We start from the raw sequence: 55,644 nt of genomic DNA on the forward strand, positions 1-55,644 counted from the left end.
GCTTCTTACGAAGCAGGGAGGCGTATTCTACACTTCCCGATGATTTCGTCAACCTCTTTTTCTGGACTTTTTGCCCGGCTGACTCAACCGCCGTTATCCGACTCAACTCAGTGAGTATCTCGTGACAACGGCGGCGAATTATAGAGATCTTTTTGGACCTTTCAAGATCTTTTTCACATGAACCGGAAAAAAGATATAAATGGTGTTTTTTTAACCTCTTATGTTAAGTTAGTGTATGATTATTTGAACTATCGCTACGTTTATGATTCAAATGATAGACGTGTTAGTGGATTAGGAGGGGAATAACTAGCTATGCGCCGTAACTACTATAACTATATTCTTGCGCTAAGTATTATGGGGATATCCCTAACCGGCTTTCCGTCATTATCAATTGCCGAACCTAATTCAGAACAGTCTTCGACAATAAAAGAAGCCAAGCTTTTAAAAACCTATTCGTCGATAATTGAAAACCACCTTAGTAAAAATTTATCGATAATGCGGACGGTGCGAATACTCATTAATAACTACCCGGAACACGCCGCCTATATTGTGTCAGCTGCATTTGATACTGAGCCAAACCGGAAAAAGGCTATTATAAAAGCTGCTATTCAAGCTGAACCGGCTGTCACCTATATCGTAGTCGAAACAGCATTGGAATATTTTCCTGAGAATGTGGAAATGATAGTTCAAACCGCGATCGAAACAGAACCGGCTTATATTGATGACATTCTACCCTTGGCTATGAAGCATTCACCGGAAAAAGCCGACAGTTTAATAACCCTAACTCTCCAAAATTATCCTTCCTATTCAGAATCAATAATAAGAACGGCTCACGAGAGTTCATCAGAAAACTTACTCTCATCGGTTATAGGTACATTGAGATTATTACCTGAATCTGCTGACTATGTCCTGGAAGGTATTAAGAACTTTTTTAACAGCTTAGGAAATAATGACGATAAAACGTCTATCTCTAAGGAACAATGGCGATTACTTGCTTTGGAAGCGAAAAGCTCTGGGCTAGAACAAGAAAAGTTACAATGGCTTGTTGAAAAAGGACACCTGGATAAAGGGGAATTAACCGCAATCTATAATAATAAGTAGCTACAAGCTTTTTAAAACGAATTAAAAATAAAAAGGCCAGCTTTAAGCTGGCCTTTTTTAAAAGTTTACTCGGCAGTTTCTTCAACTACTTCTTCAACTTCTTCCACTTCTGGTCTATCAACTAACTCAATGTAAGCCATAGGTGCGTTATCACCCGCTCGGAAGCCACACTTCATAATGCGAGTGTAACCACCAGCGCGCTCTTCATAACGCGGGCCTAATTCATTAAACAGTTTACCAACGATTTCTTTGTCACGTGTACGAGCGAAAGCTAATCGACGATTAGCGACGCTGTCTTGTTTTGCCAATGTAATCAATGGCTCTACCACGCGACGTAGCTCTTTAGCTTTTGGCAACGTCGTTTTGATAATTTCATGGCGAACTAGCGAACTTGCCATGTTACGGAACATCGCCTGACGATGGCTACTGTTTCGATTTAGTTGACGACCACTCTTACGATGGCGCATACCTATACCCTTCTCAGTAAATCTATTACTAAGGTGACCTTAGTCGTTCTCAATTAAGCTAGCTGGTGGCCAATTCTCCAGGCGCATACCCAGAGACAAGCCACGTGATGCCAACACATCTTTAATCTCAGTTAACGACTTCTTACCTAGGTTAGGTGTTTTCAACAACTCAACCTCGGTACGTTGTACTAAGTCACCAATGTACTGAATCGCTTCTGCCTTCAAGCAGTTCGCAGACCGAACAGTCAATTCCAAGTCGTCGACCGGACGAAGAAGAATCGGATCAAACTCCGGCTTCTCTTCTTTTTGTTCCGGCTCGCTGATGTCTCGAAGTTCAACGAAAGCGTCTAGCTGCTCTGCTAAAATTGTGGCAGAACGTCTAATCGCTTCTTCTGGATCCAACGTACCATTGGTTTCCATTTCGATAACCAGCTTGTCTAAGTCAGTACGCTGTTCAACCCGAGCTGCGTCAACAGAATATGCGATGCGCTCTACTGGGCTGAACGAAGCGTCAACTAATAGACGACCGATTGGACGCTCATCATCGTCAGCTGACTGACGTGATGCCGCAGGAACGTATCCGCGACCACGCTCGACCTTAACACGCATGTTAAGCTCATAGTCACCGGTTAAGTGACAAATAACGTGCTCTGGATTAACAATTTCTACATCACCATCGTGAGTGAAATCGCCTGCTGTTACAGGACCTGCTCCGGATTTATTCAAGGTCAACGTAGCTTCGTCTTTACCTTCAACGCTGACAGCCAGCCCCTTCAGGTTCAACAAAATTTCGATGACATCTTCTTGAACACCCTCTTTACTGCTGTATTCATGCAGCACGCCGTCGATTTCAACTTCAGTCACTGCGCAACCTGGCATTGACGATAGTAAAATGCGACGTAACGCATTACCCAGTGTATAACCAAAGCCGCGTTCCAGAGGCTCCAGTGTAACCTTGGCATGAGTCGGGCTAATTTGCTCGATGTCGACTAACCTCGGCTTTAGGAATTCGGTAACAGAACCCTGCATTGTGTCCTCTCTCTATGCTTAAGCCTTACTTAGAGTAAAGCTCTACGATCAACTGTTCGTTTATTTCAGCAGACAAGTCACTACGTTCTGGAAGACGTTTAAATTGACCTTCCATTTTGTTGTTGTCTACTTCTATCCAGACTGGCTTCTCACGTTGTTCTGCAAGTTCCAGTGCTGCTCCGATACGTGCCTGCTTTTTCGCTTTTTCGCGAACAGAAACGACATCTTCAGGACGAACCTTGAACGATGGAATATTCACTACCTGGCCATTCACAACAACTGCTTTGTGACTAACCAATTGACGAGCTTCAGCGCGTGTTGACGCGAAACCCATACGATAAACTACGTTATCTAAGCGCTGTTCTAGCAATTGCAACAGGTTCTCACCAGTATTGCCTTTAAGTCGAGCTGCTTCTTTATAGTAGTTACGAAATTGCTTTTCCAGAACGCCGTACATACGACGAACTTTCTGTTTCTCACGCAACTGAACACCGTAGTCTGACAAACGGCCGCGACGCGCGCCGTGTTGTCCTGGTGCAGTTTCGATCTTACATTTAGAATCGATTGCGCGAACGCCGCTTTTAAGGAACAAGTCTGTTCCTTCGCGACGGCTCAGCTTGAGCTTAGGACCCAAATATCTTGCCATGATCTTTCTCCAACTATCGATTCACGCCTTAAACGCGACGTTTCTTAGGCGGACGACAACCGTTGTGAGGAATCGGTGTCACATCGGTAATATTTGTGATTTTGTAACCAACGGCGTTCAGGGCACGAATCGATGATTCACGACCTGGGCCTGGACCATTCACAAATACTTCCAGGTTTTTCAGTCCGTATTCCTTCGCCATTTCACCTGCTCGTTCTGCTGCAACCTGTGCTGCGAACGGCGTTGATTTCCGTGAACCACGGAAGCCTGATCCACCTGCGGTAGCCCACGCTAGTGCGTTACCCTGGCGATCAGTAATGGTGATGATGGTGTTGTTGAAAGATGCATGCACGTGAGCCATGCCATCGGCGACTTGCTTTTTAACGCGCTTGCGAGAACGAGTTGGTGTTTTAGCCATTACTCAATCCCCCTATTTCTTAATTGGTTTGCGCGGTCCTTTACGGGTGCGCGCATTTGTTTTAGTGCGCTGTCCACGTAGAGGAAGGCTGCGACGATGACGAAGTCCACGGAAACATCCGAGGTCCATCAAACGTTTAATGTTCATAGATACTTCACGACGCAAGTCACCTTCGACTGCGAATTTCGACACTGCGTCACGAAGCGCGTCCAGTTTGTCTTCTGACAATGAACCAATCGTAGTATCTTCAGCGATTCCCGTTGCAGCTAAAATTTGCTGCGAGCGAGTACGCCCAATACCATAGATAGCAGTTAAGGCAATAACTGCATGTTTATTGTCAGGAACGTTAATGCCAGCGATACGGGCCACTAACACGTCTCCTTTAATTTGTAGGCATCAGTTGAAAAGCCCGTTAGGATACTCAACCGATTGCCGAATTGCAAATACTTCAAGGCGGCGACTATTAAGCCGCCGACCTTTCCTTCGAATCAACCTTGTCGTTGTTTGTGTTTCGCATCAGAGCAAATAACGCGAACTACACCGTTACGCTTGATGATTTTACAATTACGACAGATTTTCTTCACGGAAGCACGAACTTTCATTGCTACTCTCCGTTCTACCTAACCTTACCGACCGTAGCCTTTAAGATTAGCTTTTTTAAGCACAGAATCATATTGATGAGACATCATATGAGTCTGTACCTGTGCCATAAAGTCCATGATGACAACCACGATAATCAATAACGATGTACCGCCGAAGTAGAACTGAACGTTCCAAGCAATCATCATAAACTCAGGAACCAAACAGACAAAGGTAATGTACAGAGCACCTGCTAAGGTCAAACGAGTCATTACTTTGTCAATGTAACGCGACGTTTGCTCACCCGGGCGTATGCCTGGGATGAAAGCGCCGGATTTCTTCAAGTTGTCAGCTGTTTCGCGCGGGTTAAATACCAACGCAGTATAGAAGAAACAGAAGAAAATAATTGCAGCCGCGTACAATAACACATAAAGCGGCTGACCGGGAGACAATGTCATCGACACTTGTTGTAAAAAGTCGGCGACAACACCTTCACCTGAACCGAACCAGGTAGCGATAGTTCCCGGAAACAAAATAATACTCGATGCAAAGATTGGAGGAATAACACCAGCCATATTTACTTTCAAAGGCAAGTGCGTGCTTTGTGCAGCAAATACTTTACGACCTTGTTGACGCTTTGCGTAGTTAACAACGATACGACGTTGACCACGTTCTACGAAAACAACAAAGTAAGTGACTGCAACAACAACAACCCCAATCAATAGCAATAATAGCAAGTGCAAATCGCCTTGGCGTGCTTGCTCAAATGTTTGACCAATAGCCGAGGGCAACCCTGCTACAATACCCACAAATATCAGGATAGAGATACCGTTACCAATACCTCTCTCAGTGATTTGTTCACCTAGCCACATTAAGAACATTGTCCCTGTAACCAAGCTAACAACAGCAGTAAAGTAAAAGCCGAAGCCAGGGTCGATAACTAACCCAGGCATTAAATTAGGTAAGCCAGTGGCTATACCTATCGACTGAAACGTTGCCAGTATCAAAGTACCCCAACGCGTATATTGGTTAATCTTACGACGACCAGACTCGCCCTCTTTCTTAATTTCAGCTAAGCGCGGGTGAACCACACTAGCCAGCTGCATAATAATAGAGGCCGAAATATACGGCATGATACCCAATGCGAATACTGACGCACGTTCTAAAGCACCACCGCTGAACATGTTAAACATGGCAACGATGGTGTCTTTTTGCTGTTCGAACAACTGAGCGAGTACAGCGGCATCAATACCAGGAATAGGCACAAAGGAGCCCGCTCGGAAAACGATAATCGCTCCTAACACAAACAACAGGCGACGCTTAAGTTCCGACAAGCCACCTTGCGCTCGATTTGATTCCAATCCTGGTTTAGCCATTTGCTCTATCCTTCGATTTTTCCGCCAGCAGCTTCAATAGCTTCGCGAGCGCCTTTGGTGACTTTCAGACCTTTAACAGTCACTTTACGACTGATTTCGCCAGACTTAATGACTTTAGCAGCCAAAATGTTCTTACGAATCAAGCCTGCAGCTTTTAACGTTGCTAAATCAACAACGTCACCTTCGACTTTCGCGATCTCTGCCAAGTTCAATTCCGCAGTGGTCATAGCCTTGCGAGAAGTGAAACCAAATTTAGGCAGACGACGCTGGATTGGCATTTGACCGCCTTCGAAACCTGGCTTCACGCTGCCACCAGAGCGAGATTTCTGCCCTTTGTGACCACGACCACCGGTTTTACCCAGACCTGATCCAATACCGCGTCCAACGCGCTTCTTGCTGCTTTTTGCACCAGGTGCGGGAGAAAGATTATTTAATTCCATCATTTATCCCTCCACCTTAATCATATAATTTACTTGGTTCACCATACCGCGGACTGCAGCAGTGTCTTCCAACTCTACTGTGTGACCAATGCGGCGGAGACCCAAGCCACGTAGTGTAGCTTTATGCTTCGGTAAACGACCGATAGAGCTACGCGTCTGTGTTACTTTGATTGTCTTTTTCGCCATTGTTCACTACCCCAGTATCTCTTCAACGCGCAATCCACGCTTAGCCGCTACTTGTTCAGGCGACTTCATGTCGTTCAGCGCCTTAATAGTGGCACGAACAACGTTGATTGGGTTGGTTGAACCATATGCTTTTGACAGCACGTTATGAACACCTGCAACTTCTAGTACCGCACGCATCGCACCACCGGCGATGATACCTGTACCTTCTGACGCAGGCTGCATGTATACCTGTGAACCTGAGTGACGTCCTTTAACAGGATGCTGTAAAGTTTCGCCTTTCAGTTGAACGGTAACCATGTTGCGACGTGCTTTTTCCATTGCTTTTTGAATAGCGGCAGGAACTTCACGCGCTTTACCATAACCAAAACCGACTTTACCTTTACCGTCGCCAACTACAGTCAGTGCAGTAAAGCTAAAGATACGACCACCTTTAACAACTTTTGCTACACGATTAACTGTAATCAACTTTTCAATCAGTTCACCATTTTGAGCTTCTACATTTGCCATGTTCGTCTCCTAGAACTGAAGTCCGGCTTCACGAGCTGCGTCAGCCAAAGCTGCTACGCGACCGTGGTATTTGAAACCACTACGATCGAAAGAAACGCTTTTAACGCCTTTTTCAATCGCTCGTTCAGCGATAGTTTTGCCCACGACTTTAGCTGCGTCTACGTTACCCGTAGATTTAAGCCCTTCGCGAACACTTTTCTCTGCAGTCGATGCGGCTGCCAGCACTTCAGAACCGTTAGGTGCGATCAACTGTGCGTAAATGTGCCGTGGTGTACGGTGAACGACCAGGCGATTTGCACCCAACTCTTCAATTTGTTTACGTGCGCGAGTAGCACGACGTAAGCGAGCTGCTTTCTTGTCCATCGTATTACCCTACTTTTTCTTGGCTTCTTTACGGCGCACTTGCTCGTCAGCATAACGTACACCTTTACCTTTGTAAGGCTCTGGCTTACGGTATGCGCGAATGTTAGCGGCAACTTGACCGACTAACTGCTTATCTGCACCTTTAACGACGACTTCAGTCTGAGTCGGAGTTTCGATAGTAATTCCTTCTGGAATTTCGAACTCCACAGGATGCGAGAAGCCCAGAGTTAGGTTCAGTTTTTTACCTTGTGCTTGCGCACGGTAACCAACACCCATCAACTGTAACTTACGTTCGAATCCTTTAGTGACTCCGACCACCATGTTTTGTAACAATGCGCGAGCTGTACCAGCTTGAGCCGTTGAATTAGCGACACCCTCACGAGGGTTTGTGCGTAATTCGCTGTCTTCTTTTACCAGTTCAACTGCATCGTTTACAACACGACTCAGTGAGCCTTGAGCACCTTTAATCGTGACTTCCTGGCCATTTAGCGTAACTTCAACGCCAGCAGGAATTTCAATAGGTGCTTTAGCAACACGTGACATTTCCTACCTCCTAATTACGCTACGTAACCAATGATCTCGCCACCAAGACCAGCTTGGCGAGCGGCACGATCGGTCATCAGGCCTTTAGACGTCGAAACAACTGCGATGCCAAGGCCACCCATTACGTTAGGCAGCTCGTTGCGCTTCTTATAGATACGCAAACCAGGGCGACTAACGCGCTCGATTGATTCAATTACTGGCTTGCCTTCGAAATACTTCAATTCGATTTCAAGCTCAGGTTTAGCAGTGCTCTCAGCGCTGTAACCCGTAATAAAACCTTCTTCTTTCAGAACTTGAGCAATCGCCACTTTCTGCTTAGAAGACGGCATTTTAACCGTTACTTTATTAGCACCTTGAGCGTTGCGAATGCGTGTGAACATATCCGCAATTGGATCTTGCATGCTCATATTTGCTTTCTCCCGTGATTCGTGGCTTACCAGCTAGCTTTTTTCAAGCCAGGAATTTCACCGCGCATCGCCATCTCACGGACCTTAATACGGCTCATGCCGAATTTACGAAGGAAACCATGAGGACGACCAGTAATACGACAACGGTTACGTTGACGTGACGGACTGGCATCACGTGGGAGCTTCTGCAATTTCAGAACTGCTTCCCAACGCTCTTCGTCTGATGCATTTACGTCATTAATGACCGCTTTCAGTGCGTTGCGTTTTTCTGCGTATTTTGAAGCGATTTTAGCTCGCTTCACGTCACGCGCTTTCATTGACTGTTTTGCCATAACTCTACACCTTACTTTCTGAACGGGAAGTTAAAGGCAGCTAGCAAAGCACGAGCTTCGTCATCTGTGCCAGCATTAGTGGTAATGGTGATATCCAGACCACGTACCTTGTCGACTTTGTCATAGTCGATTTCCGGAAAGATGATCTGCTCACGAACACCCATGCTGTAGTTACCACGACCGTCAAACGATTTAGGGTTGAGGCCACGGAAGTCACGGATACGTGGGATTGCAATCGAGATTAAACGTTGCAAAAAGTCCCACATGCGCTCGCCGCGCAGAGTTACTTTACAGCCAATCGGGAAGCCTTCACGGATTTTGAAACCGGCGACAGACTTGCGTGCAACAGTACGAACAGGCTTTTGACCAGAAATGGCCTCTAAGTCTGCGACTGCATTATCAAGTACTTTTTTGTCAGCCAGAGCTTCACCAACACCCATGTTAAGGGTGATTTTTTCAATCCGAGGGACTTGCATGACGCTGTTGTAGCTGAACTCTTTCATCAGTCCAGGAACTACCGATTCTCTATAAAAATCATGCAGTTTCGCCATCGTAAAACTCCAAGTTTAAATTAAATGATTGCGTTGTTCGATTTGAAGAAACGGACTTTTTTGCCGTCTTCAACACGAAAACCAACACGATCTGCTTTACCTGTCTCTGGATTAAAGATCGCAACGTTAGAAACATGAATTGGTGCTTCTTGTTCTACGATGCCGCCAGACTCACCTAAAGCCGGATTTGGCTTCTGATGTTTCTTGACTACGTTAACGCCTTCGACGATAACGCGATCTTTATCAGTAAGAACTTTCAGGACTTTGCCTTGCTTGCCCTTGTCCTTACCTGCCAGGACGACTACTTCGTCATCACGTTTAATTTTTGCCGCCATAATTGACTCCTTATAGTACTTCTGGTGCCAGCGAGATAATCTTCATAAACTGCTCTGAACGCAGCTCACGAGTTACCGGACCGAAGATACGAGTGCCAATGGGCTGTTGGTTGCTGTTCAACAACACAGCCGCGTTGCGGTCAAAACGGATGACCGACCCGTCTTGACGACGGACGCCTTTTCTGGTGCGAACGACCACCGCATTCACAACATCACCTTTTTTCACCTTACCGCGCGGAATTGCTTCCTTAACAGTAACTTTGATGATATCGCCGATGTTTGCGTAGCGACGGTGCGAACCACCTAGAACCTTAATACATTGTACGCTGCGCGCGCCGGAGTTATCGGCAACGTCCAGGGTAGTTTGCATTTGGATCATTTCAGTGCCCCGCTTAGTTAAAAAAACAGACCCTCTCGGGTCGTGCTGCCTTTGGTTTTTCCCTTATAAAAAGGGCGGCGAATTGTAACAGATAAAATTTGGATGTGGTAGGGCAATCTCACTTTTTTTCGTGAGACAGGATGAATAACGGATTATAACAGTTGAGATTATATTGGCAGTCATCCGTTACAATGGTAAATTCGTACATCGTTTACAGTTAATTTTCATTTAGTTAGTGGCTACAAAAGCGTTAGCAATGAGACAACGGATGAGCCTATGAATTTACTCATTATCATCATGGCGCCACTGTTTGGTGCGTTATTACCTTTATTACTAAAACAAACGCCACGACTGATAAAAACCGGCGTCACACTCCTGATACCGCTAACTGGCATAGCGATTTTATTAAGCTATGCGCCACAAACACTTTCCGGCAACATTCCTAAACATTTTATTGAGTGGCTACCGTCTATTGGTCTCGACTTTGCTATTCGCCTCGACGGTCTCTCTCTTTTATTTTGTTCGTTGATACTAGGTATCGGTGTCCTTATTATTGGTTATGCCCACTATTACCTATCTTACGAAGACGACGACTCAAGGTTCTATGCCTGTTTACTCCTTTTTATGGCTTCAATGCTCGGCATTGTCATGGCAGACAATATTTTGCTTATGTGGGCGTTTTGGGAGCTGACCAGTATTTCTTCATTTCTCCTTATCGGCTACTGGTTTCACAGCAGCGATGCCCGGCGCGGGGCTCGTATGGCATTAGCAACAACAGGCGCAGGCGGGCTGGCCTTGCTAGCTGGTTTACTGATTATCGGGAACATCGCGGGAAGTTATCAATTTGACGATATCGTTGCATCGGCAGACGTTATAAAGAACCACGAGTATTACACCGCAGCGCTTGTCCTTTTATTGCTTGGGGCTTTCACCAAGTCAGCGCAGTTTCCATTCCAGTTCTGGTTGCCACACGCAATGGCAGCGCCTACACCGGTCAGTGCGTACTTACACTCTGCTACCATGGTAAAGGCGGGAATATTCCTATTGGCCCGGTTCCATCCGGTCATGGCAGGAACAGAGCTTTGGTTGACCATTGTGACGGTCACCGGCTTAATCACCATGTTAGTCGGTGCTTACTTCGCTCTATTGAAGCATGATTTGAAAGGGCTATTAGCATTTTCAACAGTCAGTCACCTCGGTTTGATTTGCATGCTGTTAGGCGTCGGTTCACAAGCAGCAGTTATAGCCGCTATGTTCCATATCATTAATCACGCGTGCTTTAAAGCCGCACTGTTTATGACGGCCGGTATTATTGACCATGAATCAGGCACACGTGATATGCGCAAGCTTCAGGGGTTGATGGGCCTGATGCCAATTACTGCAACCCTGGCTATGGTTGTGGCGGCGTCGATGGCTGGTATCCCACCCTTTAACGGCTTTATGTCGAAAGAGCTTTTCCTTGATCAAGCTGCCCAACAGCACTTGTTTGGGGGCTTATCCTGGTTTGTACCGATGCTTGCCACTGTGGGGGCTGCCCTTTCCGTAGCCTATTCAATTCGCTTTATTCACGATGTGTTTTTTAACGGTGAATATAAGGAACTGCCTAAAAAGCCACATGACCCGCCACGCATGATGTCTGCACCGGTTGCATTATTAGCGCTGCTTTGCATTGCTATAGGCCTCGCGCCAATGCCAATAGTGTCGGAGCTGCTAAATTCCGCAGTGACCGCTGTTACAAACACTCAAACAAACGTCAAGCTCTCATTATGGCATGGCTTTAATATTCCTCTGCTAATGAGTGCAATAGCGGTTGTTGCAGGGATACTAATTTACATTGCCAGAGACCAGTTATTTACTTTCAATAGACAGTTTGATGGTCAGGACGCAAAACATAACTTTGAACGAATCGTTCAAAAAGCCAGTGATGCTTCATCGCAACTGTTTGACAAATTGGATACGGGCTCTCTGCAACGATATATGGCGTTTGTTTTAATCAGCGTCATTGTCATATTACTGCCTTCGCTTATTGATATTAGTGCCCTTACGGGAAGCTCACCTCAACAACCGATAGATACCGTTTCGATGGTTGGCGCCATCGTGTTAATCGGAGCCGCTTTCGGAACGGCTACACTGCATCGCAACCGTTTTGTTATGCTTATGATGCTCTCTGTTGTGGGGTTAATGGTTTCCTTAGCATTCGCTCACTTCTCAGCGCCCGATCTGGCTATGACCCAGTTAGTCGTTGAGGTTGTGAGCATCATTCTGATGATACTGGCACTCTTTTTTATGCCACAAAAAACGAATAGAGCATCAAGCGGTCACCGGGTTTTTCGCGATATCATCATTGCTAGCTTTATCGGCGGTATTGTTGCCACGTTAAACTTCGCAATTTTAACATCTCCAGCAGAGTCAATTTCCGACTTCTTTATTGCTAACGCAAAAACCGGCGGCGGTGGCACTAATGTTGTCAACGTTATTCTCGTCGACTTTCGTGGCTTTGATACGCTTGGTGAGATAACCGTCTTAGCTATCGCTGCAGCCGGCATACACAAACTGCTTAACAAACTTAAGCCGTTTATGCCTTCAAGTGATGTTGACGGCCGACCATGGCACCGTATTAAACATCCATTAATGCTAACGAACGTCGCCAACTTAATCTTACCGATGGCAATGGTCGTTGCTGTCTATATATTCCTGCGTGGCCATAACTTACCCGGAGGAGGGTTTATTGCTGGGCTTATTGCCGCATCTGCAATGATTCTTCAGTATGTTGCAAATGGCGTTGATTGGGTTAAAGAAAGATTCAATATTAATTATCAATCGCTCATGTCTATTGGGGTCATGACAGCAGCACTCACCGGCCTGGGAAGTTGGCTGTTTAATAAACCGTTCCTCACTAGCTGGTTTACATACTTGGACTGGCCTGTTGTCGGTAAATGGGAATTTGCTACCGCACTCCTGTTCGATTTAGGCGTATTCCTTACAGTTATTGGCGCCACCATGATGATTTTAAGTAATTTCGGCAAAATGACGACACGCCACCGTCCAACTCACGAGGGCAACTAATGGAAACATTATATTCAGTCACCGTCGGTATCCTTACAGCCTGTAGCGTATTTCTTATTCTCAGAGGGCGCTCTTTTCCCGTTGTCGTTGGAATCACGATGCTGTCTTATGCGGTCAATTTATTCTTATTTTCAACTGGTCGATTAACGATAGATGGTGCACCAATACTTGGCACCAGTGACAGTTATGCGGACCCTTTGCCACAAGCGCTAGTACTAACAGCCATCGTAATAGGTTTCGCAATGACCGCTTATTCCATCATTCTGGCCGTTAGAACTCGGGGCGAAGTCGGCACAGATGAAGTCAGTGACAGTAACTCGGAGGACAACCGCTGATGTGGCATCAACACCTAGCGATACTCCCAATTCTTATTCCGCTATTTACGGCGTTATTGCAGTTGTTGCCTTGGGGTGATCGACCGCAGCCCAAAAGACGGGCAATTGGCCTTGGTGCAAGTATTCTGACACTGGTGGCGAGCGCATTTTTGGTTATTGAGGTTAACTCTCAAGAGATGCTGGTCTACTTATTGGGTAATTGGGAGGCACCTTTCGGCATTGTTCTTATGGTTGATAAGCTTAGCGCCATGATGATGCTGCTCACTGCCATACTTGCGCTTCCGGTACTTGTATATGGCTGTTACTCTGAAGACAATCTTGGCTCTCACTTTCATGCACTCTTTCAGTTTCAGATAATGGGCATAATGGGGGCTTTCGCCACAGGTGACTTATTTAACCTATTTGTTTTCTTTGAGGTGCTGCTCATATCTTCTTACGCTCTGCTTATGCACGGTGGCGGTAAGTTTAGAGTAAGGGCGACCCTTCACTATGTCTTATTGAACCTATTGGGTTCCGCTCTTTTCTTGATAAGCGTAGGAACCTTATACGGTGTCACCGGCACTTTAAACATGGCTGATATGGCCGTTAAAATACAGGCGTTAAGTGGCGATCAAGCAGTGCTCGCAAAAGCCGGCGCGCTTATGTTACTCATCGTATTTGGGTTGAAAGCTGCATTACTGCCACTTCATTTTTGGCTACCGCAAGCGTACTCGACAACCAGCGGCGTCGTTGCGGCTCTATTCGCAATAATGACTAAAGTTGGGATTTACTCAATCATTCGTGTCTACACCTTGATATTCGGTGCCGACGCCAACGAACTCGCTCTTGTCGCCCACGACTGGTTGTGGGTAATGGGCTTATTGACTATGCTTGCAGGCGCCGTTGGTATATTGGCCGCTCGTGACCTCCGCTTAATGGTTGCCTACTTGGTTGTTATTTCTGTGGGAACCATATTGACCGCTTACAGCCTGTTCTCCACTCAGACAACCGGCGCTGCACTGTTTTATTTGATTCATTCAACATTTATAACAGGGGCACTGTTCCTTCTTGCAGATGTTATGGCCTTTGAAAGGGGGAAGACCGCTTCCCGCATCGTCTCGGGCAAAAAGATGGCGAACCACTCGACCTATGCAGTCATGTTCCTCGTGTCGGCCGTCGCCATAATTGGACTCCCCCCCCTCTCTGGTTTTGTGAGTAAATTGATGATTCTGGAGTCGGCTAGTGCTAACGGCCATAACTTTTGGTTATGGGCTGCCATTATAGGCGCCACTTTCATTATGCTGGTGGCCGTTACTCGGGCAGGCAGTAAAATGATTTGGCACACACTATCGGGAAAACCATCCGATCAATCGGCGGCTTTGGGTAAACGAATTTCAATCGCAAGTCTATTACTGCTGTCATTATTGATGACTGTATTTGCAAACCCAATACAACAGTACACTCAGTCAGTAGCTGAGCAGCTTGAGCGTACTGAAGACTATCCAAACTGGGTTTTAGAAGCACCGGAGGTGTCAGATGAATAAACTGTTACCGGCGCCCATGTTAAGCCTGTTTTTGCTGGTTATTTGGCTTTTATTGTTTAATTCAGTCAGTGCTGGGGTGGTCTTGTTGGGGCTTATCTTCGCCCTACTTATTCCTATTTTGTTCAAGCCAGCTTGGCCAAGCTTTGCTAGAGTAAAGAAGCCGCACCTAGCCGTTATCTATTTCTTCATTTTGCTTTACGACATTATCATTGCGAACTTTAAAGTTGCTGCGCTAATTGTCGGCAAAAGACGTTCTATTACACCGGCATTTTTCGTTTTCCCGCTGGATATGAAAGAAGAACTTCCGGTAACCATTCTGGCAAGTACCATAACGCTGACGCCGGGTACCGTTTCTTGTGAAATCACTCGCGGGAGAAAAGGTATTTTGATACACGCTTTCTCGGAGGAGGATCCCAACGAGGTAATTAAAATAATTCGTCACCGCTACGAACGCCGATTAAAGGAGATATTCCAATGTTAGGTACCTTACTGCAAATTGCGTTTTTGCTGTTTAGCCTGGCAATACTGATGAATTTCTGGCGCCTCATTAAAGGTCCTGATCTTCCTGATCGGATTTTAGCGTTAGATACTATCTACATAAATTCTCTGGCGTTGCTTTTATTGCTGGGTCTGTATCAAAACACTCAAACCTATTTCGAAGCCGCATTGCTCATTGCGATGTTCGGCTTTGTTGGGACTATTGCCGCGGGTAAGTTTCTCTTACGCGGTGACCTTATAGAATAAAGGATTCATATTATGGATGCGTTAAACGAATTACCTGTATGGAGTCAATGGCTAGTCGGCTTCTTTATTCTACTGGGCGCTGTTTTTGCGTTTATCGGCTCTTTAGGACTCGCGATTCTGCCCGACTTTTTTACGCGACTTCATGCACCAACCAAAAATACGACCCTCGGTATCGGTGGTATTGTTATCGCCACAATTATTGTAATGAGCCTGCAAAATGGACTGTCTTTGAGTGAACTACTCATTGCGATTTTTCTATTCTTAACGGCACCTATTAGTGCTCATATAATGGCCAAGGCAGCTTTACATACTGAGCTTAGAATGTTCCATAAAACCAGAGACCTTCGCAAAGAAGGTGATGCCTACGAGCATGAAAAAACCGACTCCTGAGAGTCGGTTTTTGTTTCTTAACGTTGGTTTCTCTTAGAAGTAATAACCAAAGTTGATATTGAATCGGTTATTAACCTCACCGCTATCTGTAGCTATATTGCCGCCAATAAATGGTTGGTTTTTTGCTCTAACGAAGTCTACATACGTATAGAAACCACCGCCGGCTGCAACAGCTACGCCTAATACATTCATCCAAGTATCTTCTTGATAACCTGCTTTATCAGTAATAATGCTATGGTCATTGTAGAATGTCAGGCTGGTAATTGGTCCTATTTCTACCGGTAATGTGTACGCAACGTTACCAGTGTAGATCTTCGCCTCAGTTGGAATTGCGTCGTAATAGGCGTAAGCCCCCATATAAACGCCTGTGTTCTCAACATCTAAGTCATACTCATAATCTGCATACTGGAGCTGTACATTCCACGGACCGTTATTGTAGTTACCGTGCGCTCCCCACGCGAAACGATTACCCACATTTTGGTTTTCGAATTGCTGTAAAGCAGAGAAGCCATCCGCCGCACTTCCGGAGTAATAATTGTTACCTTGCGCTGATAAACCAAGTTCTAAATTATGGTCATCACTAAAGGTGAAGATATGTGCGCCACGCAATGCATAACTATTACTCTCACCGATTGGCAACGCCGGCGTGTCATAAGCTCCTTGTCCGGGTGCGCGAATACCTACCGTGTCATAGTTATAACGAGCTGTACGGTCGCTGGTAGAACCATCAACACCACCTTGCTCGTCTGACTTGTGATAAGCAATATCAAAGTGCCAGTCGTCGCTACGGTAGCGTAAACGAACACCGTTGTCGTGTTCGTCTTCTAAACCAACGTAAAAGGTAGAATTAAAGAAATAGCTGTGGGAGTTATAAGGCATATTGCCAAAAGGCACTTTCACCACACCCACCTGGCCTTGCCAGTTGTCAGTGAAGTTGTAACCGAACCACGCATGCTTAACCACATCCATATAATGGAACCAGCGGTACTCAGCAGATAGAATCACGTCACCAATTTCGCCGTCGAAGTTAAGACGGAAGATATCAAAATCTAAGTCACCGCCACGATTTTCATTGCCCGAGTTATAGTCGTTATATTCATATTGGAAACGTACCGCACCATGAATTTTAATCGGCCAGTTTTCATTCTCTTCCGTTTTTTTCTCAAGTTTATCTAAGCGAGCTTGAACGCCTGTATCATAGGCGACGGTACGAGTCCTTGTTGTTTCTTTTGCTGCTGTATCTTTATTCACTTCGCGTTTTTCAACAACAACGAGTTTTTCTTTTTCCTCCTGCTCCTTTTCTGCCAAACGCTTTTCAAGCTCAGCGAGGCGCTCTTTTAGTGCTTGAATTTCATCTTTGACGGAGCCTCCATCTTGCGGAGCTGCAAGCACCGGAGACGCAGCAAGCATAGTTGCGGCTAAGAAAAGACTTTTAGACATACATGTCTCCTTACAGGTAAGGCGTAATGACTACGCTATTTATCTGAAATAATTCTATTTTAAATTCAGATATTTGTACTTACTAAGTAAAGGTTTAGATCAAAAAAAAGGCCTCCGCAAGGGAGGCCTTTTTATTTTCTACTTCGTTATCTGCGTTTAGACAACAGTTGCACGCTCTACAATTTCAACCAATGTCCAAGATTTATTCTTAGACAGAGGACGACATTCGCGAACAATCACGGTATCGCCCTGTTTAACTTGGTTGTCTTCGTCATGCGCGTGTACCTTAGTTGTACGCGTGATGTACTTCCCATAAACAGGGTGTTTTACACGACGTTCAACAGCTACAGTGATGGTTTTATCCATCTTATCGCTGACAACTTTGCCCTGCAGAGTACGAACACGTTTTTCTTCAGCCATTACGCACCTGCCTTCTCATTTAAGATGGTTTTAACACGTGCGATATTGCGACGCACTTGTTTCATCATGTGAGTCTGATTCAGCTGACCAGTTGCCGCCTGCATGCGCAGATTAAACTGCTCACGACGTAGGTTCAGCAATTCTTCTTGCAGCTGCTCAACGGTTTTTTCTTTCAGTTCACTTGCTTTCATCACATTACCGTCCGAGTCACAAAGGTTGTTTTGAAAGGCAGTTTACGTGCCGCCAGGCGGAACGCTTCACGTGCCAACTCTTCAGGAACGCCGTCCATTTCATACAGAACGCGACCTGGTTGAATCTGAGCAACCCAGTATTCAACGTTACCTTTACCTTTACCCATACGAACTTCTAAAGGCTTTTTGGTAATAGGTTTGTCTGGGAATACGCGGATCCAGATTTTACCCTGACGCTTAACGTGACGAGTCATTGCACGACGGCCGGCTTCGATTTGACGTGCAGTCATACGACCACGGTCAGTTGCTTTTAAACCGTATGAACCGAAGCTGACTTTGTTACCAGACTGCGCCAGACCACGGTTGCGGCCTGTGTGAACCTTACGGAATTTTGTACGCTTAGGTTGTAACATATCGTCTCTCCTTACTTACGGTTTTTGCCGCGCTTAGGAGCTGGCTTTTCTTCTGTTGGCAGGCCACCTAAAACCTCGCCACGGAAAATCCAGACCTTCACACCGATGATACCGTAAGTGGTGTTCGCTTCTGAAGTCGAGTAATCAATATCTGCACGTAATGTATGCAGAGGTACACGACCTTCACGATACCACTCAGTACGTGCGATTTCTGCGCCGCCTAAACGACCGCTAACTTCAACTTTGATACCTTTAGCACCTAAGCGAATAGCGTTCTGTACAGCACGCTTCATTGCACGACGGAACATAACTCGACGCTCTAACTGACCAGCAATGTTGTCAGCAACAAGCTGTGAATCCAGTTCAGGCTTGCGTACTTCAGAGATATTGATTTGCGACGGAGCGCCTGTCAATTTCTGAACTTCTTTACGCAGCTTTTCTACGTCTTCACCTTTCTTACCGATAACAACGCCAGGACGCGCAGTGTGAATAGTCACACGAACACTCTTAGCTGGGCGTTCAATTACGATACGAGATACTGATGCGTTACGCAGTTCTTTTGTCAGGAACTTACGTACCTGATGGTCACTGTGTAGGTTATCAGCAAACTCATTTGTATTCGCATACCAGGTTGCATTCCATGGTCTGGAGATACCTAGGCGAATACCATTAGGATGTACTTTCTGACCCATAATTTATCTCCTAGCTATCCGACACGACCACAGTAATGTGGCTGGTGCGCTTAAAGATACGATCGGCACGGCCTTTCGCACGTGGCTTGATGCGCTTCATTGTTGGACCTTCGTCTAAGAAGATCTTAGCAACTTTCAGCTCATCGATGTCCGCACCTTCGTTGTGCTCCGCGTTCGCGATTGCTGACTCTAAAACTTTCTTAATTAAGCCAGCAGCTGCTTTCGGGCTGTATGCCAGGATATCCAGCGCTTTTTCTACTGGAAGTCCACGGATTTGGTCTGCGACCAAACGGCCCTTTTGAGCAGAAACGCGGGCAAACTGGTGTTTAGCAATTGCTTCCATCACTCTCTACCTCTTACCGTTTCTTCGCTTTCTTATCAGCAGCATGGCCGCGATAAGTACGGGTTGGTGCGAATTCGCCCAGTTTATGACCGATCATTTCGTCTGAGACGAAAACCGGAACGTGTTGACGACCGTTGTGAACAGCGATAGTCAAACCGATCATATCAGGGATGATCATTGAACGACGGGACCAAGTTTTAATTGGCTTTTTATCCCCGGCTTCCAACGCTTTCTCCACCTTATTTAGCAGGTGAAGGTCAATAAATGGACCTTTTTTAAGAGAACGTGGCATGTTTAATCCTCAACTCTTATTTGTTGCGACGACGTACGATGAATTTATCAGTACGCTTGTTCTTACGGGTTTTGTAGCCCTTGGTCGGCGTGCCCCATGGACTTACAGGGTGACGACCACCAGAAGTACGGCCTTCACCACCACCATGTGGGTGATCAACTGGGTTCATCGCCACACCACGTACGGTAGGACGAATACCACGCCAGCGGTTTGCACCGGCTTTACCCAATTGACGCAGCATGTGTTCTGCGTTACCAACTTCACCAAGAGTAGCGCGGCCTTCAGCTTGAACACGACGCATTTCACCAGAGCGCAGGCGAATGGTTACATAAGCACCATCACGCGCCAAAATTTGGCAATATGCACCAGCTGAACGAGCCATCTGCGCACCTTTACCAGGCTGTAACTCAACAGCATGCACAACACTACCCACTGGGATATTACGCATTGGCAAAGTGTTACCTGGTTTGATAGGCGCATCTGAACCAGATTGAATGCGGTCACCCACGTTCAAGTTCTTAGGCGCTAAAATGTAACGGCGTTCACCGTCTGCATACAGAACCAAAGCAATGTTTGCTGAACGGTTCGGATCGTATTCAATACGTTCCACTTTTGCAGGAATGCCGTCTTTATTACGTTTGAAGTCGACAATACGGTAGTGGTGTTTATGACCACCGCCGATGTGACGAACCGTAATACGACCGTTATTGTTACGACCACCAGATTTGCTGTTCTTTTCCAGCAATGGTGCGTAAGGCTTGCCTTTATACAGTTCCTGACCAACGACTTTTATCTTGTGGCGTTGACCCGGAGACGTAGGCTTACTTTTAACTACAGCCATGTTTATTCCTCCTGTTACTCAGCGCCGCCAGCGAAGTCAATGTCAGCACCTTCTTTCAAGGCAACATACGCTTTTTTCCAGTCGCTACGTTTTCCGAAACGGAAACCGGTACGCTTGGTTTTACCCTTCACGTTGACGGTACGTACGTTTTTGACTTCAACTTCAAAAAGTTTTTCGACAGCTGCTTTGATTTCGGCTTTTGTCGCATCAACAGCCACTTTGAATACAACCGTGTTGTTGTCTTCAGCAGTCATTGTCGACTTTTCCGAAACGTGAGGTGCTACAATCACATTAAGCAAACGTTCTTCGCGCATCATGATAACACCTCCTCAAGCTGCTTGACGGCGTCTGCAGTCATCAATACTTTTTCGAAAGCAATCAGACTGACAGGGTCAATACCCTGAACGTCACGCACGTCTACTTTATGCAAGTTGCGAGACGCTAAAAATAGGTTCTCATCAACTTCTTTGGTTACGATTAACACATCGTTCATATCCATTTCTTTTAGCTTTGCAGCCAGTTGTTTAGTCTTTGGCTCTTCAACACCAAATTTTTCAACAACAATCAAACGCTCTTGGCGAATGAGTTCAGAAAGGATGCTTTTAATCGCACCACGGTACATTTTCTTGTTAACTTTCTGGCTGTGGTTTTGCGGTTTAGCCGCAAACGTTGCACCACCAGAACGCCAAATTGGACTACGAATAGTACCCGCACGAGCACGACCCGTGCCTTTTTGACGCCAAGGTTTCTTACCGCCGCCTGCTACTTCAGAACGAGTTTTCTGAGCTTTAGTGCCCTGACGAGCACCTGCAGCGTATGCTACAACTACTTGATGGACAAGGGCTTCATTAAACTCACGTCCAAAGGTAGCTTCGGAAACCTCAAGAGCGCCTTTTGCGTCTTTCAATGTTAATTCCATCACTATTCTCCTCAGACGTTATGCCTTGACCGCAGGTTTAACGATAACATCACCACCGGTAGCTCCCGGTACCGCACCTTTGATTAATAAAAGGTTGCGCTCGGCATCGACTCGAACAAGTTCAAGTGATTGCGTAGTGACTTGTTCATTACCCATTTGGCCAGCCATTTTCTTGCCTTTGAATACTTTACCAGGCGACTGGTTTTGACCGATTGAACCCGGCGCACGGTGAGCCAATGAGTTACCGTGAGTAGCGTCTTGCGTACGGAAATTCCAGCGCTTAACAGCACCAGCAAAACCTTTACCTTTAGAGGTACCAGTAACGTCTACTTTCTTAACTTCTGCCAAAACTTCAACAGTCAGCTCTGCACCAACTGCGTAGTCTTCGCCTTCGCCATTTTCCAGGCGGAATTCCCAAAGACCACGACCTGCCTCTGTACCAGCTTTAGCGTAATGACCTGCTAAAGGCTTGGTTACACGGCTTGCTTTCTTCTCGCCTGTGGTCACTTGAAGGGCACGATAACCGTCTGTGTCCTCAGATTTAACCTGAGTCACACGGTTCGCCAGCACTTCGATCACAGTAACAGGAACAGAAGCGCCGTCTTCCTGGAAGACACGCGTCATTCCTACTTTACGACCGACTAGACCTATAGCCATTGTTAAAACCTCTCGTGTGTAATCCTATTACTGCCCACTTAACCCAAGCTGATTTGTACATCAACACCAGCTGCCAAATCTAAACGCATAAGCGCGTCTACGGTTTTGTCAGTTGGGTCCATGATGTCAATCAGACGCTTGTGGGTGCGGATTTCGTACTGGTCACGCGCGTCTTTATTCACGTGTGGAGAAATCAGCACGGTGAAGCGTTCTTTCCGTGTTGGCAGTGGGATAGGACCACGTACCTGAGCACCAGTGCGTTTTGCAGTTTCTACGATCTCTGCAGTTGACTGGTCGATCAGACGGTGATCGAACGCTTTCAAACGAATCCGAATTCTTTGATTAGCCATAAATAAATCAAAGCCTCAATAAAAAGAGCATTTAAAAAAGAGCACAGAAAATCGCAACCTCCCTGGCACATACCGGGGGTGCGATATTCTACGTCAACCGTTCAGTCCCCAATCGGGACTGTTGTCGAACCCCAATAAATAATAAGCTTGCGCTTAAAATTCATGGAGTGGCCGCGAATTATACGGATTCGCGGCCTTTTGTCAAGGCTTAAAAGCTCTTAATTAGTGCGCCTCGGCGTAGTCTTCGACAGACTTCCAGACACGCATTAAGTTTTCGCCCAGAATCATCTGAATTTCTTTTTCAGAGTAACCTCGGTCGAGCAATCCCTGAACCAGGTTTGGGTAATCGGAAACATCCTTTAGCCCAACCGGTAATGAATCTCCAACGCCGTCATAATCTGAACCAATACCAATATGCTCGACGCCGATCAGCTCTTTTACATGATCGATATGGTCTAAGACAGTTTCCAGTGTTGCATACGGATACGGGTTATTTGCTTCAATCTCGGCGATGCGACGCTTCGCTTCCTCACTGTCTTCTCCGAATTGCTCTTTTACTGCGTTGATACGCTTTTTCATCATGTCGCGGTAACGATTAGCCTGCTTCGCCAAAAATGACGAGCCAAAGTTAATTTGAATGACCCCTTCGTTCTCTGCCAAAGCTTTTAGCATATCATCGCTCATATTTCGTTCGAAGCCAGGCGTGTACTTACGTAACGATGAATGAGAAGCAATGACTGGTACATCACTAATTTCAACTGCCTGATAGAATGCTTCATCAGAAATGTGAGACACATCGACCATGACGCCGACTTTATTCATTTCCTTTACCAGCTTTTTGCCGAAAGGGCTGAGACCGTTCCATTTACGACGAATATCATAGGAGGAGTCAGAAATATGATTTGATAACGAGTGCGCTAGAGTAATATAGCGAATACCGCGCTCGTAGAACATGTGCAGGTTATCGAGCTCACCTTCGATAGGGGTTCCGTTCTCCATCCCGAGCGCTATCGACATTAGACCTTTTTCTTTGTTTTCACGAATATCTTCTGTGCTGTATGCCATCGCAAACTTGTCCGGCGCACGAGCGACCAAAGCTTCCATACCGTCTATTAGTTCATGCGCCAACTGAATACTGCCACCACTCTCTTCATAAGATGCCGGTATATAAATGGACATAAATGGCGCATCGAGTCCCCCTTCTACCGCTCGTGGGTAATCGAAATCACCGTCTTCGGTCGCAACGGATACATCGTCCCATTTGTCACGGATGCGATACGGAACATCAATATGAGTATCAATAAGCAAATACTCATGTGCCAAATCAATCGCTTTTTCAGAAGCCTGATATTGCGTTTCTTGTTCGTTAGATGATGATTGGCTGGCGGTTGCACAACCCGTTACAGCAACCAAAACGGATGCAGCAAGTAATGACTTTAACATGCGTATTCCTCATTATTGTTTTTAGAGATATACGCAGATTAGCAAAAGTCTATCCTTGTCGCATCATTGATGCGCTCAATCCCATTGCAGCTCCGATAACTAACGTCCCTATTACTGGAGCTGCTAGCCAGCCAACCCACCAAGGCTCAAAGATAATCATATGTCACCTTACTGGACTTGCTTAGCTTTAGTATCTTTTAATTGCTCGCTTTTAGCTGGCTCTGCAGCTGCTACTTCGAAAGAAAGCGCTTCTGAGGCCCAGTCTTGCATAGATGACACTGCGGTTTCCTTAATCAACTGAAGACCTTCAATTGTCATTTGCGTGACTTGGGCTTGTATCTCTTCCGAAAGAGATGTTTCTTGCTTGTCTGAAGCAAAAGCAGATGAACTGAACAACATAACACCGCTGACTGCACCGATAATTAACGCTTTCATGATTTTCTCCTTTGAATTAGTCATTGCGTTAGTTAAGTCGCTATAAGTAATTCAAAGGTTATGCCAAAACCATAACACTATGAAAAATTTAGATTTATTACATTTCCATGCAAGTAACGTTAATCTCCGGTGGTGAAATAGACCACTTTTTGGTGAGTTTTTTATAAAGGTGTGAGCGATTTACGTCATTAACTCGCTCATCGTCTTTCTATGATCATTTTTGAAATCTAACGCGCCGTTTAAAAGTGATTCTCCACTTTGCGCTTTAGGCCCTTTAACGCTCAAATACTGACGCCAGCGTTTACCACCCGGAAGCCCCTGAAACAGACCCAGCATGTGTCTAACCACATGCCATGCTCTACCGCCATTGGCTATGTGTTGATTCACATATGGGATCATCGTGTCGACGACGTCTTCTCGCGTCAATGAATGCGCTTGTTTACCGATAAGCGCGTCGAACGTCGTTAGCAACCAAGGGTTCTGATAGGCGGCCCTACCTACCATAACGCCATGCACTTGTTGCAAATGTTGGGTTATCGCTTCGGCGGTTGTGATACCGCCATTAATTGCCACCGGTAAGTTTTTATAGCGTTCCTGTGCTTTATACACCCGATCATATTGTAGCTCAGGAATGTCCCTATTCTCTTTGGGACTTAACCCCTGAAGCCAGGCTTTTCGGGCATGCAAGGTGAGTTGATCTGCTCCGGCTTCTACAACCGTGTCCGTAAACGCATATAGAAAGTCATCGCTGTCATGCTCATCAATACCTAAGCGAGTTTTGACAGTTACCGGAATGTCGACCACTTGCTTCATTGCTTTCACGCATTCTGCAACGATCTTCGGCTCGGCCATTAAACAAGCCCCAAAGCTACCATTTTGAACACGGTCCGACGGACATCCGACATTGATATTAATTTCGTCATAACCGCGTTCCTGGGCTAATGCCGCGCACTTTGCCATGTCTGCAGGCCGAGAGCCGCCTAATTGCAAAGCGACCGGATGCTCCTCTTCGTTATACTCCAGAAAGTCTTGACTACCATGGATAATGGCACCGGTCGTAACCATTTCGGTATAAAGCAGCGTTTCCTTCGTCAGCAGACGATGAAAGTACCGGCAGTGGCGATCGGTCCAATCCAGCATCGGGGCTACGGATAATTGGTAATTGTATGTTTTTGCCACTGCCTGTATTCCTTATTTGTCACTACTTTACGAAGCGCAATATTCTACCGTAAAGATGTGTGTTTATCAGCATCGAAATTGAGATGTCTCAAGCCTCTTGCGGCTTATAGCAAAAGCCTTTCACTTAACGTCAAAACTCACTACAATGGCGTTAACTTTTTTTAAATATTCAGGCTAATGACTCGTCAAGAAGCACAACGACTAATTCGAAAAGCTGAAGTTCTTTGTCAAAAACGAGGAGCAAGGCTAACCACCGCCCGACGTGAGGTTTTCGCTATTTTAGCTGAGCACTCCGGATCAATTGGCGCTTATGACCTACTCGATGAGCTTCGGGAAGTGATGCCAAACGCTAAGCCGCCTACTATTTACAGGGCACTGGACTTTCTCCAGGAACAAGGCTTTGTTCATAAAATAACCTCTTCTAACAGCTTTGTGCTGTGTACTCATTTCGATCATCAACACCCCGTACAAATGCTTATTTGTGATTCCTGCGGCGATGTTCAGGAGATTCAATCGGAAGGAGTTTACGACGAGCTAAAGCACCAAGCTGAAGCTCAAGGCTTTAAAGTTGAACAACAAACCATTGAAGCACATGGCTTGTGCACGAAATGCCATTAGAATAAAAACTAAACAGGTCTTTACTATGAAGTTATATAATTATGCGTTAACAGCAACGGTTTTATTGGCTACCAGCCAAGCAAGCCATGCCCAGGCATTTGAAGACAAGTTTCGTCAACTCAATGACGACAAGTTTCGCAGCCCTAATGTTTACCGAACCGCTTCAGGCGCTCCTGGACATGAATACTGGCAGCAAGAAGCTGACTATCATATCAAGGTGCAGCTTGATGATGAAAACCAAAGCATTACCGCACAAAGTACTATCACTTACACCAATAACTCACCTGATACTTTGCGCTATTTGTGGGTTCAACTGGATCAAAACCGATTCCGCAAAGACTCTATAGGTCCGCAATCAGACAGTACCAGTAAACCGGAGCGCATCAGCTTTTCCCGTATGGAAAGTATGATGACACAAGAGAGCTTCCCGGCTGGTTACGAGTTGACAGAAATTAGCTATGACAACGGCGATCCGCTGGCCCATTACGTCAACGACACTATGCTCCGTTTGGACTTAGATGAGCCACTAGAAAGTGGTGAAAGCGTTACTTTTAATATTAATTGGGCTTTTAACATTATTGAAGCGGACGTACTCGGCGGTCGTGGCGGTTACGAATACTTCGAGGACGATGGTAATTACCTGTATGAAATGGCACAGTGGTTCCCTCGCATGGCCGCTTACTACGATGTTGAGGGCTGGCAGAATAAGCAGTTCATTGGCAATGGTGAATTCGCATTAGAGTTTGGCGACTACCGCGTCGAAATCACCGTTCCTGCTGACCATATCGTTGCTTCAACAGGCGTACTGCAAAACCCCAAAGATGTATTGACATCAACGCAACGGCAGCGCCTGGAAGTTGCTCGCAGTTCCGATGAGCCAGTAAAAATCGTTACTCAAGACGAAGCGCTGGAAAATGAAAAGGAAGGCACGAACGATACCAAAACCTGGATCTTCGAAGCGGACAAAGTGCGTGACTTTGCCTGGGCCTCTTCTCGCAAATTCATTTGGGATGCGCAAGGCTATAAGAAAAATGACACTGATGTTTTAGCAATGTCATTTTATCCGGCAGAAGGTAATCCACTTTGGGAGCGCTATTCAACGGCCTCAATTATTCACACCATTGAGCACTACAACGACTATAGCTTCGACTATCCATACCCAGTCGCTATTTCTGTGAACGGGCCTGTTGGTGGTATGGAATACCCAATGATCACCTTCAATGGACCTCGCCCTTACGTGGATGAAGACACTGGCAATAAGTACTACTCGGAGCGCACAAAGTACGGTCTGATTTCAGTCATCATCCACGAGATTGGCCATATTTATTTCCCAATGATCGTTAACACTGACGAGCGTCAGTGGACCTGGATGGACGAAGGAATTAATACCTACCTACAGTTCTTAGCCGAGCAAAAATGGGAAAAAGATTATCCTTCGTGGCGCGGTGAACCTCGTAACATAACGAGTTATATGGCAAGCGCTAACCAAATGCCGATTATGACGAACTCAGAGTCTATCCTCCAGTTTGGCAACAACGCCTATGGTAAACCTGCGACGGCACTTAATATTTTACGTGAAACCATTGTTGGACGAGAATTGTTCGACTTCGCTTTCCGTGAATATGCCTACCGCTGGAAGTTTAAACGTCCTACACCAGAAGATTTATTCCGCACACTTGAAGATGCATCTGGTGTTGATCTGGACTGGTTCTGGAGAGGCTGGTTCTACTCAACCGATCATGTTGATATAGCCTTAGACAACGTTCACTTGCTAACCATCAACACGCAAGATCCGGAAATAGAGAAAGCTTGGCAGCAAGAGCAAAAAGAACAGGAGCCGACGTCGTTAACCACTAAGCGCAACGCCGATGTTAATTATAAAATACATCAGCAACCTCACTTAGCCGATTTCTATAATGAGCACGACGAGTTTACCGTCACTAATGCCGACAGAAATGAATACAGTGAGCTATTAAAAGGGTTAAGTGACGAACAAAAAGAAATGCTAAAAAATGGCAGTAATTTCTATGTTCTCGACTTTTCAAACCAAGGTGGTTTAGTCATGCCTATTTTGCTCGATCTACACTATGAGGACGGCAGCAAAGAGCATGTTCGCATTCCAGCAGAAATATGGCGACGTTCACCAGAGCAAGTAAGCAAGTTATTAATACGCGATAAAACCTTAACTCAGGTTGTCGTTGACCCTAACTGGGAAACTGCTGACGTTGATACAACGAATAACTACTGGCCTGCACGTGCCATTCCGTCAAGAATTGAACTGTTTAAGCGCGATGACCGTAAAGACAGTTTGATGGAGCGTTACGACGAAAAGTTGAAGTCTGACGATGAAAGCTAAAGTCTTTATTGCTTTACTAGGTGTTGTGCTGACGCTTCCGGCGTTGGCACACCGTTATTTTTTCGGACTGACTGAAATAAGCAGTAACCAAAATACAGGTGCTGTAGAGTTTATTCACCAGTATACGTTACATGATGTTCAACACGCGTTAAGCAAGCTTGCGGGCGAACGCTTTAGCCTTGATAAAGACAATGCGGAAGCGGTTTTAAAGCGCTGGGTTACCGATAATTTTTCAATCAAAAATGTTGATGGCGAAAAGGTGAACCTGACATGGGTTGGTTTTGAGGCTGACTATCAGAAAATATGGGTCTACCAAGAGCTTCCTGAACAAAAAAATTTATGCGGTTGGGAGGTTTCTAATACCCTGTTATTCGACACTTTTTCCGCACAAGTCAATACTATCAACATTGTTGATGAATACGGAAACCGCAGTCTGATATTAACGGATGAAAACAGAACTGATATTATCAACTGCCAGAAAGAGAGTAAGGATTAAATAATGAATGCCGAGTTTGTAAACCCATTTCTTCAAGCGTTGCAAAATGTCTTGTCGATGATGGCACAAATGGAATTGAAACCAGGCAAAGCTCAGTTAAAGAAGGACGAGTATGCTCGTGGCGATGTATCCGGGATTATCGGCATGGTAGGTCCTCAAATAAAAGGGTCATTTTCTATTTCTTTTGAAGAGAACCTTGCTTGTGAAATTATGAATAAAATGCTTGGTGAATTACCTGATAGCATTAACGAAGATGTCTGTGACATGGTTGGTGAAATTACCAATATGGTTACAGGGGGCGCCAAGAAGACGTTAGGTGAAAATGGCTACGACTTTGATATGGCCACCCCAATCGTTGTATCAGGGAAAGACCATACCATTTCACATAAGTCAGAAGGCTCTAAACTTATAATGCCGTTCAACCATGTTGCGGGCAAAGCCTACATCGAGATTTGCTTCGACAAAATCAAATGATTGAAACCGGCGGCTAGTAACGGTCGTCTGCTGCACGGGCATAATTATCGAACCTGGATAAGTGCCCGTGGAACTTCAAGTCTACCTTACCAATAGGCCCATTACGTTGTTTACCGATAATAATCTCGGCCATTCCTTTTTCAGCTGAATCCGGGTGGTAAACTTCGTCCCGGTAAATAAACATGATCACGTCCGCGTCCTGCTCTATTGAGCCGGATTCACGCAAGTCCGAGTTCACAGGGCGTTTATCTGAGCGTTGCTCAAGTGAGCGGTTTAGCTGCGATAGCGCAACAACCGGAACCTTAAGTTCTTTAGCAAGCGACTTTAATGAGCGTGATATCTCCGCAATTTCCAACGTTCGGTTTTCAGACATCCCGGGCACCGTCATTAACTGAAGGTAATCCACCATAATCATCGAAATACCTTTGTGCTCTCGATAAACCCGTCTCGCACGAGAACGAACCTCGTTCGGCGTAAGGCCTGACGAGTCATCGATATAGATATTGTTTCTGTCGTTTAGCATGTTCATCACGGATGCGATTCGAGCCCAATCATCATCTTCTAGTTTGCCAGTACGAACCTTATTCTGATCGACACGGCTTAATGACGCCAGCATACGCATCATCAACTGTTCAGCCGGCATTTCTAAGCTAAAAACTAAGACCGGTTTGTCATCATTAAGCGCTATGTTTTCAGCCAAGTTCATCGCAAAGGTGGTTTTACCCATTGATGGGCGCGCAGCAACAATGACTAAGTCTGAAGGCTGCAAACCGGCTGTCATTTGATCTAGATCTGTGAAGCCAGTCGATACACCGGTAACGCCATTGTTATTCTTAAGCTTACTCAGCTGCTCTATTTTGCTAACGGTTCGCTCCAGAATTTGATTAATACCCTGGGGCCCTTCACTGGAGCTGACACGTTTTTCAGCAATCTGTAAAACTTTGGTCTCAGCTTCGTCTAATAACTGTGCGCTAGTTCGACCCTGGTTATCATAGCCCGCTTCCACGATTTCATTAGCGGCGCCTATCATGTCCCGGACAATGGCCCGCTCTCTCACAATATTTGCGTAAGCTAATATATTTGCGGCACTAGGCGTGTTTTTGGCAATTTCACCAAGATAGGCAAAGCCACCAATCTGTTCTAGTTCGCCGCCGCTTTCCAATAGCTCAGAGACCGTGACCAAGTCCATTGGTTGGCTGCGCTGAGCCAATTCGTTCATCGCTTTAAATATTAGCCGGTGAGCACGATGGTAGAAATCATCAGCAATAATACTTCCGGAAACACGATCCCATGCGTCGTTGTCGAGCATAAGCCCGCCTAAAACCGACTGCTCCGCCTCAATTGAATGCGGCGCTGAGCGCAATGCTTCAACGGATACGTCTCGTTTCTTTGCTGTCTCTGCCATCGAAAAACCTAAGATAGGAAATAAAAAAGAGGGGAGTACTATACAAAATCCCCTCTTAATTAGAAAGCTCGTTTGCGCTCTAAGCTACTCTTTGCTTAATGTTATTTCTCCGCTAACAGTCGTTGCCGAAACGTCCGAGGTCGCATTACCAACTTTAAACTCTAATGTCGAAGACGGCCCCCACTCAGCCTTTTCTACTTTGTCATCCGTTAGACGGTTTGTGATCTTTCCGCCCGCATTCGACTTAATTGAGAAGTTAGCATGCAAATCACCTCTCCAACCAAAATCAACGTCGCCACTGACAGATTTCGCCTCAACCCGAGCTGATTCAGCCAGTTCAGCAATTAACTGAGCATCGCCACTGACTGTCGTCATTTTCGTCTTATTCAAGACGCCTAAGGTGGCATTAATATCCCCGGACACGGTCTGCAACGTCACCTCAGAAAGACGGTTCGACTCCACCGTTATATCGCCGCTAACTGCTTGGTATGAACCTTCAGTCGATTTATTGTCAGTGTCGGTAATGTCGCCGCTAACCGTTTCAAAACTGCCATTGCCACTCATATTTTTTGCGGTAATATCACCGCTGACCGTTTTTAGATGGGCTGGCCCGCTAATGTTATGAATAACAATGTTGCCACTCACCAAGCGTACGTCAAAGTCATTTGTAAAACCTGCCGCGGTAACATCCATAGAAACGCCTTTAATATCAATGTCCATTGACTCCGGCGCATAAACTTTTAAATCTGAGCCTTCAGAGTCTGACGAAGAAAAACTGAACCCCTTATTTTGAGGCGTTTTTACTTCAATATAAACGGTGTTACCACGCTGTTCGAAAATGAAGTCTTCGGCGTCTTCATCAAGAGTTCCAACCACTCTGACGTTATCGCTGTCAGAGGTGACCAATTCCAGCTTTCCGCGCATGTTATCGATAGACAGCCGGCTAGTTGGTGACACCGCCAACTCCTTATCGACTTTATCTTGCGCTAAAACCGATGAGGTTATTAAAAGCAAAGCACTGCTCAGTAAAGTAATAAACGTTTTCATGAGATTCTCCTGGTTAAATTTCCTGAAGTCGTTTTGTTTTCGTTTGATACGACTGATTTATCAAGTTCAGTTCCTGTTGATTGACCCAAATAAGGAGATCCAGCAACTCTGGCTCAGAAGGACTGTTTTTTAAAGCGCGTGTTATTTCCTCTCGGGCCATTTCCAACTCGTCTAGCTCACTTAGCAGTTGACTGGCGTCATACTGATAACCGGCTTGCTGATAGCCTGTTCTAAGTTGTGCTACCTGCTGTTTCTGGTCATTGTTTATCTTCTGCGCAATTTTATACAATGCCGATGTCGGTTGATTAAGCTCATTAACACTCAATTGCCAGCCACCCAGAAAAGTCAGAATGACTAAGCTTGCAGCAACGGCTCCATACCAGAATGCTCGCACGGGCTTCGTCACATTCCTTTTTAATTGAATGCGCGACTCAACACCTGGCCATAAGTCTTTCTGTGGTCCCGGAGCCTTATCATTCATTTGCTCTATTAAGCTTTCTAACGCAGTTTTCTGGTTGTTGTTAGTCATTTTCCAGCCACTCCTCAAGACTCTTTCTGGCGCGGTGAAACTGGGCCTTACTCGTCCCAACTGCAATTCCCAGAACATTCGCAATTTGTTGATGCGGCGCACCTTCTAACGCGTGTAACACAAACACCTGACGAGCCTGCTCCGGCAACCGGAATAACAGAGTATCCAATCTACTCAAGTCGGCACCTCCTTTATCCGCTAGCTCTACGCCGTCTTTTGGCGAGTTCTTAAAGCGTTGAAACCACCGTTTTTGCCGACGCAACTCACTCAGGCAAATATGACTCGTAACACTGTATAACCATGTGCTGAATTTCGATTCAAAGCGGAAGCTGCTCAGCTTCTCCCACAACTGTACAAATACATCCTGAGTTAAGTCATCAGCCATTGCGCGGTCACCACACAAACGGAAGACCAGCCCATAAACATGGTTTAAATGTCGCTCATACAGTCGCTTGAACGCCCTAACATCACCATTTATAGCCTCAATGATGTCTTGCTCATCGGGGTCTGATTGCACTGTTGTCTCCGTCGCTTCTGTTATTATTTAGGGTTTAGACGTTTGCCGAACCAGAAAGGTTTACATGAGATTTTTCATTTGCAAAAAAAAAGCTGCCCGAAGGCAGCTTTTCAAGTCGTTTATTGGCTGATATTACTCAGCAGCAACAACTTTCAGAGTGATATTTGCGAATACATCAGCATGCAAGTGCAATTCGATGTCAAATTCGCCTACTTCACGGATAGTTCCGTGCGGCATTAATACTTCGCTCTTCTTCACTTCAACGCCAGCAGCAGTTACTGCATCAGCAATGTCGCGAGTACCGATTGAGCCAAATAATTTACCTTCATCACCCGCTTTAGATTCGATAACAACCGCATCTAACGCGTTAACTTTTTCAGCGCGCGCTTCTGCTGCGGCTAAGTCGTCAGCTAATTTTGCTTCGTACTCAGCACGGCGTTGTTCGAACAGCTCGATGTTGCTTTTAGTTGCAGGTACTGCTTTTCCTTGAGGGAAAAGGAAGTTACGTGCATAACCAGATTTCACGCTTACTTGATCGCCAAGGCTTCCCAAGTTAGCAATTTTGTCTAATAAAATGATGTTCATTTTCTCGCTACCTCTACTTTTGGTAATCGAACCGCGCTAGCTTACTGATGTGAATCAGTATAAGGCAGCAGTGACAAATAACGGGCACGCTTAATTGCGCGCGCTAACTGACGCTGATACTTAGCAGATGTTCCAGTAATACGGCTAGGAACGATTTTACCGGTTTCGGTAATGTAGTTCTTAAGCGTAGCGATATCTTTGTAATCAATTTCTTTTACGCCGTCTGCTTTAAAGCGGCAGAACTTACGGCGACGGAAAAAACGAGCCATGATGGTCTCCTTAAATCAATTCTAGATGCTGAGCGTGAAGTACCAAGCGCGGCGTACCGCTATTGTCTTCGTGTCTGTGCAGAAATCCTTCTGCCAGAACTTCACAACCCACCGTCAATTTTTGTAACCAGTGTTGTAAACCTTCACCACTTAAAACGACTTGAATTCGCACATAAGACTGGCGATTCATACCCGCTTCGGGTTGCATCGACCGATGCTCAATCACTAACTGCAAATGTTCTATACCCGATGGGCTAGTTTCCAGCTTGGCAGCCTTGCTTAAAGTTCCGGTTAAATGCAGTCGATTCATAGTGTATGGTCAGCTTGCTTTACGCAGCTTCACTGTCACCTTTGCGATCTTCCTTCGGCTTAGTCAGCGGCGAAGGTTCAGTAATCGCTTCTTTCTTACGCATGATCATGTTGCGTAAGACTGCATCGTTAAAACGGAATGCAGTTTCAAGCTCTTCCACAACGTCTGCTGACGCTTCAATGTTCAAAAGAACATAGTGCGCTTTGTGCAGCTTGTTGATTGGGTAAGCCAATTGACGACGGCCCCAGTCTTCTAAACGATGGATTTGACCACCACCTTGCTTGATCGTTTCGCTGTAGCGTTCGATCATGCCAGGTACTTGCTCGCTTTGGTCCGGGTGGACCATAAATACGATTTCGTAATGACGCATTACAGTTTCCTTTTGGTTCGTATAGCCTCGGTTCAGCTCAGCCGCACTGACGTAGAAGCAAGGAACTCAACTAGTAGTTTATACAATGGCTGATTTAAGCCGCGCGATACTATCAAAAAAAAACGTCAACTGCAACTTAGTCGGCGTCTTTATGGGCTTTTTCTATGCGGGAACTCAGAAGAGAAACAAGCCGGTCAGCTAATTCGTTAGCAACGGCTTTTTCGCCACGAACAATTAGGTGATCAACCGGTTTTCCTTCTTTGAAGACTGACGCGTCTAACTGAACACTAGCCGCATCTTCGGTTACTGTTGTTTGTACTTGCCACTGTGACTCTTTTTCTTTAACAACATGCCACTCGTGCCGCACTTGTAAACGGTTTTTTATATCAATAACCAATTCTTTTGCGGCTCGGCTATCGGCGTTGTCTAAATTAAAATCAAAAGAAACAAAAGGCTTCGTCGAACGCATCCATTCCGGGCTATCCCAATTAGGCGTCCAACTAATAAACAACACCGCAACCATCGCCAGTGCAATGCCAACAGGAATCAGCTTTCGTTTAAGATCCACTGCGCTGCCTCACCACTTCAAACAGACAAACACCGCTGGCAACTGACACATTCAGACTACTGACACTACCGCTCAGCGGAATAGCTATCAACTCATCACAAGTTTCACGGGTAATACGGCGCATGCCTTTGCCTTCAGCGCCCATCACTATAGCCACCGGACCTCTGAAGTCGATATCGTAAACTGACTTTGTCGCCTCTCCGGCAGTGCCGTACACCCAAACGCCTTGCTCTTGCAGGTCGCGCAGAGTTCTGGCTAAGTTAGTCACCACAATTAAAGGCACATGCTCAGCAGCGCCAGACGCAACTTTTCGCACCGTTGGTGTGATTTGAGCGGACTTGTCTTTCGGCACGATAACGCCAGTTACGCCTGCTGCGTCGGCCGTTCTCAAGCAAGCGCCAAGATTATGCGGGTCAGTCACACCATCAAGCACTAAAAACAGCGACGATGTTTCTGAACTATCAATTAACTGCGGTAAGTCATGCTCTGTCAATGTAGGCGGAGAGTGCACTGTCGCCACAACCCCTTGATGATTGCCTCCCTCAGACCGCTTCTCAAGTGCCTGCTTTGGCACCCATTGTGGTCGAGTACCAGTGGCATAACACTCGTTGACGATCTCTTTCACCGCATCGTCCTGACGTTCTTTTGAAACATAAAGCTCAACCAAACGGTCAGGATGATTCTTTAGAATTGCTTTAACGGCATGCAAACCAAAAACAGTAACTTTCTGACTCATTGATTATTTCCGGTTCTTGTTGTGAGAGGTCTTTTTGCGCTGGCCTCCCCGCTTATTTTTCGACGACCGATTACCTTTCGGTTTGCCCGAACCTTTCTTTGGCATATCGCGTTTTTTGCCACTCGGACTAGTTGCCTCCAGCAAGGTTAAGTCAATTTTACGATCATCCAGGTTCACATCTTTAACTTTGACTTTTACGCTGTCACCCAGACGGAACACACTGCGGCTGTTCTCGCCAATCAACATTCCCTTCTGTTGGTCAAAATGGTAATAGTCATTGTCTAAATTACTAATGTGGACCAGACCGTCAATTTGATAGTCGCTCAACCGGATAAACAAGCCAAAGTTCGTCACCGACGATATGACACCGTCAAACTCCATACCAATATGGTCAAGCATAAATTCACACTTCAACCACTCATCAACTTGTCGTGTCGCATCATCCGCGCGGCGCTCAGTCATCGATGTATGCACACCGAGCTCATCTAACTGTGTCTCTGAGTAGGTCCAAGCCCCCACTAGACCACCTTCACTGCCGCTTTGCTTACGCAATATGGACTTAATCGCACGGTGCAAAATGAGGTCTGGATAACGGCGAATCGGTGATGTGAAATGCGCGTAGGATTTCAGCGCCAGGCCGAAATGGCCTTTGTTATCTGGTTGGTAGACCGCTTGCTGCATAGAGCGTAACAACATAGTTTCAATCAATTCGTGATCCTGGCGGTCTTTTACTTCATCCAGTAGCTTCGCGTAGTCTCTGGGAGTCGGTTCTTCGCCTCCGCCTAAATTCAGGCCAAGCTCGCCAAGAAACGTTCTGAAGCTAGTCAGACGTTCATCGCTCGGCGTTTCGTGAACGCGGAATAAGGCCCCCACTTCTTTATCCGACTCTATTAGCTGAGCGGCCGCCACATTTGCCATAATCATGCATTCTTCAATTATTTTATGTGCAACGTGACGCTTAACCGGCTCAATGCGCTCAATCTTGCGTTGAGCATTAAATATAAAACGCGTTTCTTGAGTGTCAAACTCAATAGCTGAACGACGTTTTCGTGCCGCACTTAACGCATTATACAGCTTTCGCAATTCTTCTATGTTGCCAAGAACCGGTTCATACTGTTCTCTTAGCTCTTTGTCACCGTCAAGAATATCTTTCACTTTGTCATACGTTAATCTTGCATGGCTTTTCATAACCGCAGGATAAAACTGTGACGCTTTTAGCTTACCTCTCGGGCCTAGTTCCATCTCTGCAACCATGCATAACCGGTCAACATCCGGGTTGAGTGAACAAAGACCGTTTGAGAGTTTCTCCGGTAGCATCGGAATCACATTATTCGGGAAATAAACCGAATTACCGCGCTCTGTCGCTGACTTGTCCAAAGCCGTATCAGGACGCACATAATAAGACACGTCTGCTATCGCAACCCACAGACGCCAGCCCTTTTCTTCAGGCATACAGCAGACCGCGTCATCAAAGTCACGCGAATCCGCACCATCGATGGTAATTAATGGCAGTTCTCGTAAGTCCACGCGGCCTTCATAAGCTTCTTTGGGCACTTCTTCACTGTACTTCGACAGCTCGTTATCAATCCCTTGAGGCCACTCGTTAGGAATGTCATGCTCGCGAATGGCGACTTCAATTTCCATGCCCGGTGCCATGTGCTCACCCAATACCTCAGTAACACGCCCGATAGGGCTGGTACGGCGGCTGGGACGACGTGTAATTTCAACGACAACAAGCTGTCCATGGCGGGCGCCATTCTTGTCGGCGTCGGGAATTAAAATGTCTTGGCTAATTCGATTATCATCCGGCACGACAATGCCAAGATCATGTTCGATAAAATAACGCCCAACGATATTACTGTCACGCGGCTCAGTCACCCGAACAATTCGCCCTTCTGTCTTACCGCGACTGTCTTTACCACTTTTTTTGACTAATACGCGGTCACCATGAAGGACAGAATACATTTGATGGTGAGGAATAAATAAATCCGGACCACCTTCGTCTGGCTGGCAGAATCCAAAGCCGTCCTTGTGACCAATAATACGACCTTTAATGAGATCCATACGCTCAGGTAGGCCATACGCATTGGCTTTACTGTATATCAGTTGCCCGTCACGTTCCATCGCTCGCAAACGTCTCTTAAGACCAATCGACTGGCGCTCGTCATCAAGTTTAAAAACGCGAATAAACTCATCAAAAGGCACAGGCTTCTGGTTATCTTTCACTAACTGCAGTAGCTGCTCGCGACTTGGAATTTCGACTTCGTATTCGGGCATTGTTTTATTATCTGACATAGAATCCTATTTAATGTTGTTCGGTTAAAGTACCGATGCTCAACAGTATACGTGCTGTGGAAGGCATTGTCAGTGTTTGCTTGTATTTTGAGCGTTTGCCCCCTAAATTAATTCAAAAAATAGATTGTTGAGTGACACAAGATGTTTTAACTTGGATCAATATAGAAGTAAGGCTGTACTTAATGATATGAAGCAAATCGCGCCAAACAACAGAACATCATCGCCAGTCTGTGCACTAGGCAGACTCTGTGCGTGCTTGTTAATCATTGTCTTCAGCCTGGTTACCTATTCGTTGCCGTCGTCGATTGATGCGCCTGGGGTCTCCTCCCATAAAGACACGCTGACCGTTACAGTACCAATCCAGCTATCACTTGAAGCGGGATCAGCGCAAGACGGCGATGAGTATGACAAAGCACTGGTCGACACACCGACATACAATCATTTACATCTTCCCACGGCAATAACCTTATCACTACGCCTAGTATCATCAGTCGAAGCTAAAAGATGGTATAGACCGAGAGAGCCTCCTTTTCTCCTTTAAAAAAGACAAAACCTATTTTTTAAAGGAGTAACACAATGAATGAATTTAAAGAGATTCAATGGTCTTCAGATGAAGATAAAGCGATGCTTCATAGCCGCTCGCAAGATAACGAGACTGCAAGCTGGACAGACAACGCACTTCGTGTAATGGATGACTTTGATTTGTCATCACCAGTGCAATTATCGGAAAGCACAACACTTATGGACGCGGAAAAGAGTATGCGTAAGCAGTCTCAGCGCTATGCCTGTATCCATAACCGCAACTCTCAAATAATAGGGGTTTTAGCCCTTAGAGAACTTCACGGGAGAAAAGCGACCCAAACGACAACAAGCACTCAGACTTTCTGGGAAGAGTTAACCGCAAAGGATTTAATGACACCTTTGTCAGCTTTACCACAAGTCAGTCTCAAAGATGTTCAGAAGTCTCGAATCGGTGACGCCGCAGCGACATTAAAATCTAGCGGGAGAGACTTTATTGTCGTCATCAGTGATGGGGAAGTGTACGGAATCATTTCTTCATTAAAGATAGCCGAGTTAACCGGCGAATCAGTCAATGTCTTTCACTTACCTTCTACTTTTGCTGAGATCATCTCTGCGGTGACTCACAAAGAGCTTATTGACTAGTCATTTAAAATACAATCGCCCCCTTTTTAGGGGGCTAACTAAAAGTTCAGTCCAACAAAGGCTCCGCGGTTGCGTTTAGCGACCGCCTGCATAAAGGCAGCGAAGGTTTCTGCGTTACCACTTGCGCGGCTAAAGCCAATACCATGAATGCGCATTACAGGCTTGCCGTCCGCGCCCTGATTTTGACTGGTGATCTGCCGAACTATCGCATCCAGATTATTTACCCGATAATCGTCACCAAAAACATACAAGCTGGTTGTGCCCTTGGTTTTTTTATAAAGGTTAATGGCTTTCAGAATACCCAGTTCAGGCGCACTTTTACCGCCGGTAAAGTTTGGCATTTGTTGCATGGCCATTTGTCTGAACCGTTTACTGTCAGGTAACCAGTCACCCGCTTTACTGCTGAACATAAAGTCACCGTCGGCGGCCATAATCTGGAAGCCCTTCATTTTCGGGTGACTTTCTATAATGTCGTTAACTACACTAATGACCCGGCTCCAGCCCCTGCCTCCCGACATAGACCCGGAATTATCAATAACAAAAACTACGTACTCCGCGTCGGTTGGAATACCGCCTACGTCATCATCCGGCGTGTCAGTGCTGTTCGGCGTGTTTAGCATTGCGGTCGCTTGGCGTATTTCAGCCCTTAACGACGAGGCTTTATCCTGCAACTGTTGTAGGGTTTTCTGTGCCCGCGGAATAGAGCTTTCTAAATTCTTTTCCTGCTCAGTAACTGATGCGGTCTTTTGCTCTGCGGCAGACAGCTCATCCTGTTTGTCGGACAAAGCTCCTTTTAATTCCTCCACCGACTGCTGCGCCTGCAAAACTTCTGCAACTAAGGTACTGAGGTTAGCTGGCCCGCGCTCGGTGTCTTCAGTACCGTTTTTCGCTAACAACACCAGCATAATCACCGCACCAAAAGCACAGGAAATAATATCCAGAAAGGCAAGGTTAAAAACCTCTACTGGCGCACGCTGAATTTTTTTCATTATGGCCACTCCGGAGCTGGTGATAAGAATGTGCCACCACTAACCCGCGACCAGTTCCAGTAAAGCGGGGAAGCGTAGGGGTCACCTTCTATCGGCAGAAGAATAATATTGTAACGAACGCCTTTAGGAGCGCGCTTGATGGTCTCTACCATCAATGCCTGACGGCAGTCTGAGGAAATGGACTTTTTCGTCGAAATAAAGTTACGACACGAAAGCGGCAGACCGTCGCCTAGTGTCGGCAGACCGTCAGTGACAATATACACGTCGGTAATATCCGGGTTCGTCTCAAATAACTTGCTAATACCCAGCTGAAGGTTGGTTCCGCCCTCTGGCACAACCGCGCCTAAGTCCTTCACAATAGAATTCATAGAGCCGCTGACTGACGCCGTACTCACATTACGCATGCCCAGCCGTTTGGCGGTATCGGAAAACGTCACCAAACTCACTTTCGAGGTTTGCGGAAGCCTTGCCAATAACCACTGAGCAACCCGGCGTGTTCTTATCCACTTAGCGGTAGACACTTTGTCGCCATCGCTTAAAGCCAACTTGCTCAACACATCAATTAAGTTGTCGCCCATCATAGAAGCACTTTTATCGATCAGAATGCCTATTTGTTCGCCTTCCACCTTCATGCCGGTGATAAAGTTTTGCTCACCAGTGCCTGAAACTTCAACGTTGGCTGACTTCTCAACTTCTTTGGACAACGCCGCTAACTGGTTTTCCAGGTCGGCAACTACGGCCAACTGAGTCGACAAGTCCTGCAAAGCTTTGGTTTGATCCTGGGTGGTGTCGTTTTTCGCTTCTTCGGAATCTTCCTGCTTAGCCGACTCCAGCGCAATTTTGTCATTAATTTCGTCAATGGATTTTTTCAGCCGCTGCTGCTCGTCCATTGACGCCGCCAGCTCCTGCTCGAGCTTTTCTTTTTCTTCTGAAGGGTCAGGCGTAAAGGCTTTAAAGTCTACCAGGATGAAAATAAGAATAACGGCACCCAGGCCGCATGCCATGACATCCAGAAAAGATAGATTAAATCCGTCGCCAGCCTGGCGTGTTCGTCGCATCTGAGTCGCTCAATTAACTGTGTAAATGAGACAGCAAATGCTTCTCGCAGGACTCTTGCGTGCGGATCACCATCTTGTCCTGACGACTGTTCAACAAGTGCATAAACAACATCAGAATTAAAGAAATAAACAGTGCCACCAGAGTTGAGTTAAAAGCCACACCCAGTGATGCAGTCATACCGGCAATGTCTCCCTCAAGAGCTTTGTCGGCCTGCGCCAGCGCAGCGCCGATACCGCGAACCGTACCCACGAAACCAATAGACGGAATAGCCCAGATAATGTAGCGGATCATGTTGTTACCGCTTTCTAACTGAATGGCAATATTGTCTACCGACGACTCGATAGTATCAGCCGCATGCTGAACGTTTTTGGTGTTCTTAAAACGACGAATACAGTTAATCCAGGTGCTGTATGCCGGGGTTTCTTTATAAGCCGAACTTTCTAAATCATTTAATGCCGCATCAACGTCCAGCGCTTCCGACTTATCGTAGCTTTCCAGTAAGTCTCGCGAGTAAATTTCTTCTTCGTCAATTAACCGCCACAGCTTATACAGCATAAGAAACAGGCAGAAAAACATAAGCGAAATACACACCTGCTGTTCAACATCTTTGAAGATAACCGAAAATGCAGTTAAAGCTTCTGTTCCTTGCTCTGCCATTGCCACTTCGGCCGCCGGGCGAATAAGTCCTGCATACAGCAAGTGTATAAGGGTAAAAATAGCCAGTAGCACACCACCACTGACAAAAAAGTTAGGGCTCATTGAAAGCGTATTATTTTTAGACATTATGCATTCCGGGCGTTAAATGTTGGTGGGGAAATCTTGTGGTGCATCCAAAGACACAAAGTAAGCAGTCGCGCTGCCGGCCAGAGCCAGCAGTATGACGCCCAAAATCACGCGTTTTTTCATGATGTTTCTCCTCATCACTGATGATACCGGGCTATTCTAAAGCCGATATCCTCTGCCGAAGCGCTTTCACCGTCGCGAACGCTGGCACGAATATTTTTCAACCGCCCGGTTTTATAAGACGCACCTTTTACCACATTTCCATTGCCCCGAGCCGCGCCCAGGTAATCGGTGTAAACCCGGTCAAGATCGGGCGGGTTCAAAGTATAACTGTCGTGCACCCATTCTTTGACGTTACCGTCTAAATCAAAAAAGCCGCCGCGCTCTGCTTTAAAACTGCCTACCGGTGCTTTACCGGCAAAACCGTCATTGTAGCCGCGTAAAATGAAAGTTTGCTGACCTTTTGCAGACTCATCGGCAAAGTTGCCCTGCTTGTCACGCAGGTGTTCCTGACTGCCCCATACGTAAATAGTAGAGTCAGCTCTGCGATTAATTTTGGCAATGTATTCCCACTCGGCTTCGGTCGGCAAGCGGTAACCACGCGAGCTCGCATCGGTTCCCACCACTTTACCGTTACTGACTTTATAAAAAGGCTGCAGGCCTTCCTGTTCGCTCAACCAGTTGGTAAATAGCGCAGCCTCGTCCCAGGACACATTCGTAACCGGCATTTTTGTTTTGCTGTCAGAGCCTTTAAACGCGGCGAACTGCGCTTCGGTAATTTCATGGCGCGATATCCATACATCACGCGAGAAATCCACTTTTACCTGGTGCTCATTACGTCCTCGGCCTGGTTCATTAACCGGCGAGCCCATAGTGAATTTTTTCGGCGACAGACGGTTCATTTCAATGCCTAAAGTACTGACAAACAACGGTCTGCCTTCTTTTCTTCTGGCATCAAACTCACGTAGCATCTCGGCTTTTACGTTCACCAGCCGATCGCTGCTTGGCTGAAACTCTTGCTTAACCGTACGGTAACCGGTTTTACGAAACTCAACTTCAGAAGGCAGAGCTTGCAAAGTGGTACGAAGCGGCGTCGTGCCCTGCTTTTGTCCGTTAATGTACAGGTCGCTGGGTTCGTTAGCGGTAAAAGCTACGTCCCCCATTTCCGGGGCTAAGTTAAAAGTCAGCTGCTGGTTTTCGGCTGGCTCCAGTTTAATGGTCCGGCTCTGCTTAATGTAGCCGGCCTTTTCGTAACGAATAACATGTTCTTTATTGGCATCAACGCTAATTGGATTTTTTGCCGGCGCGCCGTTAACCAACAACGCCCCGCCTTTAGGATTCACTGAGACATTAATAGTGGCCTGCACTGGCTGCAGTCGATAATTACGCTTCTGTTCTTTATTGCGCACGGTTAAAGACACAGTGTCCGTTACCGGTTCATACCCCGGGTAATTCACCACCACAGGGTAGTCGCCGCCCACTTTAGCAACGGTTACCGGCGTTGACCCAACCTCTTTGCCGTCAAGGGTAACCGACGCGCCAGCCGGGCTGGAGCTAATAAAGATAGTGCCACTAATAGGTGTTAACCGAATCTGCTCTTCAACCTTACCGTCTATTAACGCCTCAATTGCCACTGAAGCAGGCTCGTAAGCCGGATGCGAGGCCGATACCGTATAAGTTCCGGGAGTAAATTCACCCTCAAAGGTAGAAGCCGTTTCTCGCTGCTCACCGTTAACTGACCAGACAATATCATTTGCGCCCGGCTCTGTTGTTATCGTCACTTTTGCCGGTTTAGGCTCCAGCTCAACTTCAATGGTTGAAGGGCTGTTGTCATTTACCTGCACTTCTTTGGTTTGGTATTTGTCGGCCGACACCGCCACGAGGCCACCAGAACCTACCGCGTAATATTTATTGTCAATGAAAAAACCAATACCAGATTTAACCGCAAAGCGCTGAGTTTGCGCCGCTTCTGTTGGCTTTACTGTAAAACTGTAGCCTTTGGTCAGAAACAACCAGCCAAAGTAAATAATCAGCAATGCAAGAATACTGACCGAGAAGCCAATAGCCATTAACCGTCGTTTACGTCGTCCTTTCTCAATGGCTTCGTCAAGTGTGGCCACGAAGTCTCTCCTGTTTTTTATTATTCTAGACTCGTTCGTTACATTGAACGTTAATCACAATTGGCGTGCCTGACTTCTCTACCACAACGTCGACAATGACTGAGCGGTAGCCTTCGCGGCGGCCCTCTAACTGGTATTTACCCGGCTTTAACTGAATGACTTTCTCTCTGACTTCACCCACCACGCCAACACCCAATACTTTTATATAGGTCCGGTTGTCGGAGCGAATGGTCACATCGATAGGCTGATTTTCCTTTTCAATGAGTTGCTCAACCTGATTTATTTTCTCGCCCAGTTTTGCGCTCAATTGCGTGAGTCCGCTGTATTTAGACACCGCATTTATGGCATTCTGACGAATATTATTGTCAGCAAGGCGGCCTGGTCTTTCAATATACACATCCAGCGCACTGCTGGCGGCTAATATTTCTCCCGCGCTTTTTTTAGCCTGCTGCACAACCCGGCTGTCCGGATAATCAACCAGCCCCTTTTCTGCCAGCATTTGTACCGTCTGCCATTCGTCGGCGCCGGCAAATACCTGAATCCGCTTTTCTAACGACTTCACACCCTGACTTTTTAACTCAGCGTCAATTTGCGCCTGTAGGGTTGCCAGTTCCGACCGGTTGTTGTCTATAGCCGAAGCTTTGGCTAATGCCTCCTGGGCACGATCAAAGTCCTTGTTATCAATGGCTTTGACCGCCGTTGCCAGGACACGGGCAAAACGTTGTTGTTTAATTTGCTGTTCCACTTTCGCCAAGGCTGCCTTTGCTTCCTGCTGTTGCGGATCAAGCTTAAGAATTTGTTGATAAGCAGCACGCTGCTTCTCTATGTTGCCTTCTACACCGCCTACTCTGGCCTGTTCATACAAGTCGGCTACTTCATGGTAGGTGTCGATGCGTTTCTGCAACGCCAGCGCGTCGCTATAGTCGCCTTTTACCTTTAAAGCCTGCGCATTCAACTGAGCGGCGTCATCAATGTCGTCGGCAGCAAAGGCTTTTGCTGCGTCTGCATAAGGTTGTTTATAAGCCTTTTCAAACGCGCTTTGGTACTCTGTAATATCCGTATTGAGTTGCTCAATAGTGGTTTGCGCCTGGCTGTAATTACTGGCGCCATAGTCATTAAAAGCCTGATCTATGCTGGTCTGAAAACCTTCAACTTTGCTTGGCTTCCACTTTGACAAATACGGGGTGGCAACAATTTCAGAAACGCGCTGACTAGTCTCATTTAAGACCGTTTGCAGCTCCTTTCTGTCTATTGCCTGGTTAGCAGAATTTATCTGCGGCTCACTTTTCTCTTGCTTTTCCTCGGCTACCCGCGTGTTACCCGAAACCGGAAAATAAGCGAGCAAAGTAACGACAACGCCAATCAACAAACAGGCAAAAACAGAGACAATTACGCCGGTTACTATCATTTTTTTCTTTTTAGCACGGTTTTCTGCTATTTGCTGATCAACAGACGACATCGTTACCTTTCCCTGGATGAATTAAAGCTGAGTTAACGGCGTTGATTCGAGCTCATAAATCTCTTTCAGCTTTTCGCGTAGTTGAGCGTATTGCTCACCAGCAGTGCCCGTTAGCTCAATATTCTGGTCATTAAGCTCAACAATTTGTGGGGTTACCTTAATATCTAAGTTTTGACCCATTTCATCAAGCAACTCACGCTGAGTGCCTAACTCGCGGTTTGTTTTTATTGCTTCACTTAAGCTGTATACCGCACCTAAACCTGCCGCTGCACTTGCCACCTGACCCGCAGTAGAGCCTGAATTTTTTCCAAGCAAAATAGCAGCCGTAGCTAAAATACCAGCGCCAACCTGCGCGCGGGTTCTCTCTGCTTTCTTCTGTCGAATATCAATAGCAACCGGCAGAGTCTCTTCCTGATAAGTACGGTATGCATCATGGGTCGTTGCATAGAAGGTGTCGTAACTGTCCTGCAAAGAGTCAATAAACTGTTGGTCTTTCGCTTTAATCACATTAACCCGCTGATACATTGGGTCCGACTCAGCCGGAGCTCCATTCAGCGTAATAGTTGAGCGATTCGAGAAGAAGCTGCTGGACTCACCCAGGTACCCACCAAAGGCTTCCGGACTGTACATTGCGGCATAACGCATATCTGAAACCGCCTGAATGGTTTTCTTCTCTTCTTCAGACTTTTTCATTAACAAGTCATAAACATAACCCGCAACACTTTTAAAAATCGGGCCGTAAGGGTTCTCGCCCTTTCTTAACGCGTCACGGTAAAAGCCTGCGCCTACCTGATACTCAAACTCTTCCTCGCCCCAAATTTGGTTACTGGCGTCCATAACACGAACACCAATTTCAACAGTCTCAGTGTCTGAGTAATTAATTTTGCCCAGTACATAAACATCGGCACTGACGTTAGCATTAGGAGTGACATTCACAGCACCAAAAGCTTTTGTGTCAGAAAGCGCTTCGCGGGTATTTACGGCAAAGCGGTTCGCTTCTAAACGGCGTACCTGTGGCCAAATGTCTTCTTCAACTATGGCTTCATCATCAATATTGCCGGAACTGTCTTTCGGCAAGCCCGGGTCAAACACCGGAATAGCCACATTAAGGTAAATATCAGAGTTGTAACTATAGCTACGCTCTTCTTTGCCCAGGGCTTTAGAGTCTGACGGACCATTCATGCTTGGACCAACGCTGGTAACATTAGTTTGGGTTGACTGGCAGCCGGCTAATGTAAACATTGCTGAAAGCGTCATAACGACTGAAAATCGTTTTAGTTTTTTTAGTTGAGCTAGTGTATTCATGGTTCTTCTTCCGTTAATTATTAACATCCATACTCGGCCATTAAGCCTTTAAAATGCTCTTTCTCAGCTTCTGTTGTTGCCGAAGCCATGCCTTCTTTCACAGCGTCGCACACAGCCGAACTGCCACTGCCCGTATTGCCACGCTGATGATCTTTGGTGTCCACCGAACTTTCCGATGCCGTAGATGTAGATTGCTGTTGCTGCTCACTCGAGTTTGCGCCGCTATTACCCGAGCTGCCATCAGAGCCCGAAGCACCACCTGCAGCACCAGAGCCGCTATCGCTGGCAGCGTCAGCAAGGCTGCCGGAAGCCGACGCCGTGGCCTCTTCCATACACTCTGCCGAGTTATCTAAAGAGGCAAACAATGCGGCCTCTTCAAGCGCAATTCGTTCCTGCAAAGTCAGCGTGCTGGGGTCTACGTCGTCAAACTCTATGTAGGCGCAATCGGAGTAATTAATTTCTTGAGCATTGGAAGCAGATAAAAGGGACCCACCGAGTACTATCGCAAGTATAAAGGTTGTTACCAAATGAGTTGAAGAAAACTGTATAACGTGCACTATCACATCTCGTTTAAGTTTAGAGCGAGAAACTCAAGATTTCACACTCCTTATTAAAGCTATATAAGCCAAATGTAAAGAAAGCGTTAAGAAGGATCAATCAATTTTTAAATTTTTTTTAAAACAGGATCGAGAAATCGGCTCTCGAATGACTGAAAGCTATTAACGTAAATAAAGGATTTATATATGGTGGCGCTGGACGGACTTGAACCGTCACTCCCGAAGGAACCTGATTTTGAATCAGGCGTGTCTACCAATTCCACCACAGCGCCAATTTTGCGGGGTGAGTTACCAAGGAAGGTAACGGGTCGGGATTATACCCGCGATACTTAGCTAATCAAGCGAAAATTATCGAAAAGTGTCTTTCTCCCTTCTGACTGATGATTCATTAACCACATTGCGTTGAAACGGCACTTAATGTCACCCGCCATCTACCGTGTTAGTATAGTACCCATCAAAAACAGCTAACACTCAACAATGACATCAAACGCTCAAGAATTACACGCCAGTTTTCCAAGCGCAGGTTTCCTCCGTCGCTTAGCGGCCTGGGTATACGACTTTTTGGTGGCTGTCGCTATTATCATGCTCGCGTCAGCGCTGGCGTTAGGCTTGGCCGCCGCCTTAACCGCGTTAGATTGGGTTCAGCTGACAGAAGGAATGGATCATGCCGGATGGCTTGCTCAGGGACCGTGGTACAGCATTTACCTAATCAGTGTATTAACTATCTTCTTTGGTTGGTTCTGGAGACGCTCAGGCCAAACCATTGGTATGAGAGCCTGGCGTCTTAAATTACAAAACCGCGATGGCAGCCGCTTAACATTAAAACAGACCATTATTCGTCTACTGACTTGCTGTGCAGGGCTTGGAAACCTGTGGATTTTGGTCGACTTTAAAAATCGCCGAGCCTGGCATGATTATGCAGCTGGTACAGAGGTTGTAACCTTATCCAAAGAAGCGAATCAATTATTTTACTGGAACGAGCTCTAACCCTCGTTCCATTGTATGTTTTATCCCGTTTTTTTCTGCATGAAGTAAACTGCCAAGCCGGCAAAGACAATACTCGGTAGCAATGCCCCAAGAAATGCCGGTATTTGGTAGACCTGCGCTAGCGGGCCAAATATCTCATTACTAACGTGGAAGCCAAAACCAGTAATAACCCCAAGTAAAATACGAGCTCCCATGGTAGTGGAGCGGAGTGGTCCAAAGATAAACGAAAGCGCGACCAGCAGCATGACAGCAACGGTTATGGGGGCTAGCAATTTACGCCATAACGCAAGCTCATAACGTTTTGCGGACTGCTGATTTAATTCCAGATAGTTCAAATAATCTAATAGCCCGGAAATCGAGAGCGACTCAGGCTTTATGGTAACCACACCTAATTTATCGGGCGTTAACGTTGACTGCCATTGAACACTACTTTTTCTGGTTGAATTGACTCGACTTTCACCTAGCTCGGTAATCACTACATCTTGCATACGCCAGGCACCATTTATAAACAGCGCGGTTTGCGCATAGGTCGCTTTCTGCAATTTACGACTTTCGTCAAAATCATAAATAATAACGTTATTAAGGCGCCCCGTATCTTCAACTTCACCGATATTGATAAAGTCTGACCCATCCTTTGCCCAGACACCTTGCTGAGCTGAAATTAGACTGCCTCCGGAAATCTCCTGCGAACGAATGGCCCGGCCTGTCGATTCCATAGGAGGAGCCACCCATTCACCAATAGCCATGACAGCGACCATCATAATAATGGCGACTTTCATTACCGCCGCTATGATATTGAGCCGGGAGCGGCCTGCCGCCAACATCACCACTAATTCAGAGTTGCTGGCCAACAAGCCAACACCAATTAACCCGCCAAGCAACGCCGCCATAGGAAAAAACAATTCGACGTCACGAGGTAAACTATAAAACACGAATAATGCTGCATCGAGAGTGTCGTAACTCCCCCGCCCTACTGCCTTTAACTGCTCCACAAACCTTATCAGTGCAGACAGTCCTGTTAGAACAGCAAGACTCATTAAGGAAGTTTTTAATACCGTCAGGCCAATGTACTTATCCAGAATGCTCAACATCGTTAACCTCGCTTATTCCGGACACTGAAACGTGACAAGAGCTTTAAGCCCAACGGCCGACCTTTACCAATTAAAATAAAGCCAAAAATCAACAAAATGAAATGAATCCACCAAAGTCCTATCAACGACGGAATAACACCATCTCTTACTGCAGCTTTCGCGGCCATAAGCACAAGGAAGTAACCAAGATAAATTAAAAACGCAGGCGCCATACGGGCAAATTTTCCTTGCCTTGGATTTACTCGGCTTAAGGGAACCGCTATCAGCGTTAATAACGGCATAGCCAAAGGTATTGCGATTCGCCATTGGAATTCTGCGACCGCTGCATTACCCGGTGTTTCCAATAACTCCAGTGTTGAGTAGTTCTCCAGTTTTCGGGCCTGGCTATCCGTTTCCTGTTCCTTTATTTGCAAGCGATAGTTGTCAAAAGTCATGGTCTGATAGCTGTTCTGATCGCCGGAGTAACGATGCCCCTCACCCAACTCTAGCCATTGAGAGCCACTGTCTTCACTGATCACATTCCCCGTTTTAGCCATCACGACACTGCCTGAGCGTAACTCATCCCCTTCGTGGCTATGTTGAGCAACAAAGATTTCCTCAAGCTGACCGTCTTCGTTAACGTCTTGCACAAAAATAACCGCTTTTTGGTTACTGGCTTGTTGGAAGCGTCCGGGCATTAGCGCCGTCAGACCACTCTCCGAACGGGCTTTTTCTTCAACTTGTTGTTCCTGCTCTAGCGCCCAGGGTACTAACCATAAAGTCAATGCGCCGGTCACCAATGCCAGAATCAACGATAGAACCAATGTCACCCGAGTCACATACCATTCGCTGACACCACAAGCATGCAAGATTGTCATTTCATTGTCAGCGTATATGCGCCCATGAGCCAGCAAAATACCCAGAAATAAACTGAGCGGAAGAATTAACGCCAGTAATGCTGGTAAATTCAGCGATAACAATTGAAAAATGACACTGCCGGGAATATCGCCCTCAGAAGCATCCGACAAGACACGTACAAACTTCTGACTGACAAAAATAGCCATCAGAATAAAAAGCACAGCAAGCTGCGACTTTAGTGTTTCACTGATTAAATACCGAAATATGCGCACTAACATTCACTCATGTAACTTAGGTTTTTACTGGAATAGCTGCGATTTTTAAGTAAACTTGTTATTTTAACAACAAAATGTCTAAAGAGCTAAACTATAGCAGGCATTAAAGCCACCTGAAACAGGAGCACTGTCATGGAGTTCAGCGTCAAAAGTGGTAATCCGGAAAAACAACGTTCTGCGTGTATTGTCGTAGGTGTCTTTGAACCCCGTCGGTTATCGGGTGTGGCAGAACAGCTGGACAAGGTCAGTGATGGCTATTTAAGCAACTTGTTGCGCCGCGGTGACTTAGAAGGTAAATCGGGGCAAGTTCTGTTATTGCATCATGTTCCCAATATTTTAGCTGAGCGAGTACTTTTGGTTGGCTGTGGTAAAGAGCGCGAGCTCGATGAGCGACAGTATCGTCAAATTATCGCACGTACCATAAATACATTAAACGAAACCGGCTCCATGGAAGCGGTCTGCTTTTTAAGTGAACTGCACGTAAAAGGTCGCGATACATACTGGAAAGTCAGACAAGCTGTGGAAGCTGCGCGTGGGGCCTTGTATAACTTCAATGAATTAAAAAGTAAGAAAGAAGAGCCGCGCCGTCCGCTGCGCAAATTAGTCTTTAATGTGCCCAGCCGAAAAGAACTCACGTTAGGTGAGCAAGCCGTGCAACATGGTCTGGCCGTCTCTACTGGTATGGACGTGTGCCGTAACGTTGCTAACATGCCACCGAACATTTGTACGCCCCGCTATCTCGCTGAGCAAGCCAAAGCAATGGCCGAAAACTACGATAATTTAAGCGTCACAACGGTTGAAGAAGCTGAGATGGAAAAGCTGGGCATGAACGCCTACTTAGCGGTTGGCAGAGGTTCAGAACATGAGTCAGTGCTCACTTTAATGCATTATAAAGGCGCTCCTGATGATCAAGCACCAATAGTATTGGTCGGTAAAGGTCTAACATTTGACTCCGGCGGTATTTCAATAAAACCATCCGCCAATATGGATGAGATGAAGTACGACATGGGCGGCGCCGCCGGTGTATTAGGCGCGATGCAGGCACTGGCTGAATTGCAGCTTCCAGTAAATGTCATTGGCGCTGTCGCCGGCTGTGAAAATATGCCCGACGGCAAAGCGTATCGCCCGGGTGACATTCTAACCACGATGAGTGGGCAAACGGTAGAAGTCCTGAATACTGACGCAGAAGGTCGTCTGGTACTATGCGATACACTCACCTACGTAGAGCGTTTCGAGCCCGACTCAGTTATTGATTTGGCGACACTCACCGGTGCCTGCGTTATTGCTCTGGGAAGTCACGCTTCAGCGGTACTGAGTCAACACAACCCGCTTGCTCACGAAATTCTGAATGCCGCCCAGCAAAGTGGCGATAAAGCATGGCGGATGCCGTTATGGGACGAATATCAGCCGATGCTCGACAGCCCATTTGCTGATATGGCCAACATTGGTGGTCGTGAGGCAGGCACAATAACAGCGGCCTGCTTCTTGTCTCGTTTCACCAAAAAGTACAACTGGGCGCACATGGATATCGCCGGCACAGCTTGGCAAGGCGGCAAAGAAAAAGGTTCTACCGGGCGCCCGGTGCCGTTATTGACCCAGTTCTTAATTAACCGATGCTCGAACGAGGCGGTCGAATAATATGCCCTCAGCTACGTTTTTTCTGATGCCGGAAGCGTCAGAGGATGAGCAAACTGCGTTAATTTGCGATAAGATCGCTGAACTTTACAGAAAACATAAACGGCTACGGGTCTGGGCTCAAAACCAGGCTCAGGCTGAAGCGTTAGATGAGTTATTATGGCAGCGGCCTGCAGATGCCTTTATTCCTCATAATCTAGTAGGTGAAGGCGCCGCGACCGGCTCACCGGTGGAAATTGGCTGGCCGCAGAGCGAGCCTGGATCAACACGACCAGGCTACGCGCTATTCAACTTAGCCAATGAAGTACCTGTACAGGCACAGCAAAGTCAGCAACTGTATGACATTGTGCCTGCTTCAGATGATGGCAAAGCAGTTGCCAGAGAACGTTACAAACATTACCGGGCTCGCGGTTGCCAAATGCACACCGTACCCCTGATATCCGAACAGAAGTAAGGTCATTATGGATAAAACATATTCCCCCGCAGACATAGAGCAAAACCTTTACCAACAATGGGAAGAAAAAGGGTACTTTAAACCAAGCGGTCAAGGCGACTCTTACTCCATTATGATTCCCCCACCCAATGTTACGGGCAGTCTGCACATGGGGCACGCATTCCAGCACACCATTATGGACACGCTCATTCGCTATCAGCGTATGGATGGTAAAAACACTCTCTGGCAGGTGGGCTCAGACCACGCCGGCATTGCAACACAAATGGTCGTGGAGCGTCAGTTAGCCGCTCAAAACCAAACACGCCAAGAGTTAGGACGTGACGCCTTCATTGACAAAATTTGGGAATGGAAGCATCAGTCCGGCGGTACCATCACTCAGCAGATGCGTCGCCTGGGCGACTCGGTAGACTGGGACCGCGAGCGTTTTACCATGGACGAAGGCTTGTCTGACGCCGTTCGCGAAGTGTTTGTAAAACTGCACGAAGAAAACTTAATTTATCGGGGCAAGCGCCTGGTGAATTGGGATCCGGCATTGCAAACCGCGATTTCAGATTTGGAAGTCGAAAACAAAGAACAACAGGGCTCCATCTGGTACTTACGCTATCCGCTCGCTGATGACGCTACGACAGAAGACGGCAAAGACCACCTTGTTGTTGCGACTACGCGCCCGGAAACCATGTTAGGCGATGTTTGCGTTGCCGTACACCCAGACGATGAGCGCTTCGGACATTTAGTCGGAAAGCACATTAACCTGCCTATCGTAAACCGCCGAATTCCTATCGTGGCCGATCACCATGTAGATAGTGAGTTTGGTACTGGTTGCGTGAAAGTAACGCCAGCGCATGACTTTAACGATTACGAGATTGGTAAACGCCACCAAACCGGCATGATCTCTATTTTTGATGACACCGCACATGTCATGGCAAAAGCAGGCTTATACACCAGTACCGGCGAAGCCATGGAAGAACTTGACGGTTTTGACGGAACCTTGCCGAGTCAGTACGCCGGAAAAGAACGTTTTGAGGCGCGCAAACAGCTGATTGACGAGTTCGAAGAGCTTGGACTACTGGAAAAGATTGAAAAGCACACCAACAAAGTTCCTTATGGCGACCGTGGTGGTGTGCCTATTGAGCCTCACCTAACTGACCAATGGTATGTGCGTGTTGAACCATTGGCGAAACAAGCCACCGAAGCCGTAGAAGACGGTCGTATCGAGTTTGTTCCAAAGCAGTACGAGAACATGTACTTCAGCTGGATGCGAGACATTCAGGACTGGTGTATTTCACGTCAGCTCTGGTGGGGGCACCGGATACCGGCGTGGTACGATGATAAAGGCAATGTTTACGTCGGGCGCACCGAAGAGGAAGTTCGTCAAAAACATAACCTTGGCGACACCGCATTGCAGCAAGACGAAGACGTTTTGGACACCTGGTTCTCTTCAGCGTTGTGGACATTTTCGACATTGGGCTGGCCAAAAAATACTGACGATTTAAAGACCTTCCACCCTACCGATGTGTTGGTGACGGGCTTTGATATTATTTTCTTCTGGGTTGCCCGTATGATCATGATGACCATGCACTTTATGAAGGACGATGAGGGCAAACCTCAGGTACCTTTCAAGAAGGTGTATGTTACTGGCCTTATTCGTGACGAAGAAGGTCAGAAAATGTCTAAGTCTAAGGGGAACGTACTGGATCCTCTGGACATGATTGACGGTATTAGCGCTGACGAACTAGTCGCCAAGCGCACCGCTAATATGATGCAACCGAAAATGCGCGAAAAAATTGAAAAACGTACTCGCGCTGAATTCCCGGAAGGCATTACAGCACACGGTACCGACGCGCTGCGCTTTACGTTGACGGCACTGGCCTCAACGGGTCGTGATATCAACTGGGACATGAAACGCCTGGAAGGCTATCGCAACTTCTGCAACAAGCTTTGGAACGCCAGCCGTTTTGTACTTATGAACACCGAAGAGCACGACTGTGGCCAAAGCGGTGATGACATGACATTGTCTCTGGCCGACGAATGGATTATTGCGCGCTTTAACAGCACCGTGAAAGAGTTCCGACAAGCGCTCGATAGTTACCGTTTCGACCAAGCCGCAGCCATTGCTTACGAATTTACCTGGAACCAATTCTGCGACTGGTATTTGGAGCTAACCAAACCAGTATTGCAAAACGGCACCGATGTTCAGCAACGAGGGACTCGACACACGCTGGTTAGCATTCTTGAACAGTTACTGCGGTTACTGCATCCTATTATGCCGTATATCACCGAAACCATTTGGCTGCGTGTTAAACCATTGGCGGGCGTTGAAGGCGATACCATTATGTTGCAGCCATTTCCACAGATACAAAGCTCCGTTAACGAGCAAGCCATGCTTGATATGGAGTGGTTGAAACGGGTAATTCTGGCTGTTCGTAACATTCGTGGTGAAATGGACTTATCGCCGAATAAGCCATTACCATTACTGCTGTCGAACGCGGATACGATGGCCAGGGGGCGTATCGAGAATAATGAGAGCTTCCTGAGCAGTCTGGCCAAGCTTGAATCTATTGAGTTTATTGACAGCGATGATGGCGCACCTGCCAGCATGACGGCACTGGTTGATAGCTTGAAGTTGCACATTCCAATGGCTGGTTTAATCGACAAGGACGCTGAGCTACAACGCTTGCAGAAGGCTATTGAAAAGGCTGAGAAAGAATGGCAGCGCCTTAATGGTAAACTCAGCAACGAAAACTTTGTGAGTAAAGCGCCTGAAGCCGTTATAGCAAAAGAGCGTGAAAAGCTTGCTGAGGCTGAAGCAACTTTAAAACAGCTTAAAGAGCAACAGGAGAAAATCAACGCTCTTTAATAGAGTTTGACTGATAGTTAACGCCCGGCCAATTGGCTGGGCGTTTTTGTCTGCATTTAATCTATTTTTGTCATTGGCTCGTAACAACCTTTATATCGACGAATACCATAGCTAGGGAGAAAGCCATGACTATTTTTGAAGAATTACGAGTTGATCATGACAAGC

Annotated in this window: 69 protein-coding genes and 1 tRNA gene (1 of these 70 only partly in view); 17 read left to right on the plus strand and 53 right to left on the minus strand. The window is 46.4% G+C overall.

The window, feature by feature from the left end:
- Positions 1 to 312 precede the first annotated feature (312 nt).
- Entirely contained in the window at positions 313 to 1,101 is a 789-nt protein-coding gene (locus EST55_RS07330; RefSeq protein WP_129497029.1) for a hypothetical protein, read from the plus strand.
- A 65-nt stretch (positions 1,102 to 1,166) separates the two neighbouring features.
- Here EST55_RS07330 and rplQ read toward each other — a convergent pair whose 3' ends face one another.
- From rplQ to rplN, 17 genes are all read right to left on the minus strand, one after another.
- On the minus strand, positions 1,167 to 1,568 hold the full coding sequence (gene rplQ, locus EST55_RS07335) for a 50S ribosomal protein L17 (protein WP_088767710.1): 402 nt from the start codon (positions 1,566 to 1,568) through the stop codon (positions 1,167 to 1,169).
- A 39-nt stretch (positions 1,569 to 1,607) separates the two neighbouring features.
- Positions 1,608 to 2,597 (minus strand): DNA-directed RNA polymerase subunit alpha, encoded by a 990-nt coding sequence (gene rpoA / locus EST55_RS07340; RefSeq protein ID WP_088767709.1) that lies wholly within the window; start codon positions 2,595 to 2,597, stop codon positions 1,608 to 1,610.
- A gap of 25 nt (positions 2,598 to 2,622) precedes the next feature.
- On the minus strand, positions 2,623 to 3,243 hold the full coding sequence (rpsD, locus tag EST55_RS07345) for a 30S ribosomal protein S4 (RefSeq protein WP_053954227.1): 621 nt from the start codon (positions 3,241 to 3,243) through the stop codon (positions 2,623 to 2,625).
- Between the two features lie 28 nt (positions 3,244 to 3,271).
- Entirely contained in the window at positions 3,272 to 3,661 is a 390-nt protein-coding gene (gene rpsK, locus EST55_RS07350; protein WP_011235125.1) for a 30S ribosomal protein S11, read from the minus strand.
- Between the two features lie 12 nt (positions 3,662 to 3,673).
- Entirely contained in the window at positions 3,674 to 4,030 is a 357-nt protein-coding gene (gene rpsM / locus EST55_RS07355) for a 30S ribosomal protein S13 (RefSeq protein WP_053954225.1), read from the minus strand.
- 119 nt (positions 4,031 to 4,149) lie between these two features.
- The gene (rpmJ, locus tag EST55_RS07360) at positions 4,150 to 4,263 is read right to left on the minus strand and encodes a 50S ribosomal protein L36 (protein ID WP_074668972.1); all 114 of its coding nucleotides are present in this window, start codon (positions 4,261 to 4,263) and stop codon (positions 4,150 to 4,152) included.
- Positions 4,264 to 4,287: 24 nt separating this feature from the next.
- Positions 4,288 to 5,616, minus strand: coding sequence for a preprotein translocase subunit SecY (secY, locus tag EST55_RS07365; RefSeq protein ID WP_088767708.1), 1,329 nt, complete (start codon positions 5,614 to 5,616; stop codon positions 4,288 to 4,290).
- 5 nt (positions 5,617 to 5,621) lie between these two features.
- Entirely contained in the window at positions 5,622 to 6,056 is a 435-nt protein-coding gene (gene rplO, locus EST55_RS07370) for a 50S ribosomal protein L15 (RefSeq protein WP_053954223.1), read from the minus strand.
- Positions 6,057 to 6,059: 3 nt separating this feature from the next.
- Positions 6,060 to 6,242: a 50S ribosomal protein L30 gene (rpmD, locus tag EST55_RS07375; protein WP_053954222.1), complete on the minus strand. Its 183-nt coding sequence runs from the start codon at positions 6,240 to 6,242 to the stop codon at positions 6,060 to 6,062.
- A 6-nt stretch (positions 6,243 to 6,248) separates the two neighbouring features.
- A complete protein-coding gene (rpsE, locus tag EST55_RS07380; protein WP_088767707.1) occupies positions 6,249 to 6,749 on the minus strand; it encodes a 30S ribosomal protein S5 in 501 nt (166 codons plus the stop codon).
- Between the two features lie 9 nt (positions 6,750 to 6,758).
- The gene (rplR, locus tag EST55_RS07385; protein ID WP_053954220.1) at positions 6,759 to 7,112 is read right to left on the minus strand and encodes a 50S ribosomal protein L18; all 354 of its coding nucleotides are present in this window, start codon (positions 7,110 to 7,112) and stop codon (positions 6,759 to 6,761) included.
- A gap of 9 nt (positions 7,113 to 7,121) precedes the next feature.
- The gene (rplF, locus tag EST55_RS07390) at positions 7,122 to 7,655 is read right to left on the minus strand and encodes a 50S ribosomal protein L6 (RefSeq protein WP_088767706.1); all 534 of its coding nucleotides are present in this window, start codon (positions 7,653 to 7,655) and stop codon (positions 7,122 to 7,124) included.
- Positions 7,656 to 7,669: 14 nt separating this feature from the next.
- Positions 7,670 to 8,062 carry a 30S ribosomal protein S8 gene (gene rpsH / locus EST55_RS07395; RefSeq protein WP_053954218.1) on the minus strand — a complete coding sequence of 131 codons (393 nt, stop codon included), beginning with the start codon at positions 8,060 to 8,062 and terminating at the stop codon, positions 7,670 to 7,672.
- 26 nt (positions 8,063 to 8,088) lie between these two features.
- Positions 8,089 to 8,394, minus strand: coding sequence for a 30S ribosomal protein S14 (gene rpsN / locus EST55_RS07400; RefSeq protein ID WP_053954217.1), 306 nt, complete (start codon positions 8,392 to 8,394; stop codon positions 8,089 to 8,091).
- 11 nt (positions 8,395 to 8,405) lie between these two features.
- Positions 8,406 to 8,945 (minus strand): 50S ribosomal protein L5, encoded by a 540-nt coding sequence (gene rplE / locus EST55_RS07405; protein ID WP_088767705.1) that lies wholly within the window; start codon positions 8,943 to 8,945, stop codon positions 8,406 to 8,408.
- Between the two features lie 20 nt (positions 8,946 to 8,965).
- A complete protein-coding gene (gene rplX / locus EST55_RS07410; protein WP_088767704.1) occupies positions 8,966 to 9,280 on the minus strand; it encodes a 50S ribosomal protein L24 in 315 nt (104 codons plus the stop codon).
- A gap of 10 nt (positions 9,281 to 9,290) precedes the next feature.
- Positions 9,291 to 9,659 carry a 50S ribosomal protein L14 gene (gene rplN, locus EST55_RS07415; RefSeq protein WP_053954214.1) on the minus strand — a complete coding sequence of 123 codons (369 nt, stop codon included), beginning with the start codon at positions 9,657 to 9,659 and terminating at the stop codon, positions 9,291 to 9,293.
- A gap of 276 nt (positions 9,660 to 9,935) precedes the next feature.
- Between rplN and EST55_RS07420 the strand changes: the two genes are divergently transcribed.
- The 6 genes from EST55_RS07420 to EST55_RS07445 are packed head-to-tail and all read left to right on the plus strand — an operon-like array spanning position 9,936 to position 15,717.
- Positions 9,936 to 12,725, plus strand: coding sequence for a monovalent cation/H+ antiporter subunit A (locus EST55_RS07420; RefSeq protein WP_129497030.1), 2,790 nt, complete (start codon positions 9,936 to 9,938; stop codon positions 12,723 to 12,725).
- Positions 12,725 to 13,060, plus strand: a complete 336-nt coding sequence (locus EST55_RS07425) for a Na+/H+ antiporter subunit C (RefSeq protein WP_058576147.1) — start codon at positions 12,725 to 12,727, stop codon at positions 13,058 to 13,060. Before EST55_RS07420 ends, EST55_RS07425 begins: the two co-directional genes overlap by 1 nt.
- On the plus strand, positions 13,060 to 14,583 hold the full coding sequence (locus EST55_RS07430) for a monovalent cation/H+ antiporter subunit D (RefSeq protein ID WP_100691666.1): 1,524 nt from the start codon (positions 13,060 to 13,062) through the stop codon (positions 14,581 to 14,583). The genes EST55_RS07425 and EST55_RS07430 overlap by 1 nt, the downstream gene beginning before the upstream one ends.
- Positions 14,576 to 15,064, plus strand: a complete 489-nt coding sequence (locus EST55_RS07435) for a Na+/H+ antiporter subunit E (RefSeq protein WP_100691665.1) — start codon at positions 14,576 to 14,578, stop codon at positions 15,062 to 15,064. Before EST55_RS07430 ends, EST55_RS07435 begins: the two co-directional genes overlap by 8 nt.
- Positions 15,058 to 15,327 (plus strand): K+/H+ antiporter subunit F, encoded by a 270-nt coding sequence (locus tag EST55_RS07440; RefSeq protein ID WP_088767700.1) that lies wholly within the window; start codon positions 15,058 to 15,060, stop codon positions 15,325 to 15,327. The genes EST55_RS07435 and EST55_RS07440 overlap by 7 nt, the downstream gene beginning before the upstream one ends.
- Before the next feature lie 12 nt (positions 15,328 to 15,339).
- On the plus strand, positions 15,340 to 15,717 hold the full coding sequence (locus EST55_RS07445; RefSeq protein ID WP_100691664.1) for a Na+/H+ antiporter subunit G: 378 nt from the start codon (positions 15,340 to 15,342) through the stop codon (positions 15,715 to 15,717).
- Positions 15,718 to 15,750: 33 nt separating this feature from the next.
- Here the strand turns inward: EST55_RS07445 and EST55_RS07450 are convergent, their stop codons facing one another.
- The 15 genes from EST55_RS07450 to dusA form a co-directional block, all read right to left on the minus strand.
- Complete coding sequence (locus EST55_RS07450; RefSeq protein ID WP_100691663.1) at positions 15,751 to 17,157, minus strand: hypothetical protein; 1,407 nt, start codon at positions 17,155 to 17,157, stop codon at positions 15,751 to 15,753.
- 156 nt (positions 17,158 to 17,313) lie between these two features.
- Positions 17,314 to 17,577, minus strand: a complete 264-nt coding sequence (gene rpsQ / locus EST55_RS07455) for a 30S ribosomal protein S17 (RefSeq protein ID WP_058576141.1) — start codon at positions 17,575 to 17,577, stop codon at positions 17,314 to 17,316.
- Positions 17,577 to 17,768, minus strand: coding sequence for a 50S ribosomal protein L29 (gene rpmC / locus EST55_RS07460; RefSeq protein WP_053954206.1), 192 nt, complete (start codon positions 17,766 to 17,768; stop codon positions 17,577 to 17,579). The genes rpsQ and rpmC overlap by 1 nt, the downstream gene beginning before the upstream one ends.
- The gene (gene rplP, locus EST55_RS07465; RefSeq protein WP_053954205.1) at positions 17,768 to 18,181 is read right to left on the minus strand and encodes a 50S ribosomal protein L16; all 414 of its coding nucleotides are present in this window, start codon (positions 18,179 to 18,181) and stop codon (positions 17,768 to 17,770) included. The genes rpmC and rplP overlap by 1 nt, the downstream gene beginning before the upstream one ends.
- Positions 18,182 to 18,192: 11 nt before the next feature.
- Positions 18,193 to 18,873 carry a 30S ribosomal protein S3 gene (rpsC, locus tag EST55_RS07470; RefSeq protein WP_088767697.1) on the minus strand — a complete coding sequence of 227 codons (681 nt, stop codon included), beginning with the start codon at positions 18,871 to 18,873 and terminating at the stop codon, positions 18,193 to 18,195.
- 10 nt (positions 18,874 to 18,883) lie between these two features.
- Positions 18,884 to 19,216 (minus strand): 50S ribosomal protein L22, encoded by a 333-nt coding sequence (gene rplV / locus EST55_RS07475; RefSeq protein WP_053954203.1) that lies wholly within the window; start codon positions 19,214 to 19,216, stop codon positions 18,884 to 18,886.
- A 13-nt stretch (positions 19,217 to 19,229) separates the two neighbouring features.
- The gene (gene rpsS / locus EST55_RS07480) at positions 19,230 to 19,508 is read right to left on the minus strand and encodes a 30S ribosomal protein S19 (RefSeq protein WP_026860408.1); all 279 of its coding nucleotides are present in this window, start codon (positions 19,506 to 19,508) and stop codon (positions 19,230 to 19,232) included.
- Between the two features lie 16 nt (positions 19,509 to 19,524).
- A complete protein-coding gene (gene rplB / locus EST55_RS07485) occupies positions 19,525 to 20,349 on the minus strand; it encodes a 50S ribosomal protein L2 (RefSeq protein WP_088767696.1) in 825 nt (274 codons plus the stop codon).
- A gap of 14 nt (positions 20,350 to 20,363) precedes the next feature.
- Entirely contained in the window at positions 20,364 to 20,666 is a 303-nt protein-coding gene (gene rplW / locus EST55_RS07490; RefSeq protein ID WP_088767695.1) for a 50S ribosomal protein L23, read from the minus strand.
- Positions 20,663 to 21,268: a 50S ribosomal protein L4 gene (gene rplD, locus EST55_RS07495; protein ID WP_100691662.1), complete on the minus strand. Its 606-nt coding sequence runs from the start codon at positions 21,266 to 21,268 to the stop codon at positions 20,663 to 20,665. Before rplD ends, rplW begins: the two co-directional genes overlap by 4 nt.
- Before the next feature lie 18 nt (positions 21,269 to 21,286).
- Entirely contained in the window at positions 21,287 to 21,925 is a 639-nt protein-coding gene (gene rplC / locus EST55_RS07500) for a 50S ribosomal protein L3 (protein ID WP_088767693.1), read from the minus strand.
- Between the two features lie 38 nt (positions 21,926 to 21,963).
- Positions 21,964 to 22,275, minus strand: coding sequence for a 30S ribosomal protein S10 (gene rpsJ, locus EST55_RS07505; protein WP_008488677.1), 312 nt, complete (start codon positions 22,273 to 22,275; stop codon positions 21,964 to 21,966).
- A gap of 222 nt (positions 22,276 to 22,497) precedes the next feature.
- Positions 22,498 to 23,718, minus strand: a complete 1,221-nt coding sequence (locus EST55_RS07510; RefSeq protein ID WP_129497031.1) for a dipeptidase — start codon at positions 23,716 to 23,718, stop codon at positions 22,498 to 22,500.
- A 168-nt stretch (positions 23,719 to 23,886) separates the two neighbouring features.
- Entirely contained in the window at positions 23,887 to 24,153 is a 267-nt protein-coding gene (locus EST55_RS07515) for a hypothetical protein (RefSeq protein WP_129497032.1), read from the minus strand.
- A 180-nt stretch (positions 24,154 to 24,333) separates the two neighbouring features.
- A complete protein-coding gene (gene dusA / locus EST55_RS07520) occupies positions 24,334 to 25,332 on the minus strand; it encodes a tRNA dihydrouridine(20/20a) synthase DusA (RefSeq protein WP_100691659.1) in 999 nt (332 codons plus the stop codon).
- A gap of 177 nt (positions 25,333 to 25,509) precedes the next feature.
- Between dusA and zur the strand changes: the two genes are divergently transcribed.
- Genes zur through EST55_RS07540 form a run of 4 tightly spaced genes read left to right on the plus strand, consistent with a single transcriptional unit; the run spans position 25,510 to position 29,276 of the window.
- Positions 25,510 to 25,950, plus strand: coding sequence for a zinc uptake transcriptional repressor Zur (gene zur, locus EST55_RS07525; RefSeq protein ID WP_088767689.1), 441 nt, complete (start codon positions 25,510 to 25,512; stop codon positions 25,948 to 25,950).
- A gap of 25 nt (positions 25,951 to 25,975) precedes the next feature.
- Positions 25,976 to 28,306: a M1 family metallopeptidase gene (locus EST55_RS07530; protein WP_100691658.1), complete on the plus strand. Its 2,331-nt coding sequence runs from the start codon at positions 25,976 to 25,978 to the stop codon at positions 28,304 to 28,306.
- On the plus strand, positions 28,296 to 28,802 hold the full coding sequence (locus EST55_RS07535; RefSeq protein WP_100691657.1) for a DUF6702 family protein: 507 nt from the start codon (positions 28,296 to 28,298) through the stop codon (positions 28,800 to 28,802). Before EST55_RS07530 ends, EST55_RS07535 begins: the two co-directional genes overlap by 11 nt.
- Positions 28,803 to 28,805: 3 nt before the next feature.
- Positions 28,806 to 29,276, plus strand: coding sequence for a chemotaxis protein CheX (locus tag EST55_RS07540; protein WP_100691656.1), 471 nt, complete (start codon positions 28,806 to 28,808; stop codon positions 29,274 to 29,276).
- Positions 29,277 to 29,289: 13 nt separating this feature from the next.
- Here the strand turns inward: EST55_RS07540 and dnaB are convergent, their stop codons facing one another.
- From dnaB to rnr, 11 genes are all read right to left on the minus strand, one after another.
- Positions 29,290 to 30,681, minus strand: coding sequence for a replicative DNA helicase (gene dnaB, locus EST55_RS07545; RefSeq protein WP_100691655.1), 1,392 nt, complete (start codon positions 30,679 to 30,681; stop codon positions 29,290 to 29,292).
- An 84-nt stretch (positions 30,682 to 30,765) separates the two neighbouring features.
- Positions 30,766 to 31,728 (minus strand): DUF4097 family beta strand repeat-containing protein, encoded by a 963-nt coding sequence (locus EST55_RS07550; protein ID WP_129497033.1) that lies wholly within the window; start codon positions 31,726 to 31,728, stop codon positions 30,766 to 30,768.
- Between the two features lie 13 nt (positions 31,729 to 31,741).
- Entirely contained in the window at positions 31,742 to 32,257 is a 516-nt protein-coding gene (locus EST55_RS07555; protein WP_129497034.1) for a hypothetical protein, read from the minus strand.
- A complete protein-coding gene (locus EST55_RS07560) occupies positions 32,250 to 32,774 on the minus strand; it encodes an RNA polymerase sigma factor (RefSeq protein WP_129497035.1) in 525 nt (174 codons plus the stop codon). The genes EST55_RS07555 and EST55_RS07560 overlap by 8 nt, the downstream gene beginning before the upstream one ends.
- A gap of 132 nt (positions 32,775 to 32,906) precedes the next feature.
- Positions 32,907 to 33,359: a 50S ribosomal protein L9 gene (rplI, locus tag EST55_RS07565; protein ID WP_100691651.1), complete on the minus strand. Its 453-nt coding sequence runs from the start codon at positions 33,357 to 33,359 to the stop codon at positions 32,907 to 32,909.
- A 41-nt stretch (positions 33,360 to 33,400) separates the two neighbouring features.
- Positions 33,401 to 33,628 carry a 30S ribosomal protein S18 gene (gene rpsR, locus EST55_RS07570; RefSeq protein WP_011235166.1) on the minus strand — a complete coding sequence of 76 codons (228 nt, stop codon included), beginning with the start codon at positions 33,626 to 33,628 and terminating at the stop codon, positions 33,401 to 33,403.
- Positions 33,629 to 33,638: 10 nt separating this feature from the next.
- Positions 33,639 to 33,938, minus strand: coding sequence for a primosomal replication protein N (priB, locus tag EST55_RS07575; protein ID WP_100691650.1), 300 nt, complete (start codon positions 33,936 to 33,938; stop codon positions 33,639 to 33,641).
- A 19-nt stretch (positions 33,939 to 33,957) separates the two neighbouring features.
- Positions 33,958 to 34,308 carry a 30S ribosomal protein S6 gene (rpsF, locus tag EST55_RS07580; RefSeq protein WP_088767680.1) on the minus strand — a complete coding sequence of 117 codons (351 nt, stop codon included), beginning with the start codon at positions 34,306 to 34,308 and terminating at the stop codon, positions 33,958 to 33,960.
- A 136-nt stretch (positions 34,309 to 34,444) separates the two neighbouring features.
- Positions 34,445 to 34,876, minus strand: a complete 432-nt coding sequence (locus tag EST55_RS07585; protein ID WP_100691649.1) for a signaling protein — start codon at positions 34,874 to 34,876, stop codon at positions 34,445 to 34,447.
- Complete coding sequence (gene rlmB, locus EST55_RS07590) at positions 34,866 to 35,612, minus strand: 23S rRNA (guanosine(2251)-2'-O)-methyltransferase RlmB (RefSeq protein ID WP_129497036.1); 747 nt, start codon at positions 35,610 to 35,612, stop codon at positions 34,866 to 34,868. The genes EST55_RS07585 and rlmB overlap by 11 nt, the downstream gene beginning before the upstream one ends.
- A 3-nt stretch (positions 35,613 to 35,615) precedes the next feature.
- Positions 35,616 to 37,907, minus strand: coding sequence for a ribonuclease R (rnr, locus tag EST55_RS07595; RefSeq protein WP_129497037.1), 2,292 nt, complete (start codon positions 37,905 to 37,907; stop codon positions 35,616 to 35,618).
- A 576-nt stretch (positions 37,908 to 38,483) separates the two neighbouring features.
- Between rnr and EST55_RS07600 the strand changes: the two genes are divergently transcribed.
- Entirely contained in the window at positions 38,484 to 39,071 is a 588-nt protein-coding gene (locus EST55_RS07600) for a hypothetical protein (protein ID WP_129497038.1), read from the plus strand.
- A gap of 38 nt (positions 39,072 to 39,109) precedes the next feature.
- On the opposite strand, the gene EST55_RS07605 is transcribed toward EST55_RS07600, so the two are convergent.
- The 8 genes from EST55_RS07605 to EST55_RS07640 form a co-directional block, all read right to left on the minus strand.
- Positions 39,110 to 40,060 carry a vWA domain-containing protein gene (locus tag EST55_RS07605; protein ID WP_129497039.1) on the minus strand — a complete coding sequence of 317 codons (951 nt, stop codon included), beginning with the start codon at positions 40,058 to 40,060 and terminating at the stop codon, positions 39,110 to 39,112.
- Entirely contained in the window at positions 40,060 to 41,118 is a 1,059-nt protein-coding gene (locus EST55_RS07610; protein ID WP_129497040.1) for a vWA domain-containing protein, read from the minus strand. The genes EST55_RS07605 and EST55_RS07610 overlap by 1 nt, the downstream gene beginning before the upstream one ends.
- Before the next feature lie 13 nt (positions 41,119 to 41,131).
- Entirely contained in the window at positions 41,132 to 41,902 is a 771-nt protein-coding gene (locus EST55_RS07615) for a MotA/TolQ/ExbB proton channel family protein (protein ID WP_129497041.1), read from the minus strand.
- 137 nt (positions 41,903 to 42,039) lie between these two features.
- On the minus strand, positions 42,040 to 44,022 hold the full coding sequence (locus tag EST55_RS07620) for an SUMF1/EgtB/PvdO family nonheme iron enzyme (RefSeq protein ID WP_164976533.1): 1,983 nt from the start codon (positions 44,020 to 44,022) through the stop codon (positions 42,040 to 42,042).
- A gap of 25 nt (positions 44,023 to 44,047) precedes the next feature.
- On the minus strand, positions 44,048 to 45,481 hold the full coding sequence (locus EST55_RS07625; RefSeq protein ID WP_129497042.1) for a tetratricopeptide repeat protein: 1,434 nt from the start codon (positions 45,479 to 45,481) through the stop codon (positions 44,048 to 44,050).
- 21 nt (positions 45,482 to 45,502) lie between these two features.
- Positions 45,503 to 46,786 carry a hypothetical protein gene (locus EST55_RS07630; protein WP_129497043.1) on the minus strand — a complete coding sequence of 428 codons (1,284 nt, stop codon included), beginning with the start codon at positions 46,784 to 46,786 and terminating at the stop codon, positions 45,503 to 45,505.
- A 20-nt stretch (positions 46,787 to 46,806) separates the two neighbouring features.
- Positions 46,807 to 47,343, minus strand: coding sequence for a hypothetical protein (locus EST55_RS07635; protein WP_240665279.1), 537 nt, complete (start codon positions 47,341 to 47,343; stop codon positions 46,807 to 46,809).
- Between the two features lie 187 nt (positions 47,344 to 47,530).
- Positions 47,531 to 47,615, minus strand: a tRNA-Leu gene (locus tag EST55_RS07640).
- Positions 47,616 to 47,820: 205 nt separating this feature from the next.
- Between EST55_RS07640 and EST55_RS07645 the strand changes: the two genes are divergently transcribed.
- Entirely contained in the window at positions 47,821 to 48,330 is a 510-nt protein-coding gene (locus EST55_RS07645; RefSeq protein ID WP_129497044.1) for an RDD family protein, read from the plus strand.
- A gap of 20 nt (positions 48,331 to 48,350) precedes the next feature.
- Here the strand turns inward: EST55_RS07645 and lptG are convergent, their stop codons facing one another.
- Both lptG and lptF read right to left on the minus strand, forming a co-directional pair.
- The gene (gene lptG, locus EST55_RS07650; protein ID WP_100691637.1) at positions 48,351 to 49,421 is read right to left on the minus strand and encodes an LPS export ABC transporter permease LptG; all 1,071 of its coding nucleotides are present in this window, start codon (positions 49,419 to 49,421) and stop codon (positions 48,351 to 48,353) included.
- 2 nt (positions 49,422 to 49,423) lie between these two features.
- Positions 49,424 to 50,530, minus strand: a complete 1,107-nt coding sequence (lptF, locus tag EST55_RS07655) for an LPS export ABC transporter permease LptF (protein WP_100691636.1) — start codon at positions 50,528 to 50,530, stop codon at positions 49,424 to 49,426.
- A gap of 135 nt (positions 50,531 to 50,665) precedes the next feature.
- On the opposite strand from lptF, the gene pepA reads away from it, so the two are divergent.
- The 4 genes from pepA to EST55_RS07675 all read left to right on the plus strand — a co-directional run.
- Positions 50,666 to 52,171, plus strand: coding sequence for a leucyl aminopeptidase (pepA, locus tag EST55_RS07660; protein WP_129497046.1), 1,506 nt, complete (start codon positions 50,666 to 50,668; stop codon positions 52,169 to 52,171).
- 1 nt (position 52,172) lies between these two features.
- The gene (locus tag EST55_RS07665; RefSeq protein ID WP_100691634.1) at positions 52,173 to 52,622 is read left to right on the plus strand and encodes a DNA polymerase III subunit chi; all 450 of its coding nucleotides are present in this window, start codon (positions 52,173 to 52,175) and stop codon (positions 52,620 to 52,622) included.
- 7 nt (positions 52,623 to 52,629) lie between these two features.
- Positions 52,630 to 55,479, plus strand: a complete 2,850-nt coding sequence (locus EST55_RS07670) for a valine--tRNA ligase (RefSeq protein ID WP_100691633.1) — start codon at positions 52,630 to 52,632, stop codon at positions 55,477 to 55,479.
- A gap of 125 nt (positions 55,480 to 55,604) precedes the next feature.
- Positions 55,605 to 55,644 carry the beginning of a hemerythrin domain-containing protein gene (locus EST55_RS07675; protein WP_100691632.1) on the plus strand. The gene runs 398 nt beyond the window's last position, so 40 of the gene's 438 nt are visible here — the first part of the coding sequence; the start codon lies at positions 55,605 to 55,607; the stop codon falls past the right edge of the window.

Origin of the sequence: Idiomarina sp. 29L (genome assembly GCF_004123135.1) — a bacterium.
GTDB lineage: Bacteria > Pseudomonadota > Gammaproteobacteria > Enterobacterales > Alteromonadaceae > Idiomarina.

Bases quoted from the DNA above. Each gene is read 5' to 3' on its own strand.
- EST55_RS07330 (WP_129497029.1), top strand. From the start codon at position 313: ATGCGCCGTAACTACTATAACTATATTCTTGCGCTAAGTATTATGGGG.
- rplQ (WP_088767710.1), bottom strand. From the start codon at position 1,568: ATGCGCCATCGTAAGAGTGGTCGTCAACTAAATCGAAACAGTAGCCAT.
- rpoA (WP_088767709.1), bottom strand. From the start codon at position 2,597: ATGCAGGGTTCTGTTACCGAATTCCTAAAGCCGAGGTTAGTCGACATC.
- rpsD (WP_053954227.1), bottom strand. From the start codon at position 3,243: ATGGCAAGATATTTGGGTCCTAAGCTCAAGCTGAGCCGTCGCGAAGGA.
- rpsK (WP_011235125.1), bottom strand. From the start codon at position 3,661: ATGGCTAAAACACCAACTCGTTCTCGCAAGCGCGTTAAAAAGCAAGTC.
- rpmJ (WP_074668972.1), bottom strand. From the start codon at position 4,263: ATGAAAGTTCGTGCTTCCGTGAAGAAAATCTGTCGTAATTGTAAAATC.
- secY (WP_088767708.1), bottom strand. From the start codon at position 5,616: ATGGCTAAACCAGGATTGGAATCAAATCGAGCGCAAGGTGGCTTGTCG.
- rplO (WP_053954223.1), bottom strand. From the start codon at position 6,056: ATGGAATTAAATAATCTTTCTCCCGCACCTGGTGCAAAAAGCAGCAAG.
- rpmD (WP_053954222.1), bottom strand. From the start codon at position 6,242: ATGGCGAAAAAGACAATCAAAGTAACACAGACGCGTAGCTCTATCGGT.
- rpsE (WP_088767707.1), bottom strand. From the start codon at position 6,749: ATGGCAAATGTAGAAGCTCAAAATGGTGAACTGATTGAAAAGTTGATT.
- rplR (WP_053954220.1), bottom strand. From the start codon at position 7,112: ATGGACAAGAAAGCAGCTCGCTTACGTCGTGCTACTCGCGCACGTAAA.
- rplF (WP_088767706.1), bottom strand. From the start codon at position 7,655: ATGTCACGTGTTGCTAAAGCACCTATTGAAATTCCTGCTGGCGTTGAA.
- rpsH (WP_053954218.1), bottom strand. From the start codon at position 8,062: ATGAGCATGCAAGATCCAATTGCGGATATGTTCACACGCATTCGCAAC.
- rpsN (WP_053954217.1), bottom strand. From the start codon at position 8,394: ATGGCAAAACAGTCAATGAAAGCGCGTGACGTGAAGCGAGCTAAAATC.
- rplE (WP_088767705.1), bottom strand. From the start codon at position 8,945: ATGGCGAAACTGCATGATTTTTATAGAGAATCGGTAGTTCCTGGACTG.
- rplX (WP_088767704.1), bottom strand. From the start codon at position 9,280: ATGGCGGCAAAAATTAAACGTGATGACGAAGTAGTCGTCCTGGCAGGT.
- rplN (WP_053954214.1), bottom strand. From the start codon at position 9,659: ATGATCCAAATGCAAACTACCCTGGACGTTGCCGATAACTCCGGCGCG.
- EST55_RS07420 (WP_129497030.1), top strand. From the start codon at position 9,936: ATGAATTTACTCATTATCATCATGGCGCCACTGTTTGGTGCGTTATTA.
- EST55_RS07425 (WP_058576147.1), top strand. From the start codon at position 12,725: ATGGAAACATTATATTCAGTCACCGTCGGTATCCTTACAGCCTGTAGC.
- EST55_RS07430 (WP_100691666.1), top strand. From the start codon at position 13,060: ATGTGGCATCAACACCTAGCGATACTCCCAATTCTTATTCCGCTATTT.
- EST55_RS07435 (WP_100691665.1), top strand. From the start codon at position 14,576: ATGAATAAACTGTTACCGGCGCCCATGTTAAGCCTGTTTTTGCTGGTT.
- EST55_RS07440 (WP_088767700.1), top strand. From the start codon at position 15,058: ATGTTAGGTACCTTACTGCAAATTGCGTTTTTGCTGTTTAGCCTGGCA.
- EST55_RS07445 (WP_100691664.1), top strand. From the start codon at position 15,340: ATGGATGCGTTAAACGAATTACCTGTATGGAGTCAATGGCTAGTCGGC.
- EST55_RS07450 (WP_100691663.1), bottom strand. From the start codon at position 17,157: ATGTCTAAAAGTCTTTTCTTAGCCGCAACTATGCTTGCTGCGTCTCCG.
- rpsQ (WP_058576141.1), bottom strand. From the start codon at position 17,577: ATGGCTGAAGAAAAACGTGTTCGTACTCTGCAGGGCAAAGTTGTCAGC.
- rpmC (WP_053954206.1), bottom strand. From the start codon at position 17,768: ATGAAAGCAAGTGAACTGAAAGAAAAAACCGTTGAGCAGCTGCAAGAA.
- rplP (WP_053954205.1), bottom strand. From the start codon at position 18,181: ATGTTACAACCTAAGCGTACAAAATTCCGTAAGGTTCACACAGGCCGC.
- rpsC (WP_088767697.1), bottom strand. From the start codon at position 18,873: ATGGGTCAGAAAGTACATCCTAATGGTATTCGCCTAGGTATCTCCAGA.
- rplV (WP_053954203.1), bottom strand. From the start codon at position 19,216: ATGGAAGCAATTGCTAAACACCAGTTTGCCCGCGTTTCTGCTCAAAAG.
- rpsS (WP_026860408.1), bottom strand. From the start codon at position 19,508: ATGCCACGTTCTCTTAAAAAAGGTCCATTTATTGACCTTCACCTGCTA.
- rplB (WP_088767696.1), bottom strand. From the start codon at position 20,349: ATGGCTGTAGTTAAAAGTAAGCCTACGTCTCCGGGTCAACGCCACAAG.
- rplW (WP_088767695.1), bottom strand. From the start codon at position 20,666: ATGATGCGCGAAGAACGTTTGCTTAATGTGATTGTAGCACCTCACGTT.
- rplD (WP_100691662.1), bottom strand. From the start codon at position 21,268: ATGGAATTAACATTGAAAGACGCAAAAGGCGCTCTTGAGGTTTCCGAA.
- rplC (WP_088767693.1), bottom strand. From the start codon at position 21,925: ATGGCTATAGGTCTAGTCGGTCGTAAAGTAGGAATGACGCGTGTCTTC.
- rpsJ (WP_008488677.1), bottom strand. From the start codon at position 22,275: ATGGCTAATCAAAGAATTCGGATTCGTTTGAAAGCGTTCGATCACCGT.
- EST55_RS07510 (WP_129497031.1), bottom strand. From the start codon at position 23,718: ATGTTAAAGTCATTACTTGCTGCATCCGTTTTGGTTGCTGTAACGGGT.
- EST55_RS07515 (WP_129497032.1), bottom strand. From the start codon at position 24,153: ATGAAAGCGTTAATTATCGGTGCAGTCAGCGGTGTTATGTTGTTCAGT.
- zur (WP_088767689.1), top strand. From the start codon at position 25,510: ATGACTCGTCAAGAAGCACAACGACTAATTCGAAAAGCTGAAGTTCTT.
- EST55_RS07530 (WP_100691658.1), top strand. From the start codon at position 25,976: ATGAAGTTATATAATTATGCGTTAACAGCAACGGTTTTATTGGCTACC.
- EST55_RS07535 (WP_100691657.1), top strand. From the start codon at position 28,296: ATGAAAGCTAAAGTCTTTATTGCTTTACTAGGTGTTGTGCTGACGCTT.
- EST55_RS07540 (WP_100691656.1), top strand. From the start codon at position 28,806: ATGAATGCCGAGTTTGTAAACCCATTTCTTCAAGCGTTGCAAAATGTC.
- dnaB (WP_100691655.1), bottom strand. From the start codon at position 30,681: ATGGCAGAGACAGCAAAGAAACGAGACGTATCCGTTGAAGCATTGCGC.
- EST55_RS07550 (WP_129497033.1), bottom strand. From the start codon at position 31,728: ATGAAAACGTTTATTACTTTACTGAGCAGTGCTTTGCTTTTAATAACC.
- EST55_RS07555 (WP_129497034.1), bottom strand. From the start codon at position 32,257: ATGACTAACAACAACCAGAAAACTGCGTTAGAAAGCTTAATAGAGCAA.
- rplI (WP_100691651.1), bottom strand. From the start codon at position 33,359: ATGAACATCATTTTATTAGACAAAATTGCTAACTTGGGAAGCCTTGGC.
- rpsR (WP_011235166.1), bottom strand. From the start codon at position 33,628: ATGGCTCGTTTTTTCCGTCGCCGTAAGTTCTGCCGCTTTAAAGCAGAC.
- priB (WP_100691650.1), bottom strand. From the start codon at position 33,938: ATGAATCGACTGCATTTAACCGGAACTTTAAGCAAGGCTGCCAAGCTG.
- rpsF (WP_088767680.1), bottom strand. From the start codon at position 34,308: ATGCGTCATTACGAAATCGTATTTATGGTCCACCCGGACCAAAGCGAG.
- rlmB (WP_129497036.1), bottom strand. From the start codon at position 35,612: ATGAGTCAGAAAGTTACTGTTTTTGGTTTGCATGCCGTTAAAGCAATT.
- rnr (WP_129497037.1), bottom strand. From the start codon at position 37,907: ATGTCAGATAATAAAACAATGCCCGAATACGAAGTCGAAATTCCAAGT.
- EST55_RS07600 (WP_129497038.1), top strand. From the start codon at position 38,484: ATGAATGAATTTAAAGAGATTCAATGGTCTTCAGATGAAGATAAAGCG.
- EST55_RS07605 (WP_129497039.1), bottom strand. From the start codon at position 40,060: ATGAAAAAAATTCAGCGTGCGCCAGTAGAGGTTTTTAACCTTGCCTTT.
- EST55_RS07610 (WP_129497040.1), bottom strand. From the start codon at position 41,118: ATGCGACGAACACGCCAGGCTGGCGACGGATTTAATCTATCTTTTCTG.
- EST55_RS07615 (WP_129497041.1), bottom strand. From the start codon at position 41,902: ATGTCTAAAAATAATACGCTTTCAATGAGCCCTAACTTTTTTGTCAGT.
- EST55_RS07625 (WP_129497042.1), bottom strand. From the start codon at position 45,481: ATGTCGTCTGTTGATCAGCAAATAGCAGAAAACCGTGCTAAAAAGAAA.
- EST55_RS07630 (WP_129497043.1), bottom strand. From the start codon at position 46,786: ATGAATACACTAGCTCAACTAAAAAAACTAAAACGATTTTCAGTCGTT.
- EST55_RS07645 (WP_129497044.1), top strand. From the start codon at position 47,821: ATGACATCAAACGCTCAAGAATTACACGCCAGTTTTCCAAGCGCAGGT.
- lptG (WP_100691637.1), bottom strand. From the start codon at position 49,421: ATGTTGAGCATTCTGGATAAGTACATTGGCCTGACGGTATTAAAAACT.
- pepA (WP_129497046.1), top strand. From the start codon at position 50,666: ATGGAGTTCAGCGTCAAAAGTGGTAATCCGGAAAAACAACGTTCTGCG.
- EST55_RS07665 (WP_100691634.1), top strand. From the start codon at position 52,173: ATGCCCTCAGCTACGTTTTTTCTGATGCCGGAAGCGTCAGAGGATGAG.
- EST55_RS07670 (WP_100691633.1), top strand. From the start codon at position 52,630: ATGGATAAAACATATTCCCCCGCAGACATAGAGCAAAACCTTTACCAA.